Below are 55,784 nucleotides of genomic sequence, written 5' to 3' on the forward strand. Positions count from 1 at the left end.
CGCGCGCGTGGGCTGGTGCGGGTGGGCGGGTGGGGGAGGGGCCGGGCGGGCGGGTGGGCCGAGGGCGCGGCGGTGGCGGCGGGCGGCGCGGGCGCGCCGCGCGCGGGCGGCGCGGGCGGCGCGGGCGGCGCGGGCGCGCCGCGGGTGCCGGAGGCGGTGGGGCCGCCGCCGCGCACGCCGGCGGCGGAGACGCTGGCCGCGCTGCGCGCGGCGGCGGCGTCCGGCGGGCTGGTCGCGATCGGCTACGTCGGGGCCGACGGGGTGGCCGGGCACCATGTGCTCACGCCGGTACGGGTGGACGCCGGCTTCGTCACCGCCTTCGACCACACGGCGGACGAGGTCCGCACGTATCCGCTCCACAGGATCTCAGGCGCGGTCGCGGTCGAGTGATTCCACTTGTGGCGGGCCGCGGACGACCACCGAGCCGGGCCAGACGGGTGGGTCGTCGACTGCCACACGGTGACTGGTTACCCGCGCAGTTCCCCGCGCCCCTGAGGCGGTGGACGGCTTGGGGACGCGGGGAACTGCGCGAATGCTCCGTGGCGGGCCGCGGACGACCACCGAGCCGGGCCAGGCAGGTGAGTAGTCGACCGCACCACGGCAGACAGTTACCCGCGCAGTTCCCCGCGCCCCCAAAGCCGCCCGTGGCGGGCCGCGGACGACCACCGAGCATCGTCAACAGGCCGGTCGTCGAGTACCACACGGTGACTGGTTACCCGCGCAGTTCCCCGCGCCCCCAAAGCCGCCCGTGGCGGGCCGGGCCAGGCAGGTGAGGCAGCCGCCCCCGTTACAGGCCGCGCAGGGCGGTCAGTTGGGAGAGGAACCAGTCCGTCGGGGGGAGGGCCGTCGCGGCCCTCGTGAGGCGGTCGGTGTGGGTGGTGCGCGTCGCGTGGTCCATCGTCAGGGCGCGGTGCAGCGCCTCCGCCGTGCCGGCGATGTCGTACGGGTTGACCAGCAGCGCGTCGCCGCCCAGGTCCTCGGCCGCGCCCGCCTCCCGGGAGAGCACCAGCGCGCAGCCCCGTTCGGAGACCACCGGGATCTCCTTGGCGACCAGGTTCATCCCGTCCCTGATCGGGTTGACCAGCGCCACGTCCGCCATCCGGTAGGCGGCCAGCGAACGCGCGAAGTCGTCCTTGACGTGCAGCACCACCGGCGTCCAGTCGTCCCGCCCGAAGTCCGCGTTGATCGCCTCGGCGACCCGCGAGACCTCCTCCGTGTAGGCCCGGTAGACCGCCAGGTCCTGCCGGGACGGGTAGGCGAACGCGATGTGGGTGACGCGGCCGTGCCACTCGGGCCGGTCGGTGAGCAGCCTGCGGTAGGCGAGCAGCCCGCGCACGATGTTCTTCGACAGCTCCGTGCGGTCCACCCGCACGATCGTCGAGCGGTCGGGCCCGACCCGTTCGCGCAGCTCGGCGAGGCGCTCGTCCACGTCGGGACGGGCGGCGCGCTCCCGCAGGAACTCCGCGTCCGCGCCCAGCCCGTGGACCCCGATCCGCGTGGTGCGCCCCTGGTGGGTCACCGTGCCGTCCGCGACCTCCGCGCCCAGCAGCGCCGCGCAGCACTCGGTGAAGGCCCGCGCCCAGCGGTGCGTGAGGAACGCGGCCCGGTCGCCGCCCAGGATGCCGAGCAGCAGCTCGCGCGCGATGTCGTCGGGCAGCACCCGGAACAGCTCGGGCGGTGCCCACGGGGTGTGGGAGAAGTGCCCGATCCGCAGGTCGGGCCGGCGCTTGGCCAGCAGCCCCGGGACGAGCGCCAGATGGTAGTCCTGCACCAGCACCGCCGCGCCCTCGGCCGCCTCGTCGGCGAGCGCGTCGGCGAACGCCCGGTTGTAGGCGCGGTAGCGGCCCCAGCCGGCCTCGAACTCCTCGTCGAAGACGGGCTCGAACGGCGTCTGGTACAGCAGGTGGTGGACGAACCACAGCACGGAGTTGGCCACGCCGTTGTACGCGGCCTCGAAGGTCTCGCGGTCGATGTCCAGCATCCGCACCGACTGGCCGCCGGTGTCCTCGGCGGGCAACCGCCCGCCGTACGCCTCGGCCGCCGCGCGGTCGTCGTCGCCGAGCGCGGCGCAGACCCAGGTGCCCGCGTCGGGGCCCAACGCGCTCAGCCCGGAGACCAGGCCCCCGCCGCCGCGTCGCGCGGCCAGCGTGCCGTCGTCCCGGCGGGTGTAGCTCACCGGGCCGCGGTTCGAAGCGACCAGCACCTGGCCGGCTGTCTCGGGGGGCTCGACGGTCATCGGCGTTCGGTCTCCTCGTGGGCGTCCGGTCGCTTTCCGTGACCGTCCCGGTGGGCGGGCCTTTCCCGGGAGTGCCGGAAGGAGGCTAGCCAGCCGTGACGGGCGGGAAACGTGTGCCACGTCACAGCCGGCGTTCCGGCTTCGGGGCCCCGCTCAGGCGGCCTGACGGGCCGCGTACTCGGGGACGGTGGACATCGGTGGTCGTTCGTCGGCCAGGATCGGATGCGTCTCCGGCGTGAACCCGCCGTCCTCGGTCCGCTGGAACTGGGTCAGCCCCAGCCGCGTGGGCAGCACGCTGCCCGGCAGCCGGCACTGCGCGGTCCGCATGATCGCCGCCGACATCCGGCCGAGCGCCTGCCCGTCCTGGTGGCGGTGCTTGCGCTCGCCGACGTCGACCTGCCCGACGGCGTCCAGGCCCACCAGGTTGAGCGTGTCGATCAGCAGCCCCAGCTCCACGCCGTAGCCGACGGGGAACGGCAGCCGTTCCAGCAGCGACCTGCGGGCCGCGTACTCGCCGCCCAGCGGCTGGACCACGCCGGCCAGCTGCGGCCAGTGCAGGTTCAGCAGCGGTCGGGCGACCAGCTCGGTGACCCGGCCGCCCTGGCGGGCGCCGGCCGGCTGCTCGCCGAGCGGGCGGTCGTACATCGCCTTGACCAGCTGCACCTCGGGGTCGGTGAGCAGCGGGCCGATGGTGCCCGAGACCAGGCGTGAGTCGAACTCCCGCAGGTCGGCGTCGACGAAACAGACGATCTCGCCGCTGGTCGCCAGCAGCGACCGCCAGAGCACCTCGCCCTTGCCGGGGACGGCCGGGACGCGGGGCAGGATCTCGTCCCTGTGGACGACCTTCGCCCCGGCGGCGGCGGCCACCTCGGAGGTGCGGTCGGTGGACCCGGAGTCCACCACGAGCAATTCGTCGATCAGTGGGACGTCCTCCATGAGGTCGCGCCGCAGCGCCTCCACGATGGCACCCACCGTGGCCTCCTCGTTGAGCGCGGGGAGGACCACGCTGATGCTGCCGGCCGTGCCCGCTGCCCGCTTGGCGTTCAGCAGTTGCGGTATCGAGCGGTCAGTGACGGCCCAGGACCGGCGGGTCAGCCACTTCTCTGCCTCTTCCAGCACGAAAGTCGCTCCTGTTCGATTTGGCCATGCATTAACCCGTATGGCCGCGTCTGCCCCTTTCCGGGGTGACCGAACCCGCTGTGACCCGGATTTTTGGTCATCTCCCCTGGTTGTCTCGCGGAGCGGACGGCCCGAGCCATTGTGCGGGGTGTCCGTTACAGTCTCGAACAGCGCAGGTGTCCTCCGCATATCGGGACCACACATCGGGACCGTGTGCCGACGCCGCGCCGACAACCGCATACCGCTCATCCAGAGGGGCAGAGGGAACGGCCCGTTGAAGCCCCGGCAACCCTTCCACCGGATCTCGTGACCAGCGCGAGGCGCCCCGGTGGGGCAGGTGCCAATTCCGTCCCATGGCGAGAGCCGCCACGGGGAAGATGAGGAGAAGGGCTTCGCACCCATGTCTGTGCTGACCTCGGACGACCACGCCGAAGGCGCCTCGGTCCCCCCCTCGCAAGTCGATCTCGGCCCCGCCGCCGCGCTCTCCTGTCGCGAGTGCGGAGAACGCTTCCCGCTCGGCCCGATCTTCGCGTGTGCCTCCTGTTTCGGCCCGCTGGAGATCGCCTATGACTTCCCGACCGGCGACCCCGAGGCGCTGCGCGCGCGCATCACCGCGGGCCCGCAGAACATCTGGCGCTACGCCCCGCTGCTGCCGGTGCCCGCCGACGTCGCCGACCACCCGAACCTCAACCCGGGCTGCACCCCGCTGGTGCGCGCCGACCGGCTCGCGGCCGAGCTGGGTGTCACCGGCGGGCTCTACGTCAAGGACGACTCGGCGAACCCGACGCACTCGTTCAAGGACCGCGTCGTCGCCAACGCGGTGGAGGCGGCGCGCGCCTTCGGTTTCACCACGCTCTCCTGCTCCTCCACCGGCAACCTGGCCGGCGCGGTGGGCGCCGCCGCCGCCCGCGCCGGGCTGCGGTCCTGCGTCTTCATCCCGCACGACCTGGAGCAGGGCAAGGTGGTCATGGCCGCCGTCTACGGCGGCGAGCTGGTGGCCATCGAGGGCACCTACGACGACGTGAACCGCTTCTGCAGCGAGCTGATCGGCGACCCGATCGGCGAGGGCTGGGGCTTCGTCAACGTGAACCTGCGCCCGTACTACGCCGAGGGCTCCAAGACCCTGGCGTACGAGATCTGCGAGCAACTTGGCTGGAAACTGCCGGACCAGCTGGTGATCCCGATCGCCTCCGGCTCCCAACTGACCAAGATCGACAAGGGCCTGAAGGAACTGATCCAGCTCGGTCTCGTCGAGGACCGCCCCTACCGGATCTTCGGCGCCCAGGCCGAGGGCTGCTCCCCCGTCTCCCGCGCCTACCGCGACGGCCACGACGTGGTCCGCCCCGTCAAGCCGGACACCATCGCCAAGTCCCTGGCCATCGGAAACCCGGCCGACGGCCCCTACGTTCTGGACATCGCCCGCCGCACCGGCGGCGCGGTCGAGGACGTGGACGACGCGCGGATCGTGGAGGCGATCAAGCTGCTGGCGAGGACCGAGGGCATCTTCGCCGAGACGGCGGGCGGCGTGACGGTCGGCGTCACGCGCAAGCTGCTCGCCGACGGCCGGCTGGACCCCGAAGCGACCACCGTCGTGCTCAACACCGGCGACGGCCTGAAGACCCTGGACGCGGTGGCCGGGACCACCGGCCCGTCCGCGACCATACGTCCGAACCTCGACTCCTTCCGAGAGGCTGGCCTGGCATGAGCGTCACCGTCCGCATCCCCACCATCCTGCGCACCTACACCGGCGGCAGCTCCGAGGTGACCGCCGAGGGCGAGACGCTCCAGGAGGTGCTCGCCGACCTCGACCGCAACCACCAGGGCATCGCGGGCCGCGTCCTAGACGACGAGGGCAAGCTGCGGCGCTTCGTCAACGTCTACGTGAACGACGACGACGTGCGCTTCACGGAGGGCCTGGCCACCAGCACCCCGGACGGCGCCGGCATCTCCATCATCCCGGCGGTCGCCGGCGGAGCGTGACGCTGCCGCTGAGGCTTCCGGGGCCCGTGCGAGGCGGGCCAACGCGCCCGCGTGAGGCGGGCCAACGCCCCACGACCTGCCGGGTCGTGGGGCGTTGGCCTGCGGTGGAACGCTAGAGTTGCCTCGTCGGTGGCGAATCCGTGTCACTCACATATGAATGCGGGCCCCGCGAGCAAACTCTGTGCCGGAAATTGTTGCACCAATTGTCTGGTTGGCCAGAAAAGCCCGCTGCGAAACGTTCAACTTCCTGGGCCTTCGCGGGATTTGACCGTTCTGGCGCCGCGATAATTCCTTACCGAATGGCCTGTTGCACTGGGCGTCCGTGCAGATACATTCAGCGGCGGTCGAACGTTCCGGCGCACACCCCCACACCGCCCGGGGGTGGAGTCTGAGAGGTCTGACCCGGGTCCGCGAGGTGTGGGCTCGTGAAAGGGCCGGCAATATGGGGAGTAAGGAATGGCTCAGGGCACCGTCAAGTGGTTCAACGCGGAGAAGGGCTACGGCTTCATCGCGGTAGACGGTGGTGCGGACGTGTTCGTCCACTACAGCGCGATCCAGATGGACGGGTACCGCACCCTGGAAGAGGGACAGCGGGTCGAGTTCGAGATCTCTCAGGGACAGAAGGGTCCCCAGGCCGACATGGTCCGGGTGACCGCCTGAACGCCGACGTCACCGCGGCCTCAACCAGCCGGGCCCGCACCCTCAGGGGTGCGGGCCCTGGTCGTTCTCGACGGGGGCGACCACCGAGCCGGACAGCACAGGTGAGCCGTCGAGTGCACCCCGCAGGTCGGCTGACCGCGCAGTTCCCCGCGCCCCTTCGGGCGCCGTAGGCGCGTTGGGGGGCGCGGGGAACGGCGCGAATGCTCTGTGGCGGGCCGCAGACGACGACCGTGCGGGACAACACAGACGAGTGGTCGCCCACACCCGGCGGCCAGCCGCCCCGCTTGCTCCCCCAGCCTTCGGCCGGGAGGTGCCCCCAGATCGTTCCGCGACCTGCGGTCGCTTGCTCCCCCAGCCTTCGGCCGGGGGGACCCCCAAGTCGTGCAGCGGCTTCGCCGCTTGCACTCTCAGGGGTAGAGTGCTAATCATTGGCATTAGCACTCTACGGGTGAGAGTGACAGCCAGGACCGGGTCGGTGAGGTCCTTCAGGTGGGTGGGGTAAGGAACCGCCCCGGGAGGGCCGTCCGTCGCGGGCGCCAGCGCGGTCCGGAGCAATCCACCCCTGTTCTGGGAGGACCCCTTCACATGGCCAAGATCATCGCGTTCGACGAGGAGGCGCGGCGCGGCCTTGAGCGCGGGATGAACCAGCTCGCCGACGCCGTCAAGGTCACGCTCGGCCCCAAGGGCCGCAACGTCGTGCTGGAGAAGAAGTGGGGCGCCCCGACGATCACCAACGATGGCGTGTCCATCGCCAAGGAGATCGAGCTGGAGGACTCCTACGAGAAGATCGGCGCCGAGCTGGTCAAGGAAGTTGCCAAGAAGACGGACGACGTGGCCGGTGACGGCACCACCACGGCGACCGTGCTGGCGCAGGCGCTGGTCCGCGAGGGCCTGCGCAACGTGGCCGCGGGTGCCAACCCGATGGCGCTGAAGCGTGGCATCGAGGCCGCGGTCGAGAAGGTCTCCGAGGCCCTGCTGAGCCAGGCCAAGGAGGTCGAGACCAAGGAGCAGATCGCCTCCACCGCCTCCATCTCCGCCGGCGACGCCCAGATCGGCGAGCTGATCGCCGAGGCCATGGACAAGGTCGGCAAGGAAGGCGTCATCACGGTCGAGGAGTCGCAGACCTTCGGCCTGGAGCTTGAGCTCACCGAGGGCATGCGCTTCGACAAGGGCTACATCTCCGCCTACTTCGCCACCGACATGGAGCGGATGGAGTCGGAGCTGGAGGACCCCTACATCCTCATCGTCAACTCCAAGATCAGCAACGTGAAGGACCTCCTTCCGCTGCTGGAGAAGGTCATGCAGTCGGGCAAGCCGCTGCTGATCATCGCGGAGGACGTCGAGGGCGAGGCGCTGTCCACCCTGGTCGTCAACAAGATCCGTGGCACCTTCAAGTCGGTCGCCGTCAAGGCCCCCGGCTTCGGTGACCGCCGCAAGGCCATGCTCGGCGACATCGCCATCCTCACCGGTGGCCAGGTCATCTCCGAGGAGGTCGGTCTCAAGCTGGAGAACGCCACCCTCGACCTGCTGGGCCGCGCCCGCAAGGTGGTCATCACCAAGGACGAGACCACCATCGTCGACGGCTCCGGCGACAGCGACCAGGTCCAGGGTCGCGTCAACCAGATCCGCGCCGAGATCGAGAACTCCGACTCGGACTACGACCGCGAGAAGCTCCAGGAGCGCCTCGCGAAGCTGGCCGGCGGTGTGGCCGTCATCAAGGCCGGCGCCGCCACCGAGGTGGAGCTGAAGGAGCGCAAGCACCGCATCGAGGACGCGGTGCGCAACGCCAAGGCCGCCGTCGAGGAGGGCATCGTCGCCGGTGGTGGCGTGGCCCTGCTCCAGGCCGCCTCGGCGCTGGAGAAGCTGGAGCTGGAGGGCGACGAGGCCACCGGTGCCGCGGCCGTCCGCCTGGCCCTGGAGGCCCCGCTCAAGCAGATCGCGGTCAACGCGGGCCTTGAGGGCGGCGTCGTGGTCGAGAAGGTCCGCAACCTGACTCCGGGTTGGGGCCTGAACGCCGCGACCGGCGAGTACGTGGACCTGCTGGAGGCCGGGATTCCCGACCCGACCAAGGTCACCCGTTCCGCCCTGCAGAACGCCGCCTCCATCGCGGCGCTCTTCCTGACCACCGAGGCCGTCATCGCCGACAAGCCGGAGAAGGCCGGCGCCGGCGCCGACCCGGCTGCGGCCGGCATGGGCGGCGGCATGGACTTCTGAGTCCTGCCGACTCCTCAGCGCGTCACGCGAGGGCGGCGCTCCCCGGAAGGGGGGCGCCGCCCTCGCGGCCGTTCGCGCCCCTTCAGTCCTTCCGACCGTCCAGGGCCAGCCGCAGCGCCGCGCGGAGTTGGCCGTGGGACTCGGCGAGCAGCCGGGCCGCCGTGTCCGCCCCGACGTCTCCGAGGACGACCAGGATGGCGTTCTTCACCTCGCCGCCGGTCGCGTTGAGCGCCCGTTCGACCTCGTCCGCCGGGGCGTCCGTCGCCAGCGCCACGATGCGGCGCGAGCGGGCGCGCAGCTTCTCGTTGGAGGCGCGGACGTCGACCATCAGGTTCCCGTAGGTCTTGCCGAGCCGGATCATGCTGATGGTGGAGATCATGTTGAGGACCAGCTTCTGGGCCGTGCCGGCCTTCAGCCGGGTGGAGCCGGCGATCAGCTCGGGGCCCACCACCACCTCGATGCCGTGCTCGGCAGCCGCGGCCAGTGGCGAGTCCGGGTTGCAGGAGAGGCCGACCGTCAACGCGCCGACGCCGGCGGCGTGTTCGACGGCACCCACCGCGTAGGGCGTGCGCCCGGAGGCGGAGACCCCGACCACCACGTCGTCGGCGGTGAGCCCGATGCCGGCCAGGTCGGCGGCGGCCAGTTCCTTGCTGTCCTCGGCGCCCTCCACCGCCTCGATCAGCGCCGTCGGGCCGCCGGCGATGAGGCCCATCACCTCGCCGGGGTCGGTGTTGAAGGTGGGTGGGCACTCGCTGGCGTCCAGCACGCCGAGGCGCCCCGCGGTGCCGGCGCCGAGATAGACCAGCCGCCCCCCGCGCGCCATCCGTTCGGCTGCCGCGTCGATCGCGGCGGCGATCTCGGGCAGCCGCGCGGCCACCGCTGTGGGGACCAGGGCGTCGCCCGCGTTCATGGTGCGGGCGATCTCCAGGGTGGAACGCCGGTCGATCTCGGCCAGCTCCGGGCGGTGCGCCTCGGTGGTGAGGGTGTCGAACTCCGTGGACATGCGCGAGCGACTCTCCGTGCGAGGGGGCGTGTGGTGAGTGGTGCGTCCAACGGCGTGCGCCGGTGGTGGAACAGGGTGTGGAACAGGGGCGTGCGTGTCAGCGTTCGCGCGGCGTGTGCCGGTGGGCGAGCGCCTCGTAGCTGGCGTGCAGCGCGGGGGCGGCCGTCTCGTAGGTGCGCTGGGCTACGCCGATGAACAGGCAGTCGATGACGAGCAGTTGACTGGTCCTGCTGGACATCGCCGCCGGGCGCAGCTCGCTCTCCCTGGCGGTGGAGGTGGTCAGCACGTGGTCGGCGTACTGGGTGACCTCGCCGTCCGGCCGGCCCGTGATCGCCACCGTGGTGGCGCCGTGGTCGAACGCGGCCTGAAGCGGCTCGATCACGTCCACGGTGCGCCCGGAGTGCGTGATCGCCACCGCCACGTCCCCGCCGCGCAGCTGGACCGCGTTGGTGACGGCCAGGTGCGGGTCGGTGTGCGCGTGGGCGATCAGCCCGATCCGCAGCAGCTTCTGCGCCAGGTCCTGGGCGACCAGGGACGAGGCGCCGACTCCGTAGACGTCGATCCGCCGCGCCTCGGCCAACGCGTCGACGGTGGCCTCCAGTTGGGCGAGGTCGAGGGCGCCGGCGGTGTCGCTGAGGGTCTGCTGCTCGTCGTGGGCGAGCTTGGCGACGACCTCGCTCAGCGGGTCGTCCACGGATATGTCGGCGGTGACGGCCGGCGCCGCGCCCGAGGCCTGCTGCGCGGCCAGCCCGGCCAACGCCAGCCGCAGGTCGCGATAGCCGGGGTAGCCCAGCAGCCGGGCGGTGCGGACCACCGTGGCCTCGCTGGTCCCGGTCCGCTCGGCGAGCGCGGTGACGGTGAGCGCGGCGCAGCCGGCGGGGTCGCCCGCGACCGTCTCGGCGACGCGCTGCATGGAACGGGTCATGGAGGGAACCATGGTGCGGACCTTGGCGGCCAGCGCTCCGGGTTCCGGGGGAGCCGGTCTGGGGGCGACGGCGACCGCGCGTCCTCTGCCGGGCCGCCGGGCGAAATTTTCCTTCATCGCTAGCCTCACAGGTGAAACGTATTTTCGACGCAGGGTGACGTCAAGCCCCCCGGTGCCCGGCGGGCCAGGACCGTTCGGGAAACCCGGCCGTCTCTGGTCCAATGGTCAGCATGGAACAGTCAGCCACGGAAGAGGCCATCCACCGGGGGCGCGCGGCCGTGCTGGCCGATCTGGCGGCTGACGGGGCGGCCGGTCCCGAGGAGGTCTCGCTGCTGGAGCAGGCAGTCTCGCACCGGCGCTGGTGGTCCGAACAGTGGCCCGCCGGCGCGGTGTTCGTTCCCGGGCTGCTGGCCCAGGACATGTGCGACGCGCTGCTGGAGACCGGGGGCCGCTGGCCGCTGTGTCCGCGCTGCGCGACGGAGGACCCGCACGCGCTCGGCGTGGAGCCCGAGCTGGGCGAGGACCCGCACTGGGTCTGCCCGGTCACCGGAGTCGCGGTAGCCCCCGTGGGGCAGCTGGCCGAGGCCCGCCGGTGACCCTCTACATCGACCCGCCGACCTGGCCGGGACACGGACGCATGTGGTCGCACCTGGTCAGCGACAGCTCCTTCGCGGAACTCCACGCGTTCGCCGCCCGGCTGGGCGCTCCCCCGCGCGCCTTCGACGGGGACCACTACGACCTACCGGCGGAACGTTACGCCGACGCGTTGGCGCTCGGCGCCGTCCCCGCCGACAGCCGGCGCCTGGTGCGGCTGCTGCACGAGGCGGGGCTCCGCCGCCGGAAGGCCGACCGCCCCGCCTGACGGGTCGACGGCGGAGGAATGCGGACGGACACCCCGCATGTTGGAGGGGAACGTGTCCACGAAAGCCGAACAACGGGCCCGCTTCCGCCTACCCCCCGCCGTGCTGGTCATCGGCGGCGGCGTCTTCGCGCTCGGCACCAGCGAGTTCATGCTCTCCGGGCTGCTGCCCGAGGTCGCGGACGACCTCGACGTCTCGATCCCGACCGCCGGCCTGCTGATATCGGCCTTCGCCGTCGGCATGGTCGTCGGCGCGCCCGTGCTCGCCGCCGCGACCCAGCGGCTGCCGCGCCGCCTCACCCTCGTGGTGCTGCTCTCCGTCTTCGGCGTCAGCCACGTGGTGGGCGCGATCGCCCCGACCTACGGGCTGCTCTTCGCCACCCGGGTGGTGAGCGCGCTGGCGTGCGCCGGCTTCTGGGCCGTGGGCGCCGCCGTCGCCGTCTCGCTGGTGCCGGCGAACGCGCGGGCGCGTGCGCTGGCCGTGCTGCTCGGCGGGCTGAGCGTCGCCAACATCGCGGGGGTGCCGGGCGGCGCGCTGCTCGGCCAGCACCTGGGCTGGCGGGCCGCGTTCTGGGCGGTGGCGGCGCTCACCGTGATCGGGCTGGTCGGCGTGGTGCTGTACGTGCCGCGCACGGGGATCGACGGCGGCGGGACGCGGGTGCCGCTCCGCGTGGAGCTGCGGGTCTACCGGGAACGCCGGGTGTGGCTCGCGGTCGCGACCACGGCCCTCTTCGCCGCCGGAACGTTCTGCTTCTTCTCCTACCTCGCGCCGCTGCTGACCGACGTGACCGGCATGGGCGAGGGGTGGGTGCCGATCGTGCTGGTGCTCTACGGGGTCGGCGCGCTGCTCGGCACGGCGATCGGCGGCCGGCTGGCCGACGCGCATCTCTTCGGCACGCTGTACGCGGGGCTCGCGGCGGCGACGGCGGTGTTGGCGCTGCTGGCGCTGACCGCCTCGCGCCCCGCCGCGGTGGTGCCGCTGGCCGGGCTGCTGGGGCTGGCCGCGTTCCTCTGCGGGCCCGGGTTGAACGCCCGCATCTTCCAGGTGGCGGCGGCTGCGCCGACGCTGGCGGGGGCGACGGCCACGGCCGCGTTCAACACCGGCAACACGGTGGGGCCCTGGGCGGGCGGCGTCGTCATCGACGCCGGCCTCGGCTACGCGTGGACGGCCTGGCTCGGGGCGCTGTTCCTGCTGGCGGCGCTGGGCGGCGCGTGGCTCCAGGCCCGCGGAGCGGTGGCCGCCGCCGCGGGCGGGGACGACGGCGGTGTCGCCGTGGCGCGGTGAGTGGGCGCCCGCGCCACGGCGGGCGGTTGACCGTGCCGCGTCCGGGCCTGCGGGCCGGGGCCTGGGCCTGGTGCGCTGGTCAGGGGAGCAGGGCGAGTTCGGCCGCGAGGTTGGTGCGGGCCGGCTGTTCCCAGTGGTCGGCGCCGTAGGCCGTGTGGAAGAGCCGTGGGCCGGCCAGCAGCCGGCGCAGCACCCCCGCGCGGCCCGCCGCGAACGCGGCGTCGTCCACGTGTCGGTACTCGTCCCGTACGGCCGCCGCGTACGCCGCGTACGCGGCGGGCGTGCCGGCCAGGACCGCCAGGTCGGCGTCGCAGAGCGTCGCCCCGTTGGTGTCACCGGCGGCCGGCCGGTGGGAGGCGGTGAGACGGACCAGCCGCACCACCTCGTCGCGGCGCGCGGAGTCCGGCAGCGCGGCGGCGGCCAGTTCGGCGCTGCGTTCCTCGTTGTCCGCGCCGCGCGGGTCGTACACCGCGTCGTGGAACCAGCCGGCCAGCTCCACCGCGACCGGGTCGGCGGCCGAGCCGCCCAACTCGTCGAGGCGGTCCAGCAGGAACCGCAGGTGCCGCTCCGTGTGGTACCTGCGGTGCGGCTCACGCCAGCGGGCCAGCAACGCGGCCCCGACGGCGGCCCCGCCGCCGTCGGGCAGCATCGCGTAGCGCTTGGTCAGCGCGGACTCGTCGGAACCGGGCTCGGAAGTCGCCATGGTCCCCATTGTGCGCGGCCGGCGTCCGGGGCGGGGCCCGGGCGACCACTCGCCGCGCGCTGCCGGGGTGGAGCGTCGACCTCCCCCGCCGGCGGCGCCCGTAGGGGCGCGGGGAACTGCGCGAGGCATCCGCGACGGGCCGCGGACGACCACGACGCCCAACAGCACCGGCGAGTGGTCGCCCCCGCCCCCGCCGGCAGGCGGCAGGCGCTGGGTGGGGGGCCGGTCAGGCCAACTGGGCGGGCAGTGGGCTCGCGTGCACCACGGTCAGCCCGGAGACCGCCCTGGTCAGCGCGACGTACAGCCGCCGCAGCCCGGTGCGCGTGTCGGGTTCGCCGTCGACCACCGCGGCCGGCTCGTCGAGCACCACGTAGTCGTACTCCAGGCCCTTGGCGAGCGACGCCGGCACCAGCGTCAGCCGGGTCGCCTCGTCCGTCTCCTGCCCCGGCTCGACATGCGGCATCCCGGCGGCGGCGAGCGCCTCGCGCAGCGCGGGGACGCGCGCGTCGGCGGCGATCAGGCCGGTCGAGCCCTCGTGCGCGAGCGCGGCGCGGCAGGCGTCCAGGGTGGCGGCGTCGAGCCGTTCCGCGTCGACCGGCTGGACGGCGAACGCGCCGGGCGCCTCACGGATCGAGGTGGCCTCGCTCAGCTGCGGCGCGATCGCCGGCAGCAGCCGCGAGGCGTAGGCGATGACCTCGCGCGGCACCCGGAAGCCCTGCGTCAGCTCCTCCACGTGCGCGGCCGGCTTCCCCAGGTGGCCCAGCGCCTCCGCCCAACTGCCGGTGGCCCACGGGGTGGTGCCCTGCGCGATGTCGCCGAGCACCGTCGCCGAGCCGGTGCTGCACCGGCGGCCGACCGCCCGGTACTGCATCGGGGAGAGGTCCTGCGCCTCGTCCAGCACCACGTGCCCGAGCGAACCCGTGCGGCTGACCAGGTCGTGCGCCTCGTCGATCAGCACGGCGTCGGCCCGCGACCAGCGGGCGGAGCGCACGCTGCGCGGCGGCTTGGCCCACAGGATCTCCCGCTGCTCCTCGGCGGTGAGCAGGCCCTCGGCCTGCTCGGCGAGGAACGCGGGCTCGGAGAGCAGCCGCGCGACGAGCTTCGCCGGGTTGACCGGCGGCCAGATCGCCTTGACCGCGGCCTTGACCGCGGGGTTGCGGGCCACGGCGTTCTGCACCCGGTCGTCGGGGGCCTCACCGGCCTGTTCCATCCGCACCAGCACGGCGTGCGCGATGCGCTGCGGCAGCGCCTCGCCCGCCGCGCCGTAGCGGATGTCGCGGCCGAGCAACTCCTCGACGATCTCGACCAGTTCGTGCGTGGGAACGCGCCAGCGCCGGGAGCCGCGCACCACCATGACCGGCTCCGTCGGCAGCGTGACGCCGGCCCGGACGGCGCGGCGCAGCACCTCGGCCATCCGCGCGTCGCCCTTGAGGGTGGCGGCGGTGGCGCCGTCCTCGGCGCCGATCTCGACGTGGGCGACCAGCTCGTCCACGGTGGCCTGCTTGACCTCCAGCTCGCCCAGGGTGGGCAGCACCTGCTCGATGTAGCGCAGGAACGAGCGGTTGGGGCCGATCACCAGGGTGCCGCCGCGCGCCAGCCGTTCCCGGTGGGCGTAGAGCAGGTACGCGACACGGTGCAGGCCGACGGCGGTCTTCCCGGTGCCGGGTCCGCCCTGCACGCAGACCGTCTCGCTGAGCGCGCCGCGGACGATCTCGTCCTGCTCGGGCTGGATGGTGGCGACGATGTCCCGCATGGGGCCGACGCGCGGCTTCTCGATCTCCCGCTGGAGGAGCGCGCTGACGGTCTCCTCCTCGTCGGGGTCGCTGAGGTGCTCGTCCTCGTAGGCGGTCAGCGCGCCGCCGTCGTAGCCGAAGCGGCGGCGCAGCTCGACGTTCTTCGGGTCCTTCTTCGACGCCTGGTAGAAGGGCTGCGAGATGGGGGCGCGCCAGTCGATCACCATGGGGTCGCCCTGCGCGTCGTGCACGTGGCGGCGGCCGATGTAGAAGCGGAAGCCGTGGTCGTCGCCCTCGGGGCCCGGGTCGGCGGCGCGGTGGTAGTCGAGGCGGCCGAAGAAGAGCGGGGTGTCGGCGAGGTCCGCGAGCGCCTTGATCCGCTGCTCGATCTCGTTGGCCAGGACCTCGGCGTTGACCCAGTTCGCCGTGACGTCCCCGATGTCGAGGGACTCGGTGTGCTCGCGCATGGCGCGCAACGCGGCGCGGGAGTCCGCGAGATGGGCGCGCTCCGTCTCCAGCGGGTCCTGGGCAGGGGTGGGCGAGGGGCGGGTGGACACGGCGGAGCCTCCGGGGTCGCGCTGGGCGGGGTGGTGGGTGCCGGCCGGTTGCCGTCCGGGCGGCTCCTGCCCCGGGCGCGGACGCGCTGCGCGCGAGGCGCCGGCCCGCTGGCTCGGGAGGAGGGAAGGCACGGGAGCCTAGGTCGCGGCCGTGGCGGCGCGCAAATCGTTTTTCGCGCCGACGTCCCGGACCGCGCGCCTCGGGGTCCGACCCTGAGGGACCCTGAGGGTTCACCGGGAACGACGGCCGGGTCACCTGGGGGGAACGGTCGCCCCCGAGACCGATGCCCGCGACCGCCCCGGCGGGCGAGGCTTGGTCACATGAACGAGACGACGAACGAACGGATCGGCAGCGCCCCCACCACCGGCCGGGCGGCGACGCGTGGACTCATCGGACGCACGTTCCAGGCGGTGCGTGTCTTCGGCGCCGCGGCCTTCGACGTGGTGATCATGGGCCGCGACGGCCTGTCCGGCGAGGCCGGGGTCCGCCGCCCGGCGTGAGCCCGCCGGCCGGTGCTACACCGGCCGATCGTCGGACGGCAGGTCGGAGGCGTCCACGATCCGGTAGGCGTACCCCTGCTCGGCGAGGAACCGCTGGCGGTGGGCCGCGAACTCCTGGTCGATGGTGTCCCTGGCGACCACCGAGTAGAAGCGGGCCTCGTGCCCGTCGGCCTTGGGGCGCAACACCCGGCCGAGCCGCTGGGCCTCCTCCTGGCGGGAGCCGAAGGTGCCCGAGACCTGGATGGCGACGGTGGCCTCCGGCAGGTCGACCGAGAAGTTCGCCACCTTGGAGACCACCAGCACCCGCACCTCGCCGGAGCGGAACGCCTGGAACAGCTCCTCGCGCTTGGCGTTGCTGGTCTCGCCCTTGATGACGGGGGCGTTCAACTCCTCGCCCAACTCGTCCAGCTGGTCGATGTACTGGCCGATCACCAGCGTCTGCTCGGTGGAGTGCTCCCGCACCAGCGCCCGGGTCACGCGCCGCTTGGCGTCGGTGGTGGCGCAGAACCGGTAACGCTCCTCCGGCTCGGCCATGGCGTACGCGATCCGCTCCGACTCGCTGAGGTCGACCCGCACCTCGACGCAGTCGGCCGGGGCGATGTAGCCCTGGGCCTCGATCTCGCGCCAGGGCGCGTCGAACCGCTTCGGGCCGATCAGCGAGAAGACGTCCGACTCGCGGCCGTCCTCGCGCACCAGCGTCGCGGTGAGCCCGAGGCGCCGGCGGGCCTGGAGGTCGGCGGTGAACTTGAAGACGGGCGCCGGCAGCAGGTGCACCTCGTCGTAGACGACCAGCCCCCAGTCGCGCGAGTCGAACAGCTCCAGATGGGGATAGACGCCCTTCCGCCGGGTGGTCAGAACCTGGTAGGTCGCGATGGTGACCGGGCGGATCTCCTTGCGGGTGCCGCTGTACTCGCCGATCTCCTCCTCCGTGAGCGAGGTGCGGCGCACCAGCTCGGACTTCCACTGGCGGGCGGAGACGGTGTTGGTGACCAGGATCAGCGTGGTGGACTTCGCGGTGGCCATGGCGCCCGCGCCGACCAGCGTCTTGCCGGCGCCGCAGGGCAGCACGACCACGCCGGAGCCGCCGTGCCAGAAGCCGTCGACGGCCTGCCGCTGGTAGGGGCGCAGCGACCAGCCGTCCTCCACCAGCTCGATCGGGTGCGCCTCCCCGTCCACGTATCCGGCCAGGTCCTCGGCTGGCCAGCCGAGCCGCAGCAGCTGCTGCTTGATCTGGCCGCGCTCGGACGGGTGGACCGCCACCGTGTCCTCGTCGATCCGCGCCCCGACCAGCGGCTGGACGCGCTTGGAGCGCAGCACCTCGGTGAGGACCGGGCGGTCGGTGGTGGTCAGCACCAGCCCGTGGGTGGGGTGCTTCACCAGGGAGAGCCGGCCGTAGCGCGCCATCGTCTCGGCGATGTCGACCAGCAGCGCCTGCGGCACCGGGTAGCGCGAGTACCGCATCAGGGCGTCGACGACCTGCTCGGCGTCGTGCCCCGCGGCCCTGGCGTTCCACAGGCCGAGGGGGGTGAGCCGGTAGGTGTGGATGTGCTCGGGGGCGCGCTCCAGCTCGGCGAACGGCGCGATGGCGCGCCGGCAGGCCTCGGCCTGCTCGTGGTCCACCTCCAGCAGCAGCGTCTTGTCGCTCTGCACGATCAAGCAGGACACCCGTTACCTCCGACCAGCCAACCGGGGACGTCAGCTGTCCAGTGAAACACCTGTCGACGACGGGCGGGAACGGGCGGCGTCCGTTCCCGCCCGCTCCCGCTCGTTTCGCGGGCGCGTCGGGGCGCTTCGGGTCGCTTCGCGGGCGCGTCGGGTCGGGTCGGGTCGGGTCGGTCAGCAGTCGGGGATGACGTTGCCGCTGTTGTCCCTGGCCTCGTCGTCGCCCCATCGGGAGAGGTAGTAGGCGGGGACGTAGGCGCCGTTCCCGTCGCCGCCCGGGTAGACCTCGTCGAGGTCGGTCCGCAGCCACCAGGTGTTGAAACCGCTGGTCCCCTCGTACCGCGCGCCGGCGACCTTGCAGTAGACGTAGTGGGTCCCCTGCCGCAGCAGCCCCTGCGGGGAGGCGGTGGAGGCGTCCGCGTAGCCGTCGGTGGCGGCGAAGGTGTCCACCCAGTAGCGGTCCGGGGTGCCGCCGTCGCAGCCGTTGTCGCTGGCCAGATGCTCCTGGCCGTAGGAGCCGGGGTAGGGCAGGCCGGTGCCGTTGATCACGATGTCCTGGCCGACGCCGTTGAGCAGCTGCTCGTAGTGGATGTGCGAGCCGGAGGAGTTGCCGGTGGTACCGGTGGTGCCGATCGGCTCGCCCTGGGCGACGGAGGCGCCGTCGGGCACGCCGAAGGTATCCAGGTGGAAGTAGTAGGTCTGCCAGCCGCCGCCGTGGTCGATCACGATGTACTGGCCGGCGCCGGAGGGCTGGTCGTGGCGGGTGGCGGTGCCGGCGGCCGAGGCGAGCACGGGTGCTCCGTGTGTGGCCCCGCCGTCGCTGCGGACGAAGTCCAGCGCGCGGCGCACCTCGGCGGAGTGGTGGCTGTAGGTCCACTGCTGTCCGCAGGGGAACGGCGCCTTGAACGCCGGGGCGGCCGTCGTTCCCGCGTCCGCCTGGGCGGCGGGCACGGTGAGCAGGGCGGCGAGCAGCGTGAAGAGGGCGAGCACGGCGACCCGGAACGGGCGCGGCCGGCGCCCGGGCGGGGGCTGGCGGAGCATCGAGGTTCCTCCCGATGGTTATGACATGCACATGTTGCGACGCGCTCGGGTCTACCCCGTGTGCGGTCTCTCAACACGTGAGCCCTTCGGGGGTTCAGCAACCCACCACCGGGCCGAGGACGACACCCCGCCCCGGCCGGCCAGGACCATAGTCGACTGCGGCCCGCCACGAATGCACCGCGCAGTTCCCCGCGCCCCCAGACAGGCCGCCACCTACCGAACGTGAACCCGCACCCGAACGACCACGCCCACCACAACCAGGGGCGCGGGGAACTGCGCGAGCAACCACCCACCGGGCCGAGGACAACGACGCCCCCCGCCAGCACCTACCGCATCGCCTCCGCCAGCCGCGTCAGAAGGGCCGCCAGGCCCGCCGGGCCGTCGACCGTCAGGTCGGTCGCCTCGGCGAGGGCCGTCACCTCGGCGCTGCCGCTGCACACCCGCAGCCCGGGAACGCCGCCGGCCGCCAGCTCCGCGACGGCCGCGAAGGCCGGGAGGTCACCGAGGTCGTCGCCCCCGTAGAGCACCGAGGTCGCGCCGACCTCGGCGACCAGCGAGGTCAGCGCCGCGCCCTTGTCCATGCCGTCGGGCCGCAGCTCCAGCACCAGCCGCCCCGGCTCCACGCGCAGCTCGTGCCGCTCGGCCAGCCGTGTCAACGGCTCGCGCAGCGCCTCGAACGCACCGCTCGGGTCGGCGGCCCGCCGCGTGTGGACGGCGAGCGCGTTCCCCTTGTCCTCGACGAACGCGCCGCTCGGGCCGGCCAGCTCCGGAAGCTCCGCGCGCGCGGCGGCGACGCCGGGGTGCGGCGGCGGCGTGCGCAGCCGCCCGGTGGCGGCGTCCCAGCGCTCCGCGCCGTACGCGCCCAGCACGACGAGGCCGCTCAGCTCGGGATGGTCGGCGAACCCGCCGAGGCGGACGGCGACTTCGGCCGGGCGTCCGGTGATCACCGCGATCGCGGCGACCCGGCCTGCGAGCCTGGCCAGCGCGGGCACCGTGTCGGGGTGGGCCCTGGCGCGCTCGGGGTCGTCGACGATGGGGGCGACGGTGCCGTCGAAGTCGAGGGCGATCAACGCCCCCGACGGCCGGTTCAACAACGCGGCGAGGCCCGCGCGTCCGGCGTCGGTGGTGGGTTCGGGGAGGTGTGAGGGGACGCGAGAGGGGAGGCTGCCCATGGCGGGGAGCCTACCGACGGGCTCGCCTGGCGTCACGACGGCGTCGCAGTCGGTTGACCGTCACCGGGTCGTGGGCGAGGGCCGACGGGTCGTCCAACAGGGCGTTCAACAGCTGGTAGTAGCGGGTCGGCGAGATGCCGAGCCGCTCGCGTATCGCGCGCTCCTTGGCGCCGGGGCTCGGCCAGGAGCGCCGCTCCAGGGCGAGCACGGCCCGGTCGCGCTCCCCCAGGCCGGCGGACGCCGACTCGGCTGGCGGCGGCTCGGCCGGCGGCGACTGACTAGCCGGTTCCGGAACTTCCGTCGATTCCCCACTCACCTGGGCATGTTAACCAGCGCCACCGACAATGACCCGAAAGCCCCGTCCACGACAGGAGACGCCCATGACGGTCGCAGGCAGCCTCACCTCGTCCGAGATCGCGGCCCAACCCGACGCCTGGCGGCGCGCGATCGAGGAGGCGCGCTCCGCCCGTGCCGGTGCGCCGGCGGACGCGCTGCCGCTCCCCGGGGAGCGGGTCGCGGTGACCGGCTGCGGCACCTCGTGGTTCGTCGCGCTCGCCTACGCGGCGCTGCGGGAGGCGGCGGGCGAGGGCGAGACGGACGCGTTCGCGGCCTCCGAGTTCCCCGTGCGCCGGGCGTACGACCGGGTGGTGGCCATCTCGCGCTCCGGTACCACGACGGAGGTCGCCGACCTGCTGGTCGCGCTGCGCGCGCGCCACCCCCGGGTGCCGCTGCTGGCGCTGACCGCCGACGGCGAGACGCCGGTGGGGCGCGCGGCCGACCGGGCGGTGGTGCTGGACTGGGCGGACGAACGCTCCGTGGTGCAGACGGTGTTCGCGACGACCGCGTTGACGTTTCTGCGGGCGGGGCTGACCACGGTCGGCGAGGGGCCGGCGGCGGCCTCGGTCGCGGACGCGGAGGCCGCGCTGGCGAGCCCGCTGCCGGACGCGGCGCTGGCGGCGGGGCAGTGGACGTTCCTCGGCGCCGGCTGGGCCTACGGTCTCGCGCTGGAGGCGGCGCTCAAGATGCGGGAGGCGGCCGGGGGTTGGACGGAGGCGTACCCGTCGATGGAGTACCGGCACGGGCCGATCGCCATCGCGGGCGCGGGGCGCGTGGTGTGGTTGTTCACGCCGGCGCCCGAGGGCGTGGCGGAGCGGGTGCGGTCCGCCGGCGCCACGTTGTGGGGTCCGGCGCCGGGGGATCCGTTGGCCTCGCTGGTGGTCGCGCAGCGGCTCGCGGTGGCCGTCGCGGGGGCGCGCGGGCTGGACCCGGATCGGCCGCGCGGGCTCACTCGTTCGGTGATCTTGCGGTAGTGGACTAGACCTCTTGGTGGTTTCGGGGCGAGACTGGCGCGTGTGAGTCTCCAGGAGCACCAAGCCAACTACGTGATCGCCCTCGACGTCGGGGGCACCACGATCAAGGCCGCGTTGACCGGTAGCGACAAGGAACCGTTTCTGCGCGTGCGTCGGGACACCGCGACCGAGGGGCCGCGGGCGGTGGTCGCCGGCATCCTGGACCTGGTCGCCGAGTTGGCAGCCGAGGGCCTGGCCCGACGCGGCGGCCCGCCGGCCGGCGTGGGGCTCGCCGTGCCCGGCGTCGTCGACGAGGCCGCCGGCGTCGCCGGCTACAGCGCCAACCTTGGCTGGCGCGACGTCCCGCTCGCCGCGCTGGTGGGCGAGCGGCTGGCGGCCGAGGGAGCGGGCGACGTGCCGGTGGTACTCGGGCACGACGTGCGGACCGGCGGGCTGGCCGAGGGGCGGCTGGGCGCGGGCGCCGGCGTCGGACGCTTCTTCTTCGTGGCGCTGGGCACCGGGATCGCCGGGGCCATCGGCGTCGGTGACCGGATGGAGCCGGGGGCGCACGGGGGCGCGGGGGAGATCGGGCACGTGGTCGTGCGCCCCGGCGGCCCCCGGTGCGGCTGCGGGCAGTACGGCTGTCTGGAGACGGTGGCCTCCGCCTCGGCCGTCGGCCGGGCCTGGGCCGAGTCCTCGGGCGCGGCCGGCGCCAGCGCCGCCGACGCGGCCCGCGCCGTGCGGACCGGCGACGCCCGCGCCAACGGGGTCTGGCGGAACGCCGTGGACGCGCTGGCCGACGGCCTGCTGGTCGTGGTCAACCTGCTCGACCCCGAGGTGGTGATCGTCGGCGGCGGGCTCGCCGAGGCCGGCGAGACGCTGCTCGACCCGCTGCGCTCGGCGCTGGCCGCGAAGGCCACCTTCCAGCGGCTTCCCGAGGTGGTCCCCGCCGCGCTCGGGGAGTCGGCCGGCTGCCTCGGCGCCGGCCTGCTCGCCTGGGACCACAGCCAACTCCCCCAGATCCCGGAGGTTTCCCCGTGACCGCGACCCCCCACGCAGCACGACCCGCCTCGGAGCCGGTCGCGTTCGCCGTCCCCACCGGCCGCGCGGCGCGCACCCGGCTCACCGGCGCCCGGGTGGTGACGCCCGGCGGCGTGGTGGCCGACGGCGAGGTCGTGTACGAGAACGGGCTGATCGTGGACGGCGCCTCGCGCGATCCCGGGTCGACCGCCGTGGTCGACCTCGGCGGGCGCTGGCTGGTGCCGGGCTTCGTCGACCTCCACGTGCACGGCGGCGGTGGCGCCTCGTTCTCCGCGGGGAGCGCCGAGGAGGCGCTGCGGGTGATCGGGACCCACCGGGCGCACGGCACCACCACGATGGTGGCCTCCACGGTGACCGGCGCGCTGGACGACCTGGCGGTACAGGCCGGGGCGCTCAGCGAACTGGTGGAGCAGGGCGAGCTGGCCGGGCTGCACTTCGAGGGCCCGTTCATCGCGGAGAACCGCTGCGGCGCCCACGACCCGACGTTGCTGCGCGACCCCGACCCGGCGGATGTCCGCAAGCTGGTGGAGGCGGCCAGGGGCACCGCCCGGATGATGACCCTCGCCCCCGAGCGGCCCGGCGGGCTGGCCTCGGTGCGGCTGCTGACCGAGCTGGGGGTGCTGGCCGCCGTCGGGCACACGGACGCGAGTTACGAGGTGACCCGGCGCGCGATCGACGCGGGCGCCGCCGTCGCGACCCATCTCTTCAACGCGATGCCGCCGCTGGCGCACCGCGTGCCGGGGCCGATCGCCGCGCTGCTGGAGGACGAGCGGGTGACCGTCGAGCTGATCAACGACGGGACGCATCTGCACCCCTCGGTGCTGACGCTGGCGTTCCGTTCGGCGGGCGCCGACCGGGTCGCGTTGATCACGGACGCCATGGGCGCGGCCGGCATGGGCGACGGCAGCTACCCGTTGGGGCCGCTGCGCGTCGAGGTGGTCGAGGGGGTGGCGCGGATCAGCGACGAACGGACGCCGCCGGGGACCGGCGCCATCGCCGGCTCCACGCTGACCCTCGACCGGGCGCTGCGCCGGTCGGTGACGCGGGACGGGCTGTCGGTGGTGGACGCGGTGCGGGCGCTGTCGACGACGCCGGCGCGGCTGCTGGGCGTCGACGACCGGGTGGGGTCGATCGAGGTGGGCAAGCACGCCGACCTGGTGGTACTGGACGACGCCTTCCGGGTGGAGGGCGTGCTGCGCCGCGGCGAGTGGCTGGTGCGGCCGTGACCTCGGCCACGCTGGGGCCGCTGCTCGCCCGGGCGCGCGCGGACGGGCGCGCGCTGGGCGCGTTCAACGTGATCACCCTGGAGCACGCCCAGGCGGTCGCCGCCGGCGCGGCGCGCGCCGGCGTGCCGGCGGTGCTCCAGCTGTCGCAGAACGCGGTGGCACACCACGGCGGCGAACTGGCGCCGCTGGCCGCCGCGTTGACCGCGCTGGCGCGGGCCGCGCCGGTGCCGCTGGCGCTGCATCTGGACCATCTCGACGACGGGCCGCTGGGGCGGCGGCTGCTGCGGGAGGCGCCGGCGGCGGGGTTCGGGTCGTTGATGTTCGACGGCTCGGCGCTCCCCGCGGAGGAGAACGTGGCGGCCACCTCGGCGGCCGTCGCCTTCGGGCGGGAGCACGGGCTGGCGGTGGAGGCCGAGCTGGGCCGGATCGGCGGCAAGCCGGGCGACGCGCACACCCCCGGGGTGCGCACCGACCCCGGGGAGGCGGCGGAGTTCGCCGCGGCCACGGGGGTCGACGCGCTCGCGGTGGCGGTGGGCAGCAGCCACGCCATGACGGTCAGGGACGCCGCACTCGACCAGCCGCTGATCGCCGAGCTGCGGGCGGCGGTCGGCGTGCCGCTGGTGCTGCACGGCTCGTCGGGGGTGCCGGACGAGGAGCTGCGGGCGGCGGTGCGCTCCGGGATGACGAAGATCAACGTCGGCACCGCGCTGAACGTCGCACTGACCGGAGCGGTGCGCGAACGCCTCGCCGGCGAACCGGGACTGGTCGATCCGCGACGTTATCTGGCCGACGGGCGAGCGGCGATGACCGAGACGGTGACGCGGCTGCTCGCGGTGCTGAACGGCGCCGCGCCGGCCGTCCCGCCGGCGCGGGGTGGGACGGCGGACGGGGTCAGCCCGCGTCCTCGCTGAGGTAGATCTGGTCGATCGCCACCTCGCAGGAGTCCGGGCAGGACAGCTGGACCGTGTTCTCGCCCTCCTCGACCTCGACCAGGTTGTAGGTGGTGACCCAGCTGTCTTCCCAGTCGTCGCTGGCCTCGTTCCAGTCCTTGAGCTTGACCGGGTCCTCGCGGGGCGTGCCGTTGACCGAGAAGGCCATGGTCTGGTCGTCGCTGACCACCGAGTAGCCGATGTAGAGCCGGTAGGCGCCCGGGTCGCCCTGGAAGTCGAACGTCCAGGTGATCGTGGAACCCTGCCGGTCCATGAGGGCGATGTAGGAACCGGACTCGGACCTGGCGCCCCCGAAGTTCGACTCCAGCGCGGCGTCGCCCCCCAGCGGCAGCTGGGTCACGTCCGCGACCGGCAGGCCGTCGGGCTCCGGCTCCTCCGGCGGCTCCTCCTCGTCGCCGCCCTCGGTCTCGCCGTCGTCATCCGGGCCGCCGGTCGGCTCCTGGGTCTCCTCGCCGCCCGCCTTGTCGTCGTCGCCACCGTTGCTGAAGAGGATCGCGGCACCGACCCCGATGACCACGGCGAGCACGACGGCGATGGCGCCCAGCAGCAGCCCGTTGCGGCGGTTGTCCTGGTTCCCCCTGCGTCGGTCGGACGGCGGGCCGCCGTAGCCGTCCCCGCCCCCCGGCTGCGTCTCGGGAGCCGCGTACCTGGCGTCCGGCGAGTGCTGCTGCCGGTACCCCTGCTGTCCCCCGAACGTGCGCTCCCCCACCGGGCGCACCTGGTTGTAGGAGGGCTGCCGAGGGCCAGAGGGCGGCGGAGCCTGGCCGGCCTCCGGGCGATAGAGGTACCCGAAGGGGTCGTCGCCCCCGTCCGGCGTACCCTGGCCGCTGTTCCCCGCGCTCATCGACTGCCGCTCCTTCGTTGCGGTACCACACGTCCCACCCCATGTGTCTGGGCGCGAGCCTACCCCGTTCGAGGGACCCCCCGGGCCAACGCACCTCGCCGGTGCCACACCGGCCCCACGGGGTGCGGCCGACCGCCCACGCAACCCCCGCGGGGCGCGCGAGCGACCCCACACCGGGCTCACGCCGACAACCCGCCTTGCCGGCGCGGACCATGGTCGACCACCCCCGCCACAAATGCACCGCGCAGTTCCCCGCGCCCCCAAACAGGCCGCCACCTACCGAACGTGAACCCGCGCCCGACCGACCACGCCCACCCACACCAGGGGCGCGGGAAACGGTGCGAACAACCACACACCCGGCCGAGGACGACACCCCACCCCGGCCGGCAAGGCCGGTTGTCGACCGCTGCCCGACCGGAGGTCACCCCGCTCGGCGGCGCCCCTGCGCGCGGGACCGCTTCTCGACGTACATCCGCTGGTCGGCCGACTCCAGGATCTCCTCCGTCGTCATCCCGCACGCCGCCCAGCCGATGCCGAAGCTGCCGCCCACCCGCACCGAGCGCCCCTCGACCCGGATCGCCGGCACGATCGCGCTGCGCAGCCGCACCGCCAGGTCGGCCGCGTCGCGCGGCCCGAGGCCCTCCGCGAGGACCACGAACTCGTCGCCGCCGAGCCGCGCGACCGTGTCGTTGTCCCGCACGCCCTGCTCCAGCCGGCGCGCGACCTCGACCAGCACCGCGTCTCCGCACACGTGCCCGAACCTGTCGTTGATCGACTTGAAGCCGTCCAGGTCGCAGAAGAGCACCGCAAGGCCCTTGCCGTCGCCCCCGGGGGCGTCCGGCTGGAGCACGTGCTCGTGGTGGTCGAACGAGTGCGGCCGGTGGACTCCGGTCCCGAACGCGTCGAACGCCGCGGCGCGCGGCGCCTCGGCCGCGGGCGCCGGGTAGGGGCGGCGGGACTCCGGTGGGTTGGCGCAGATCCGGGAGCCGAGGCGGGCGCGCAGCTCCGCGCTGTTGGGCAGCCCGGTGAGCGCGTCGTGGCTCGCGCGGTGCGCCAGCGCCAGCTCGTGGCGCTTGCGTTCCTCGATGTCCTCGACGTGGGTCAGCTGAACCTGCGGCCCGGCCGCCGGGTCGGCGACCACCGAGTTCCGCAGGTTGACCCACAGATAGCTGCCGTCCTTGCGGGCCAGCCGCAGCTCGGCCCGGCCGCCGTCGTTGGCGGTGCGCAGCAGCGTGCCCATGTCCTCGGGGTGGACCAGGTCGGCGAAGCTGTAGCGGCGCAGCACGGCGACGGTGCGGCCGAGCAGCCGGCAGAGCGCGTCGTTGACCCGCAGCAGCCGGCCGTCGCTGTCGCCGCCGACCTCGGCGATGGCCATCCCGCTGGGCGCGTACTCGAACGCCTGCCGGAAGCTCTCCTCGCTGGCGCGCAGCGCCTCCTGCTCGCGTTCGAGCCGGACGAGCGCGCGCTGCATGTTGCCGCGCAGCCTGGCGTTGCTGATGGCGATGGCGGCCTGTGACGCGTAGAGCTGGAGTGCCTCGCAGCCCCAGGGGCCCGGGCGGCGGCCGTTGCGCGGCTTGTCGACCTCCAGGACGGCCAGCAGTTCGCCGTCCGAGGCGTACATCGGCGCGAAGAGCCGGTCCATCGGGTGCCACTCGTCGGGGAAACGGGGCGCCGGGCCCGTGGTGTGCCACTGGGGAACGTCGTCGTGGTCGAGGACCCAGCCCTCGGTGTAGGGGATGAAGCGCAGCTCTCCCCAGCGCTCCCCCATCGTGAGCCTGCGCTCCCAGGAGGCGCGGGAGCCGGTGCGTCCGGCGATGGCGGCCTCGGCCTTGTCGACCTCCACCTGGTCGGCGCCGGCGACGGCGGCCACGAGCAGGTCACCGTCGGGTCTGACCACGTTGACCGAGGCCAGCTCGAAGCCGAGCGCGTCCACGCTGCCGTCGGCGACGGTCTGGAGGGTGTCCGCCATGCTGCGGGCCGTGTTGAGCTGGGCGACGACCTGGTGCAACTCCCGCAGCGAAGCGAGGCGCACATACGGCTCCGTCTCCGTTTCCATCACTCCCCCGGGTGAATGCACGTGCAGATATAGAGGCCACTGAATCACAGGGAGCTGTTCGCTAGGTACACAGGGTCAGCGATTAGTAGCCTACTGTGACCCATGTCACAGTGCGGACAGGGTCGATCGCGGGTTGTAGGACGAGTCGGGACAAAGCCCTGGTTCCGTGGCCCGATGCGTTTCCCTCCTCCGGGCGGCTAGCGTGCCGTTGTGTCCCAACCAGCGAGACCGGCCAGTGCGGCCCCCCCGACCCCTTCCGCCGGCACCCCCGGATCGGCCGGCCGTACCCGGCCGGCGCGTCCCGAGGGGGTGGGCGAGGACGAGTTCCGAAGCGCGATGGCCCGGCTGGCCGGCGCCGTGGTGCTGGTCACGGCGCACGACGAGGACGACGGCCCCACGGGGGCCCCGGCCGGGATGACGGCGACGGCGTTCCTCTCCGTCTCGCTGGACCCGCCGCTGGTGCTGGTCAGCGTCCGCGGCGGCTCGCGAATGGACGAGGTGCTGGAGCAGAGCGGTCGCTGGGCCGCCTCCCTGCTCGGCGCCGAACAGCGCGTGCTGGCCGGCCGGTTCGCGATGAGCGGACGCCTCAGCGACCGGCTGCTCTTCCGCGAGGTCCCGCACACGCTCGGGGAGTTGACCGGGGCACCGCTCGTCGAGGGCGCGCTCGCGACGCTGGAGTGCGAGACGGAGAGCCGGGTCGAGGCGGGCGACCACACCCTGGTCATCGGCCGGGTGCTGCGCACCGCCCTCGCCCCCGGGGCGGAAGACCCGCTGCTGTACTACCGGGGCGACTACCGGCGGCTGGACTGAACGGAACGGGTCGCGGCGGTCAGTCCCAACCCGCGCGGCCCGAACGCCCCTTCTTCACGTCGGAACGGCGACGCTTCTCCCGCAGCCGGCGCTCCACCAGCGCACGCGGCTTCTTCTTCGGACGGCGCGGCCTTGCCGGCGGCGCGGTGGCCTCGGCCAGCAACTCGGCCAGCCGCCGGGCCGCCGCCTCCCGGTTGCGCCACTGCGAACGGTGCTCGCTGGCGCGGACCACCAGGACACCCCCGTCGGTCAGCCGGCCGGAGAGCCGCTCCAGCGCGCGTTCCTTCCACACCTCGGGCAGCGCCGTGGTGGCGGCCAGGTCGAAGCGCAACTCGGCCTGGGTGTCGGAGGTGTTGACGTGCTGGCCGCCCGGGCCCGAGGAACGCGAGAACCGCCAGCGCAGCTCCGACTCGGGCACGTGGACCGCGCCGCGGATGGGATAGGGACCGGACATGCGTTCCATGGTCCCGCCTCCCCCGCCGACGCGCACCACGGTTTCCCACCCGGAGGGGCGCGGAACCCGCACTTTTCCCTGAGTTTTCCGCGACCCCACCGTGGAACCCCGCCTCGGCTGACATCGTTGAGATCAGTGAGAGTAACGTCTTCGCAAAGAAGACCAGAACGATCCGGACTAAGGGGATTTCTCCATGGGTGTGAGCCTGTCCAAGGGCGGCAACGTCTCGCTGAGCAAGGAGGCTCCAGGACTGACCGCGGTCACCGTCGGCCTGGGCTGGGACGTCCGCACCACCACCGGTACCGACTTCGACCTGGACGCCAGCGCCCTCGCGGTGGACAGCTCCGGCAAGATCGTCTCGGACCAGCACTTCATCTTCTACAACAACCTCGCCACCCCGGACGGCACCATCCAGCACACCGGTGACAACCTCACCGGTGAGGGCGAGGGCGACGACGAGCAGATCAAGGTCGGGCTGGCGGGCCTGCCGCCGGAGGTCGACAAGATCGTCTTCCCGGTCTCGATCCACGACGCCGACAACCGCGGCCAGAACTTCGGCCAGGTGCGGAACGCGTTCATCCGGGTGATCAACCAGGCCGACGAGAACGAGCTGGCTCGTTACGACCTGACCGAGGACGCCTCGACCGAGACCGCCATGGTCTTCGGCGAGCTGTACCGCAGCGGTGCCGACTGGAAGTTCCGCGCCGTCGGCCAGGGCTACGCCTCCGGCCTGGCCGGCATCGCCCAGGACTTCGGCGTCAACATCTGAGGTATCCCCGAGGCTGACGCCTGACGCGGCCCCCGGACGGTTCGACCCGTCCGGGGGCCGCCGCCGTTCGGGCGGGAACGTCACTCAGGGTCGCGATTTCAACTGCCCTCCGGGGCAGGCGGCATGAACGTCGAGGACGCCTTGTGCCCGCACGGCATGGGGACTTGCCTTCCCCCACGCCGTACTGAAGGGTATGGCCCCATGCAGATCGTCATCACCTCACGGAAGGCGGCGACGCTCGACACCTGGCGACGCGCGCGCGCCGACGCGCCCGAGGTGATCATCCACCTGGGGGCGCGTTCGCCGGTGCCGGTGGACGCGATGGTGGTGTCCGGGGTCCACGCCTTCCCCCGGCTCGGCGGGCACCCGCGCTGGGACCGCGCGCAGATCATCGAGAACACGCACGAGGACGACTGGCCCAAGTACCTCGTGGTGCCGCCGACCCGCCCCATGGTGCTGGGCGAGGACCGGGTGGCCCGCATCCACCCCGACTACCGCCGGATCAGCCCGGCCGGCTACGCCGCGTCCCGCGCACTGGCGGAGATCATCCGCTGGAACGCCAGCCAGGACGACACCATCTCGGCCGCCGAGGTGAACCTCCCGCTGCTCGGCTTCGACAACCCCGCCGACGCGGCGAGCGCCCGCGCCTTCCACGAGGCCCTGGACGAACTCCTCGCGACGGTCCCCTGACGGGGTCACGGACCGGCACCTGACCGACCACGTCAACCCCCACAAGGGGCGCGGGGAACTGCGCGAGCAACCCCACACCAGGACACGGACGACCACCCACCTCGCCGGCACCGGACCGTCGTCGACGGCCCCGCGCCCCCGACGGGGCGCGGACGACGATTCACCGGACCGACAACCCCGCCCCGTCCGGCAAGGACGACCGTCGGTCAGGACTCCGCGTTCACCAGGCGCAGCTCGGGGTGGGCCGTGCCGCCGTCGATCGCGGTGGAGGACAGGTGGGAGACCACCCGGTCGTCCACCGGGTCCAGCGCCGGGTCCTCGTGCACCGCCAGGTGCTCGTAGGTCGTCGCCCGCTGCGCCGGCACCCGGCCGGCGTCGCGGATCAGCCGGATCAGCTCCATCCGGTTCGAACGGTGCTTCGCGCCGGCCGAGGAGACCACGTTCTCCTCCAGCATCACCGAGCCGAGGTCGTCCGCCCCGTAGTGCAGCGAGAGTTGGCCGACCTCCTTGCCGGTGGTCAGCCAGGAGCCCTGGATGTGCGCCACGTTGTCCAGGAAGAGCCGGGCCACCGCGATCAGCCGCAGGTACTCGAAGAGCGTCGCCTGGGTCTGGCCGCGCAGATGGTTGTTCTCCGGCTGGTAGGTGTAGGGGATGAACGCCCGGAAGCCGCCCGTGCGGTCCTGGACGTCGCGCACCATCCGCAGGTGCTCGATCCGTTCGGCGTTGGTCTCGCCGGTGCCCATCAGCATCGTGCAGGTCGACTCGACGCCCAGCTCGTGGGCGGTCTCCATGATCGACAGCCACTCCTCGCCCGACTCCTTGAGCGGGGCGATCGCGTTGCGCGGGCGCGCGGGAAGCAGCTCGGCGCCGGCGCCGGCGAACGAGTCGAGCCCGGCGGCGTGGATGCGGCGGATGGCCTCCTCGACGCCGACGCCGGAGATCCGCGCCATGTGCGCCACCTCGGAGGCGCCGAGCGAGTGGATCACCAGCTCGGGGAACGCCTCCTTGATCGCGGAGAAGTGGCGTTCGTAGTACTCAACGCCGTAGTCCGGGTGGTGTCCGCCCTGGAACATGATCTGGGTGCCGCCCAGCTCCACCGTCTCGGCGCAGCGCCGGAGGATGTCGTCGAGGTCCCGCGTCCAGACCCTGTCGCTCTTGGGCGGGGCGTAGAACGCGCAGAACTTGCAGGCGGTGACGCAGGCGTTGGTGTAGTTGATGTTCCGCTCGATGATGTACGTCGCGATGTGTTCCACGCCCGCGTAGCGCCGGCGGCGCACGGCGTCGGCCGCGCGCCCCAGGGCGTGCAACGGCGCGGAACGGTAGAGGTCCAGCGCCTCCTCGGGGGTGATCCGCCCGCCCTCGGCGGCCCGGTCCAGCACGCTGGTGAACTCGGCGGCGCCCATCACGTTCCCTTCGACGGTTCCGGTGGCCTCCAACCGCCTCAGCCTACGTCAGCGCCCCCGACGGGCCTCGAAGCCCCCGCGCCCGCCCCGCCCCTCCGCGGTCAGGACTCGCGACGCAGCGTGCCCTCGTTCTCGTTGCCCTCGGCGTAGCCGTGGAACTCCAGCAGCTCGTCCCCGGCGGGCCGCAGCACGAAGGCGTAGGGGTCGGGCACACAGGTGGAGGCCAACGTGGAGCGGTGCGGGTCGAGTTCGGCCTCCAGGGTCAGCTCGTCCCCGGTGACCTCGGTGAGGGTCAGCCGGTCCACGCAGCTGTTCAGGCCGATCGCGTCGCTGGAGGTCGCGGCGCCCACCTGCTCGCCGACCCGGCCGTCGGAGACCTCGACCAGGATGGTTCCCAGCGGCAGGCCGCCCGCGCGGACGTCGCCCTCCCAGACACCGAGGTAGCGCTCGGGGACGGTCGCCTCGCCGGTCCCCTTCTCCTCGTCGCCCAGCAGCCACAGCGCGCCGCCACCCGCGAGGGCCAGGGCCCCGGCGACCGCGGCCACCGCCACCGCGCGCCGGCGTCCCGACCGGGCGGTCGGCGTCGCGGAGGGAGCCGGGGGCGCCGCGGAAGAGGAAGAGTCCGGCGGCATCCCGGAAGGAGGGGGCGGCGGGGCGCGGGTGCCGGCGTCCTGGGTGGGCGGCTGCGGCGCGGAAGAGGCGGTCATCGCCAGCCTCGGATCGGGCGCGCGGGCACCACCCGCGTCCGCTCCGCCGCCCGCGCCCCGTTCGCCCTCCGCCTCGCCCGCGTCCAGGTCGAGCAGCCGCACCGCACGCCGGCTGACCTCCTCCACCAGCGGCTGCGGCAGCCAGCCGGGGCCGAGCAGGGTCGCGGCCGGCGCCCGCCCCGCCAGCTCGGCGGCGATCTCGGCCGGCGTCGGCCGGTCGGCGGGCCGCTTCGCCAGGCAGGCGGCGACCAGCGGGCGCAGCTCGTCCGGCACCGCGTCGAGCTCCGGCGGCTCGTGGACCACCCGGTACAGCAGCTGCGCCACCCCGGTACCGCGGAACGGCGCCTGCCCGCCGGCGGCGAACGCCAGCACCGCGCCGAACGAGAACACGTCGGTCGGCGGCCCGAGGTCGTCGCCCAGCGCCTGCTCGGGCGACATGTAGCCGGGCGAGCCGACCGAGACTCCCGTCGTGGTCAGCCGGGTGGTGTCGCCCGCCTCGGTCGCCCTGGCGATGCCGAAGTCGATCAGCCGGGGCCCGTCCAGCGCCAGCAGCACGTTGGAGGGCTTCACGTCCCGGTGCACCAGGCCGCGCCCGTGCACCGCCGCGAGCCCCTCGGCCAGCCCGGCGCCCAACGCCCGCACCGTGCGCGGCGGGACGGCGCCGTGCGCGGCGACCGCCTGCTCCAGGTCGGGCCCCGCGACATAGCCGGTCGCGACCCACGGCACCTCGGCCTCCGGGTCGGCGTCCAGCACCGGCGCGGTCCAGTCGCCGCCGACCAGCCGGGCCGCGGCGACCTCGCGGGCGAACCGCGCCCGGAAGCGCCCCTGGTCGGCGATGTGCGGGTGGACCAGCTTGACCGCGACGGTGCGCCCGCCGGCGCTGCGCCCCAGATAGACCCGCCCCATCCCGCCGCGCCCCAGCCTGCCCAACAGCCGGTAGGAGCCGACCGCACGAGGGTCGTCGACGGTCAGCGGGTCCATCAGCGCGGCTCCGGCGCCGGCAGCAGTTCCACGTCGGGGGCGCCGTCCCGGCCGACCCGTCGGCCGAACTCGGCCATGCCGGCCAGCTGGCGTTCGCCCAGCCGGAAGTCCAGGGTGGTGAAGTAGCGTTCCAGCACCTCGGCGTCGAAGTCCTCCCACCGCGCGGCCTGCTCGGCGACCTTGGCCACCTCGGTCAGGGAGAGGTCGCGGGAGGAGAGGAAGGCGCGGTGCACCTCGCGCACCGTCTCCGGGTGGTCGGCGAGATAGCCGCGCCGCACACACCAGACGGCGAAGACGAACGGCAGCCCGGTCCAGGCGTGCCACATCTCCCCCAGGTCGTGCACCTCCAGGCCCAGCCGCGGCGCGTCGTGCAGCGAGGCGCGCAGCGCGGCGTCGCCGATCAGCACGCCGGCGTCGGCCTCCCGCATCATCAGCCCGAGGTCGGGCGGGCAGGTGTAGTAGTCGGGGGTGACGCCGTACGCCTCCGACAGCAGCAGCCTGGCCAGCCGCACCGAGGTGCGCGAGGTGGAGCCGAGCGCGACCCGGGCGCCGTCCAGCCGGTCCAGCGGCACCTGGGAGACGATCACGCAGGACATCACCGGGCCGTCGCAGCCGACGGCGATGTCGGCGAGCGGCACCAGCTCGTCCGAGTGACCGAAGAAGTCCATGAGGGAGACCGGCCCCATGTCCAGCTCCCCCGCCACCAACCGCTCACCCAAGCGCTCCGGGGTGTCCTTCGCCAGCTCCAGGTCCAGCAGGCTTCCCGTCCGGGCGAGTCCCCAGTAGAGGGGGAGGCAGTTGAGGAACTGGATGTGTCCGACACGGGGGCGACTTGGGTGGTGTGTAGTCACCTTAGGGAGGGTACGCCTGAGGTCGTGCGAGCCAACGTTCAGGGACAGGTCCACCTCACGGGTGATCTCTGCTCTTCCGAGCGTGCACACCCCGTGCTAGGCTCGCGGCGAGTTGCAGTTTGGTTTCCCTTGCAGTACGAGCCTGCGGAGCATGTGACCGCGGGCTTTCGTCGTTTTCAGGCTTCATGCAGGTTCTGGAGCAGGGCGACCCTTTTAGGCCCAGGGAGGGCTTATGGCTACCGGAACCGTCAAGTGGTTCAACGCCGAGAAGGGCTTTGGTTTCATCGCCCAGGATGGCGGCGGCCCTGATGTCTTCGTTCACTACTCCGCTATCAACGCCACCGGTTTCCGTTCTCTTGAGGAGAGCCAGACCGTGACCTTCGATGTCACCCAGGGTCCGAAGGGTCCCCAGGCTGAGAACGTCAGCGTGGTCTGAAACGCCAGTTTTCCGGCGTGACAACCAGAGAAGCCCCTGTCGGCTGGCAGGGGCTTCTTTTGTTGCGTTCCGGGGGTTTCACCGAAGAATCCCCGGAGGATTTCCCGCACCGGGGAAATCCTCCGTCGGCTTCTCCTCGTGCGAGGGCGCTCACCCCCTCCCCGCCCGAGGGCGCTAACCCTCCGCGCCCTCCGGGGCGTACAGCTCCTCAAGGATGTCGGCGTAGTCGTGGAGAACGGCGGCCCGGCGAATCTTGAGCGACGGGGTGAGCTGTCCCCCTTCCACGGTGAACTCCTGGGGAATCACCCGGAATCGTCGAATGGACTCCCCTTCGGGAAGTACCCGTTCGGCGGTGGAGACCGCCTTCCCCACGTCGGCGAGGAGTTCGGGGTCCTCGACCAGCCGGGAGAGCGGGGTCCTGCCCCGCTCGCGGAGGGCGCGCCAGTGTGCGAGGCCGTCCGGGTCCAGGGTGATCAGGGCGGCGAGATGGGGGAGTTGGTCGCCGACCACCAGGCAGTGGCCGACCAGCGCGTGGGCGCGCAGCGCCTCCTCGACCGGCTCGGGCGCCACGGTCCTGCCCCGCGCGGTGATGATCAGGTCCTTCTGCCGTCCGATGATGGTCAGAAAGCCGTCCTCGTCCAGGGAGCCCAGGTCCCCCGTCGCGAACCAGCCCTCGGCGTCGGTGCCCGGCACCACCCGGCCCCGTTCGCCGTCCCAGTAGCCGGCGAAGACCTGGGCGCCGCGCACCAGCACCTCGCCGTTCCTGGCGACGCGCACGGCCGCGCCCGGCAGCGGCCGGCCGACGGTGCCGAGGCGGCGGGCGCCGGGGGAGTTCACGGTGACGGCCGCCGAGGTCTCGGTGAGGCCGTAGCCCTCGTGGACGGCGACCCCGATGCCCTCGTAGAAGGTGGCGAGCCGGCTGCCCAGCGGCGCCCCGCCGCAGATCACGTGCCGCAGCCGGCCGCCGAGCCGCTCCCTGATCCTCCGGTAGACCAGCGGCTCGTAGAGCGAGCGCGCGGCCCGCAGCCCCACGCCCGGCCGCGCCTCGGCCTCCGCCTCCCCCGCGGCCCCCAGCCGCCTGGCTATCCGCGCGGCGCGGTCGAAGGCGCTGCCGCGCCCCGCGGTCTCGGCGCTGGCGCGGGCGGCGTTGAAGACCTTCTCCAGTAGCTGGGGGACGGCGAAGAGGAACGTCGGCCGGAACGAGGCGAGGTCCGCCGACAGTTCGGCGGCGGCGACCCCCGACGCGTGCCCCAGCCGCACCCTGGCCCGCACACAGGCCAGCGAGACGACGCGGCCCAGCACATGAGCCATCGGGAGGAACAGCAGCGTGCTGGGCGGGGTCTGCTCCGGGTCCTCGGGGTCGGGGGCGAAGACCGCGCCGAACAGCTCGATGGCGCCGTCGAGTTCGGCCATCAGGTTGGCGTGGGTGAGCACGCAGCCGCGGATCGTCCCCGTGGTGCCCGAGGTGTAGACGAGGGTCGCGGCGTGGCCGGGGGTGAGGTGCTGCCGGTTCTCGGCGACGGTCCGGTCCGGCGCCCCGCGCCCGGCCGCCGCGATCTGGCCCAGCACCCCGCCCTGTCCCGCGCCCAGCGCGGTGAGCTGCCAGACGTGCGCCACCCCCGAGAGCTCCTGGCGGACGGCGCTCAGCCGGCGGGCCTCCTCCGCGGTCTCGACCACGCAGGCCCTGGCGCCGGAGTCCCGGAGCATCCAACTGAGCTGTTGGGCGGAGGACTCGGGGTAGATCGGCACGGTGACCAGGCCGGCGGCCCAGGCGGCGAAGTCCAGCAGCGTCCACTCGTACCGGGTCCTGGACATGACGGCCAGTCGGTCGCCGGGCTGGAGCCCGTGCGCGGTCAGCCCCTTGGCGAGCGCGGTCACCTCCTCGGCGAACGCGGCGGCGCTGACATCGCGCCAACTCCCGTCCGCCTGTCGGCGGCTGAGAATCGGCAGCTCCGGCGCCGCGAGCGCGTTCACATACGGGATGTCGGCCAGGGTGCCGCGCCCGGGTGAGGGTCCGGGGGGCGGGGTGGCCACGGCGACCACCCGCCCCTCCTCGCGGTGCAGCTGTGGCGTCGGTCGGTGGGGCGCTGTGGTCTCCAGCGGGGCGTGCGGCATCGCGGTCCTCCCGGTCACCGCCCTGGGGTAAAGGCGGAGTGGGTGCATTCTGCCGCGCCTCGTCCGGCGCTGACCGGGGCTTTCACCGTTCCACCACGGCTGCTGTGCCGGTTCGGCCGGTTCCTGCCACCGAATGTCAACTCCTGCAGCTGCGACGGGCGTCACATCGGGGAGGGCGCGCCTCCTCTTGCGGGTGGGTGCGTGCTCACGTCAGAGTTCCTGACATACGGCACTCCCGCCGTCGAGCCGCTCCGGCGGGTGTGCCGTCTCAGGGTCGGACGGGCCCGGGGGTCCACTTCGCGACAGATCCGGGACGTGCCGCGCGGCGCGTTCCCGGCGGAACCTCAGCCTCCGTTCGTGCCCTCCCGGTCATCCTCTCTGCCCCGATCCTCCGCGAGATCGAACCGGCAGAACACACTCTTGCCCCCCTGGTCGACCGGCGCCCACCAGGTGGCGTCGGCGAGGCTCTGCACGATGAACAGCCCCCTGCCGCCCTCGGCCAGCAGCGCGTCCTCCGACCCCGGAGACGGGTCGACCCGGTCGCCGGCGGGCAGCGTCGGCGGGGTGGAGTCCTCGTCCGAGACCTCGACGAAGAGCGAACGCGGCCAGTAGCGGAACGCCACCACCACCCGCCGCTCGCCGGCGAGTTGCACCCGACGACCGTCGGGCGCCGCGTGGTGGATCGCGTTCCCCACCAACTCGGAGACGCACAGCTCCACGTCGTCGGCGAGCTCGGACAGGCCCCACTCCCCCAGCACATGGCGCGCCGTGTGCCGGGCGGCGGCCGGGGTGTCGCGGTAGTCCGCGATGAGGGTGATCGAACGGAAACGGTACGCACTGGACAGCACCACGGGCTCACGGGGCGCGGGCGGCGCCACCAGGCGCGGCGCGCTCCTCATCTCCGGCGACGACATGGTCTCCCCCCTCGATCGGCCGGCTCGATGACGTTCCGGGCGCCGGGCGCCCGTCGAAACCAGTTCGGTTATCAACCAGTCAAGAGGCGACACACCCCTTGAGGGAACGAGCACAAGGGGGTTCACACACACATCGGGGGGGTTCACGTGGGGCATGGGCTCACGGACCGTGCTCCCCCCGGGCGCATCACGCGCACCCCCCGCGCCGGCACGACGAAACGGCCCCGGCCGGCACGTGATCCGTGCCGGCCGGGGCCGAGGGGGCGCGTGGGGGCGGACGTCGTCAGACGGTCGCCTCGCGCGCGCGTGGGGGCGCCCCCGACGGCTGGTCGTCGGCCGGGGCCGGCTCCTCGTCGCGGTCGGCGTCGTTGATCTCGAAGCTGGTCGCCGAGTCGTACGCGTCCCGGTCGAGGATGCCCTCCCTGGCGGCCACGATGACCGGCACCGTCGCCTGGCCCGCGACGTTGGTCGCGGTGCGGATCATGTCCAGGATCGGGTCGATCGCCAGCAGCAGGCCCACGCCCTCCAGGGGCAGCCCGAGGGTGGAGAGCGTCAGCGTGGTCATCACCGTCGCGCCGGTGAGGCCGGCGGTGGCCGCCGAGCCGATGACGGAGACGAAGGCGATCAGCACGTAGTCCTGTGCGCCCAGGCTCACGCCGAAGATCTCCGCCACGAAGATCGCCGCCAGCGCCGGGTAGATCGCGGCGCAGCCGTCCATCTTGGTGGTCGCGCCGAACGGCACGGCGAAGGAGGTGTACTCCTTCGGCACGCCCAGGCGCTCGGTGACCTTCTGGGTGACCGGCAGCGTGCCGACCGAGGAGCGCGAGACGAACGCCAGCTGGATCGCCGGCCACGCGCCGCGGAAGAAGCGCAGCGGGTTGACCTTGGCGACCGACCACAGCAGCAGCGGGTAGACGCCGAAGAGCACCAGCAGCGAGCCGACGTAGACGTCGATGGTGAACGTCGCGTAGTCACCCAGCAGGTCCCAGCCGTACTGGTCGATGGCCCGGCCGATCAGGCCGACCGTGCCGATCGGCGCCAGCCGGATGATCCACCACAGCACCTTCTGAAGCAGCGCCAGCGAGGTCTCGGCGAACGTGATCAGCGGCGCCGCCCGCTCGCCCAGCTTCAGCGCGGCCACGCCGACGGCGGCGGCCATGAACACGATCTGGAGGACGTTGAGTTCGGTGAACGGGGTGATCACGTCCGTCGGGACGATTCCCGTGAGGAAGTCCAGCCAGGAGCCCTTGCTCTCGGGCGCGACCCCGTCGGCGGCGGAGAGGTTGGAGCCGGAGCCGGGGTTGGTCAGCAGCCCGATGGTCAGACCGATGGCGACCGCGATCAGCGAGGTGATCAGGAACCACAGCAGGGTCTGCGCGGCGAGCCTGGCCGCGTTGGACACCTTGCGCAGGTTGGTGATGGAGACGGCGATGGCGAGGAAGACCAGCGGGCCGACGGCGAGCCGCAGCAGCTGCACGAAGATGCCGCCGACCTCGTCGAGGGTCCGGCTCAGCCAGTCGACGGACCACTCGCGGGCCACCCAGCCGAGCACCACGCCCAGGACGAGGCCGGCCAGGATCTGCGCCCAGAACGGCGGCAGGGATATGCGGCGCGGTCTGGGCGCCGCTGCGGAGGGCGCGGAGGGCGACGACTCCGCGGGGGACGAGGAGGACACAGGAACACTCCGGTTGGGAATGAGGAAGGTATCGGGACGACGATCGGGGCCGGATGGGGCCGCGCACGGCGACCGCCGCCCCTTCGGGGCGGGCTGGGGTCGCGCCGGGGGCGCCGAACTCTCGGGGGTACGAAGGTGTCAGCGACAGGCCGCGGTCAGAACGCGGCAGAGATCGATGTGCAGGCGCGCGACAAGCGGAACGCTCACCAGAGGAGCGGGCGCGGCTGCGGTCTTCATGCGGAGCACGGTAGCACCCCTCCTTCCGGCCGTCATGGGAGTGCGCGGCATCCGGGAAACCGCCGTTCCCCGCCGGTCCCCGCCGGTTCCCTCGGTACATGCCAACGCCCCGCCGGCAGGGCGCATTCCGCGGCGGGGCGTCGTTCAGATCACAGCGGCGGGGGGTGCCGCGGGGCGCGTCAGCTCGCGTCGTCCTCCATGCCCTGGTTGGCGCTGAGCCTGGCCTTGGCGCGCTCCACCTTCGGCGCGAGCTGCTCGGACATCTGGTCCCGCTGGCGCCGCAGCAGCACCAGGCTGAGGGGCGCGGAGACCACGAGCGAGAGCATCGCCAGCCAGAGCGGGTTGGCCGTGCCGAAGGACTCGGGCACCACCCCGACGTAGGCGAGCGCGGCGATCACCAGGAAGCAGCCGACGAAGACGCCGAAGCGGAGCGCGGTGTAGCGCAGCGTCGCCGACCTGGTGGGCACGGCGGTGGCGGGGTCGGTTTCGGTGTCGGCGGTGGCGGTGGTCATCCGCGGTTCCCTGTCGTCCTCGGTGGTCGGCTCGGCGTCCGCGGTGGTCCCCGCGGCGGAGGCGCGTTCGGGGGCGCGCGGCGCGGGCAGCGCGCCGTCCGGCTCCGCGCGCCCCGGCTCCGCGCGCTCGGGAGCCTCGTGCTCCGGCTCCGCGCCCTCCGGCTTCTCGTGCTGCCGTTCGGAACGTTCCTGCTGTGGCATCTCGGTCTCCTCGCGCCTCAACCCAGGGGGAGCCACAGGGTGACGTCGTCCCGGTAGTCGTTCTCCCCGACCCTGATCGCGCCGGGGACCCGCCCCACCTCCTGGTAGCCGCAGGAGGTGTAGAAACGTTCGAGTCCCATGCCGCCGCGGCAGGTCAGCCGGATGCCCATGACCTCGGGGTCGACCGCGCGGGCCGCCGAGGCGGCGGCCGACATCAGCTCCCGGCCCGCGCCGCGCCCCTGCCAGTCGGGGTGGACCATCACGGTCGCCAGCGACAGCCAGTGCCGCATCAGGCGGTGGGTGTTGCGCTGGAGGAACGCGGTGGCCATCGGCCGGCCCCTGTCGTTGGCGCCGATCAGCAGCCGCGTGGTGCCCTCGGCCATGCCGACCAGGTGCTGTCGGAGCGCCGGGCGGACGTCCTCCGGGGTGACGGTGGGGACGAAGCCCACCGCGCCGCCGGCGTTGGTCACGTCGGCCCAGAGCGCGGCGATCCCGTCGGACAGCTCGGCGGTGGGCGCCGGGTCCAGCACGAAGTGCGGCCAGCCCTCCCGGTGGCCGCGCCCGGCGGTCGCGCGGGGCACCGTCGTCGTCTCGCTCATGACCGCACGACCTCAGGCCCGCATCGGCTGCGGCGCGTCGCGGCGGGCCGGGTCCGGGCCCTCGTACTCGCGCAGCACCTCGTAGCGGGTGTTCCGCTCGACGGGCCGGAAGCCGGCGTCCCTGATCAGCTCCAGCAGGTCGTCCCTGGTGAGCTTGTCGGGGGTGCCGAAGTTGTCCGCGTCGTGGGTGATCTTGTACTCGACGACCGAGCCGTCCATGTCGTCGGCGCCGTGCTGGAGCGCGAGCTGGGCGGTGCCCACGCCGTGCATCACCCAGAAGACCTTGACGTGCTGGATGTTGTCGAACAGCAGCCGGGAGACGGCGAACGTGCGCAGCGCCTCGGCGCCGGAGGCCATGGTCGTGCCGGCCTGGAGCCGGTTACGGATCTTGCCGTCCTTCATGTCCACGAAGTCGTGCTGGTAGCGCAGCGGGATGAAGACCTGGAAGCCCCCGGTCTCGTCCTGGAGCTCACGCAGCCGCAGCACGTGGTCCACCCGGTGGCGACGCTCCTCGATGTGGCCGTACAGCATGGTGCAGGGCGTCTTCAGGCCCTTGGAGTGCGCCAGCCGGTGGATCCGCGACCAGTCCTCCCACTGCGTGCGGTGGTCGACGATCTGGCTCCTGATCTCCTCGTCGAAGATCTCGGCGCCGCCACCGGTGAGCGACTCCAGTCCGGCGTCGATCAGTTCGTCGAGGATCTCGGAAGCGTCCATACCCGAGATGCTTTCGAAGTGGTGGATCTCGGTCGCGGTGAACGCCTTGAGCGAGACCTGCTCCGGCAGCGCCTCCTTCAGCGCCCGCAGCGACCTCGGGTAGTACCGCCACGGCAGCGTCGGGTGGAGGCCGTTGACGATGTGCAGCTCGGTGAGGCCGTCGCCCTCCATGGCGTGCGCCAGCTTGACGGCCTCCTCGATGCGCATCGTGTACGCGTCCTTCTCGCCCGGCTTGCGCTGGAACGAGCAGTAGGCGCACGAGGCCGTGCAGACGTTGGTCATGTTCAGATGGCGGTTGACGTTGAAGAAGACGACATCGCCGTTCTTCCGCGTCCGCACCTCGTGCGCGAGGCCGCCGAGCCAGGCGAGGTCGTCCGTCTCGTAGAGGGCGACGCCGTCCTCGCGGGAGAGCCTCTCCCCGGAGAGCGCCTTCTCCTCCAGCTCCCGCTTCAACCCCGCGTCCATCTGCCTGCCTCCCGGGTGCGGTCCGTCCTGTGCGCCGTCTTAGAGGCTACGCCTGCTCGTCCCTGGGCAACTCGCCGACCCTGTTCTCCCACTTCGTGGAGAGCACGATGGTCGAACGCGTCCGGGAGACGCCCTTGGTGCGGGCGAGCCTGCGGATGGTGCGCTCCAGGCCGTCCACGTCCGGGGCGCGCACCTTCAGCATGTAGGAGTCGTCGCCGGCGATGAACCAGCAGTCCTCGATCTCCCCCAGCTCCCGCAACCGCCCCGCGGCCTCCTCGTGGTCGACCGCGTCCGACAGCTGCACCCCGACCAGCGCGGTCACGCCGAGACCCAGCTTGGCGGAGTCGACGGTCGCCCGGTAGCCGGTGATCACGCCGGCCGCCTCCAGGCGGTTGATCCGGTCGGTGACGCTCGGCCCCGACAGCCCGACCAGACGTCCCAACTCGGCGTAGGACGCCCGGCCGTTCTCCCGCAGCGCCTGGATGAGCTGTCTGTCCACGGCGTCCATGCTCGCAGCGTCCTCCTCGTTCCCTGGCGTATCCGGTCGATCGCACAGACGAATCTAAGGCATGGCCCCCCGATCACCTACGAGTGCCCGGCCGAACGGGCCGCGCCCCCCAACTCCCCGCGCCAACGGCGGTAGAGCGCGTGCTCCACGCCCATCGCGTCCAGCGCCCGCCCCGCGACGAAGTCCACCAGCTCCTGGAGGTCGCCCGCACCCGCGTAGAACGCGGGCGACGCCGGCAGCACCACGGCGCCCGCCTCGTCGAGCGCGACCAGCTGCCGCAGGGTCGGGCCGTTCAACGGGGTCTCCCGCACCACGACCACCAGCGGGCGCCGCTCCTTGAGGGTCACGGAGGCCGCCCGCTGCAACAGGTCCTTGGAGAGTCCCAGCGCGACACCGGCGACCGAGGCCGTGGAGGCCGGCACGATCACCATGCCCCTGGCCGGGTACGACCCGGAGGAGGGCCCCGCCGCCAGGTCGCCCGCCGGCCAGTACCGCACCCGGGACAGCTCGGGCGCGAACGCCCCCTCCGTCCCGTCGGCGCCGCGCGAAAGCCACGCAGCCAGGTCGGACTCCCAGTGCCCGTCGCGGAAGGAGACGCCCGTCTCGTCCCGCAGCGTCAACCGCGCCGCGCGGCTCACCACCAGATCGACCGACTCCCCCGCCGCCAGCAGCCCCCGCAGCACCGCCGCCGCGTAGGGCGTCCCCGAGGCGCCCGAGACGCCCACCACCCACGGCCGCCGCCCGGCCCCCGCGCGCCCGTCCGCCGGACCAGCCTCGTTCATGCGTCGAGGCTAACCGGCGCCGCTGACAGCCGCCCTCGACGGGGCATCTTGTCGTACAGGCAACGAGCTGCTTACCGGACGGTGACGCGTCGGCCACAGACGGCGCCCCGCGGGTCACGCCGCGCCGCGGACATGGACACTGGACGCCGAGGCCACCCTCGACCGGTGGGCCCGCGTCCTCGCCCCCTCGGACAGGAGTCCCGACATCAACGACCGCACCCGCCCCCGAACCCGCCTGCGGCGGATCGCCGCGATGGGCGGCGTCGCGCTGCTGGCCACCGGAAGCGCTGCCGCCTGCCAGGTCGCCGAGAGCGCGGAGGCCGGGTTCGCCGTCACCGACTCCATCGACGAGCTGCTGGACCGGCAGGCGATGACCGTCGGCGCCACCCTCGACCTCGGCGCCGACGAGCTGCACGCCTACCTCTCGCGGACCGCGGGGCCCGACGGCCGGCAGCCCACGCCCGAGGAGACCCGGCTCCTGACCGACCTGGAGCTGACGTTCTCCGTGGGCGACCCGGACGAGGAGACCCGGATGCGGGACCTCGCCCCCGAGGACCCGCGCAACAGCTCGTGGACGGTCAACTTCGGCGGCCGGGACGTGCTCGGTCTCAAGCAGGTCGAGGAGGTCACCTACCTCAGGGTGGGCGGTGAGGCCGTCGTCGAGGACGTCTTCGGCGGCGACGAGGCCGCCGTCGCCCGCGCCGAGCGGTTCGCCCAGGACGCCGGCCACCTCCCCGAGTCCCTGGCGGACGCCGCCACCGGGCTGCACGGGGAGTGGGTGGAGGTCGACCCGTTCCAGTACCCGGCCTACGCCGAGGCCCTGGCCCGCTACGGCGGCGTCCCCGCGGGCGCCGCCCGCGCCCTCGCCGCCACCGTCGAGGACGGCGACGCGCTCCTCCAGCCGCGCGACCAGTGGGACCTCGTCGGCCAGCTGCGCGACGCCCTCGCCGACGGCGCGACCACCCACCACGAGGGCGAGGAGCGCGGCGCCGAACGCGTCACCGTGCGGATGACCGCGGCCCAGGCGCGCCAGGCGCTGGACCCGATGCTCGGCCTGATGGAGGAGCAGGTCGAGCGGTACGGGCTGCCGCCGCTGGTCGGCGATCCCGTCGCCGACGACGCCGAGGTCGAGGCGCACCTGGCCATCCGCAACGGCGTGCTCTCCGAGGCGACGTTCGACCTCGGCCAGCTGCACACCGCGGACGCCGGGGCGCTGCCGCTGCGCCTCTCCCTGGCCGGCGGCGCCGCGCTCTCCCTCACCGCGCCCGAGTCCGCCGGCCCGGTCAGCCCCGACGACCTGACCGTCGCGCTGCTCTACCTCGCGGTCCGCGAGGAGGAGCGGAACGAGGACGAGAACCGGGCGGACATCCCCGGTCCGATGCAGCCCTGAGGGGCATAGGGTGCCCGCCATGGACATCGTCAACCCCGCGCTCAACGACTACCTGTTGGACCACGCGACGCCGGCCGACGAGGTGCTGCGCGACCTCGCGGCCGAGACGGCGGCCACCCTGCCAGGGCACCTGAGCATGCAGATCAGCCAGGACGAGGGCGCGCTGCTCACGCTCCTGACGCGGCTGGTCGGCGCGCGCCGCGCGCTGGAGGTCGGCGTCTTCACCGGCTACTCGTCGATCTCCATCGCCCGCGGCCTCGCCCCCGGTGGCACGCTGCTGGCCTGCGACATCAGCGAGGAGTGGACCTCGATCGCCCGCCGCTACTGGCAGCGCGCCGGCCTCGCCGAACGCATCGAGCTGCGGCTGGGCCCGGCCGTCGACACCCTCAAGTCGCTGCCCGACGAGGAGGCGTTCGACCTGGCGTTCATCGACGCCGACAAGGTCGGCTACCCCGTCTACTACGAGGAGACCCTGCGCCGGCTGCGGCCCGGCGGGCTGATCCTCCTCGACAACACGCTGCGCTCCGGACGCGTCGTCGACCCCGAAGCCCAGGACCCGGCCGACCGCGCGATCAGGGAGATCAACGACATCGTCACCGCCGACCCCCGCGTCGAGTCGGTGCTGCTCCCCCTCCGCGACGGCCTCACGCTGGTCCGGAAGAGCGAACGGCCCTGACCGCCGCGCACGCCGCGCCGCCGCGCGGGGACGCGGTCGGGCGGCCGGCGTGCGCTCAGCTCCCGGAGCCGACGACGGCGGTGACGCGGATCTCCACGCGCATCGCGGCGAGGCCGAGGACCGTGACGCCGGTCTCGGTCCAGATCGGCGCGCGTCCGCCGAGGCGGCGGCGGAACTGCTCGGCCATGACCGCGTTGTGGTCCTCGCCGATGACGTCGTCCCCGGGCGCGACCCGGTGGTACGAGTTGACGTGGATGACGTCCTTCCAGGTCGCGCCGACGGTGGCGAGCGTGCGCTCCACGTTGTCGAAGGCCAGGACGATCTCGTCCTCCAGCGCCTCGGGGACGACCAGGTCGTCGTCCACCCCGCCCTGGCCGGAGATCTCCACCCGGTCGCCGACCCGGACGGCCCCACTGTAGCCGAGGGCCTCGTGCAGCTTCTCGCCGAAGCCGGGAGTCACGCCGAAGGTAACGGTGCTCATGATGCTTCCTCTTCCTCACACGGGGGTGCGTGCCCCCCTTCAATGACTTCACGCGTAAAGTGAGACTAGCAAGCGATGACTTCAAGCGCAAAGTGATGGCGCGCGTCGCCCACAGGACGGACAGACCCATGGACAGCACGGGAGGGCCCGTGAGCGGGACGAACACCCACGAGGAAGACGACGAGCCGCGCTGGCTCGACGAGCGGGAGAAGGAGGCGTGGACGGGGCTGGTCTCGCTCGTCCTGCTGCTGCCCGGCAAGCTGGAGTCGCCGCTGCGGCAGGAGCACGGCCTCACCCTGTTCGAGTACCTGGTGCTCAGCCATCTCTCCGAGGCACCGAGCCGCAGGCTGCGGATGGGCGAGCTGGCCTTCCTCGCCAGCGGGTCGCTCTCCCGCCTCTCCAACGTCGTCAAGCGCTGCGAACAGCGCGGCTGGATCGCCAGGGCCCCCGACCCGACCGACGGCCGCTACACCCTCGCCCAGCTCACCGACACGGGCTTCGCGCTCGTGGAGGAGGCCGCCCCCACCCATCTGCGCTCCGTGCGCCGCACCGTCCTCGACGCCCTCAACACGACCGACCAGAAGGCACTCGCCCGCGTCGCCCAGAAGCTCCGCATCGTCCCCGACGACTTCGGCTGACCGCGCGGCGACGGCGACAGGCGGGCGCCCGGGCGCCCGGGCGCGGGGCGCGGGCGGGCACCGACCGGCGCGGGCAAAACGGGCATACGCTGGAACCCATGCCCGAACTACCCGAAGTGGCCGCCCTGCGCGACCTCCTCGACGACCGCCTCGTGGGGCGGACCGTCGCCCGCGCCGTTCCGGTCGCGTTCCACGTGCTGAAGACGTACGACCCGCCGCTGGAGGCGGTCGCCGGCCGGCCCTTCAGCGCCGTCGCGCGGCACGGCAAGTTCCTCGATCTCGTCGTCGACGACGAGATCCACCTCGTGATCCACCTGGCGCGCGCCGGCTGGCTGCGCTGGCGCGCGACCCAGCCGACCGCGCCCCCCAGACCGGGCAAGGGCCCGCTCGCGCTGCGGCTGACGCTGACCGACGGCGCCGGCTTCGACCTGACCGAGGCCGGCACCCAGAAGCGGCTCGCCGTCCACTGCGTGCGCGACCCCGACGAGGTGCCAGGCGTCGCCCGCCTCGGCCCCGACCCGCTCGCCGACGACTTCACGGAGGAGACCCTCGCGGCCCTGCTGCGCGGCCAGCACCACCGCCTCAAGGGCGTGCTGCGCGACCAGAGCGTGCTCGCCGGCGTCGGCAACGCCTACTCCGACGAGATCCTGCACACCGCGCGGATGTCCCCGTTCCAGCTCGCCGACCGCCTGGAAGCCGACGGCGTCGCCCGGCTCTACCGGGCGCTGCGCGAAACGCTCGACGGGGCGGTGGAGCGCGCCAGGGGGCTGGCCGCCGGCGACCTGAAGGCCGAGAAGAAGAGCGGACTGCGGGTCCACGGCCGCACGGGACAGCCGTGCCCGGTGTGCGGCGAGCCCATCAGGGAGGTCGCCTACCGCGACTCCTCCCTCCAGTACTGTCCGCGCTGCCAGACCGGTGGCCGCCCGCTGGCCGACCGGCGCCTCTCCCGCCTGCTGAAGTAGCGCCCCGAAGCCCCCGAAGCCCCGAGCCCCGAGCACCGAGCACCGGCACCCCGACACCACGCCGGCCCGCCACCCCGCCGGCCGGGAGGCGTCAGGCCTCCGCCTCCACCCGCACCCCGTACGACTCCGCGATCTCCGCCAGCCCGCCGGCGAACCCCCGGCTGTTCGCCGAGAACAGCCAGCCGTCGTCGTCCCGCACCAGCTCCCCCACGGTCACCCCCGTGACCCCCGGCGGCCCGTCGGGGAAGCCGTAGCAGAGCAGCTCGGTGCCGTTCTCCGCGTCGAGCAGCCGCAGATGGGGGCGGCCCACCGCCGCCAGGTCGTGCCCGCCGCCCGGCTCCTCCTCGTGCAGCGACAGCGCGAAGACCACCCGCCGCGCCTCCTCACCCAGCTCCGGCAGCAGCACCGTGAACAGCGCCTCCGGGTCGTCCCCCGCCAACGTCACGCCGACGCCCGCCGGCTCCGGGTTGTTGTAGAAGACGAAGTGCTCGTCGGAGAGCACCTGCCCGCCCGCGTCCAGCACCAGCGCGCTGGCGTCCACGTCCATCCCCTCGTCCGCCCGCCAGTCCACGGCCACGGTGAACGCCTCGGCCAGCGGCAGCACGTCGCTCAGCCGCATCCGCTGCCCGGTGGCCAACGGCAGCCGGCCGCCGTCCGGATGCGGGCAGCTGGCCAGCAGCACCGACCGCGGGTCGACCCGCGTCGGCTCGTACACCGCGGGCGCCACCACCGGCTGCGCCGGCAGCAGCACCGTCGCCGCCGCCGCGCTCAGCGACAGCTCCCGCAGCCGGTCGGCGACCTCCGTCGCGCTGGCCGGCCGCGCCTCGGGCCGCTTCTCCAGCATCGCGAGGATCAGCTGGTCCCACGCCGCCGGCACCCCCGCCCTGCGCTCGCCCGGCGGCTGCGGGTCGCTCTCCATCTGCTGCCGCAGCAACTGGTACAACGACGGCCCGCTGAACGGGGGCTGCCCCGTGACCAGCGCGTACAGCACACAGCCCGCCGAGTACAGGTCGCTGCGGAAACCGACCGCACCGCCCTCGATCTGCTCGGGCGACATGTACGAGGGCGTGCCCACCACCACCCCGGTCGAGGTCAGCCGCGCGTGGTCGGTCGACTCGGCCAGCACGGCAGCGATCCCGAAGTCCAGCACCCGGGCCAGCCCGTCGGGGCCGACCATCACGTTGGCCGGCTTCAGGTCCCGGTGCACCACCCCCGACTCGTGCGCCACGGCCAGCGCCCGGCACACCTGCTCGCCCCACCGCGCCACCTCGGCCAGCGGCGGCAGCTCCGTGGCCAGCACCGCCTCCAGCGACCTGCCGTGCAGCCGCTCCATCACCAGATAGAGCACCGACTGGCCCAGGTCGCCGTCGCCGAAGTCCGTCTCCCCCACGTCGTGCACCGTGACGATGAACGGGCTGGAGAGCCCGGCCAGCAGCTTCGCCTCCCGCTCGAACCGCTCCCTGGCCCGCGGATCGCGCCCCACCGCGGAACTACCCACCACCTTGACCGCGACCTGCCGCTCCAGCCGCAGGTCCAACGCCTCCCACACCGTCCCCATGGCGCCCTCGCCCAGCTGCCGCCCCAGCCGATACCGCCCGTCGATGATCCGCTCCCGCGCCACCACGCACCCCCTGCCAGTCACCCGGCCTCGACTCGGTCAGCAACCCCAAAACGCCGCTACCGCTACTTTATTCGGCGGTACGCGCCCGGGCCCACGGCCGAGGGACGGCACTCGTGAGGAACGCGTGCCCGCCGCCGTCACAGCCCGGGCCGGAAGCCCGCCCCCGCGCCGGCCGACAGGCTCCGCCCATCTCCGCCCCCCATCCCCGCCGAACGGATGATCACCCCAGGTCAACGGCGTGCCGACGCGACAAACGGCCCATTGTCAGACCCCCTGGCTACGCTGACCGCAGCGGGATCGGACCGGTCACGCGAAGCCGGCGGAGCCACCCCCGGCCGTCAGGACCCGAGGCAGCCAGGAGCCCGAGATGACCACACCGACCCGAAGCACCGCGGCGCCCGGTGACACGGCCACCGCCCCCCGGCCCGGCGAGCGGGACCTGGAGCGGTACCGGGGCGAGCTGACCGGCTACTGCTACCGGATGCTGGGCTCCGCGTTCGAGGCCGAGGACGCCGTGCAGGAGACCATGGTCCGCGCCTGGCGCTCGCTGGACCGCTTCGAGGGCCGCTCCTCGCTGCGCTCCTGGCTCTACCGCATCGCGACCAACGTCTGCCTCACCATGCTCGGCGGCGCCGGGCGCCGCGCCCGCCCCATGGACCTCACCGAGTCCCAGCCCACCGCCACGGCCACGCTGGGCGCCCCCCTCCCCGAGACCGCCTGGATCGAGCCCATGCCCGACGTCCGCGCCATGCCGGCGCCCGAGGAGCACGCCGAGACCCGCGAGTCGATCCGCCTCGCCTTCGTCGCCGCCCTCCAGCACCTCGCCCCCCGCCAACGCGCCGTGCTGATCCTGCGCGAGGTGCTCAGCTGGCGCGCCGCCGAGGTCGCCGAGCTGCTCGGCACCACCGTCGCCTCGGTCAACAGCGCCCTCCAGCGCGCCCGCGCCACCCTCGCCAGCACCGGCGTCACCGAGTCCGGCCCGAGCGAGCCGCTCAGCGAGGAGCACCGGGCGCTGCTGACCCGCTATCTGGACGCCTTCGAGCGCTACGACATGGACGCGTTGACCGCGCTTCTCGCCGAGGACGCCACCCTGTCCATGCCGCCGTACTCCCTGTGGATGCGCGGCCCCTCCGACATAGCCGACTGGATGCTCGGCCAGGGCAGCGACTGCGAGGGCTCCCGGCTGGTCCCCACCCGGGCCAACGACTGCGGCGCGTTCGGCCAGTACCGCGAGGACCCGGCCGGCGGCTGGTCCCCGTGGGCACTCCAGGTCATAGAGATCTCAGGGGGGCGGATCACGGGCATCAACGCGTTCCTCGACACCGCGCGGCTCTTTCCCCTCTTCGGCCTGCCCGACCACCTCCCCGAGCCCGAGCAGCCCCAGAAGCCCGAGTAGGCGCGCGTCGATCCGCGCGAAGCGCGGCTCACAGCCGAGCCGCCGCGCGGTGAGCGCCAGGCGCGCGACCGCCTCCACCGCGTCCGGCCCCGGCCCGCCGAGCCCCCGCGCGTCCAGCGTCACCACCCGCGCGCCGCGCGCCCACACCAGATCCGCCAGGCGCTCACACAACTCCGGCACGTCCGCACGTCGCACCGGACCCTCGACCACGAACTCCACATCACCCATCCCCGCGCTCCCTTCACGACATCAGGACCCGCCCCGCGCGCCGAACTCATCGGGCCACCGCCCGCCGAGCCGCACGGCGCCCCGGCACGGCCCGACACGCCCCGCCACAAGGCCCGTTGACGCCCCGTTGACCAGCCGCTCGGCCCCGTACCCCGGCCTCCCACGCCCCCTCCGCACCGACGACCCCACCGCCCGACCGCCGGCGCGCTCCCGAGCGCCCCGACACTCCATCACGCGCCGGAGGCGCGGCACTTACCCTCCCCGGGAGATCAACTCCGCTGTGAGGGGGCGGAACGTCAGTGGAGGGCGCTAACGTCATGTGAGGAGGTAATAGACTCGCTGCTGTTGAGGGGGCGCGAACATGAGTTACGGCGACGACTACGACGACGCACGCGCCGGAAGTGTCCCCGCCCAGACGAGAACGCGCCTGCCCGACCAGCCGTCCTCACAGGACCGCAGGCCCCCGTCCTCCCCCGGCCGCAACATGATCACCATCGTCGCCGTCGTCGTCCTCCTCGTCGCCGCGATCGTCTTCGCCAACCAGGCCCGCGACGGCGACCGGGACTCCTCGGGCGACGGCTCCGACGGCCCCCGCGCCCAGGCCACCGCCCCCACCGGCGAGTTGCCCGTCGAAGGCGCCACCAACGGCATCCCCTCCGGCTTCGCCCAGACCGAGCAGGGCGCCCAGAGCGCCGCCGCCAACTACGCGGTCGCGCTCGGCGGCACCGGCATGTTCAACGCGACGGAGCGCGACGCGATCGTCGGCACCATCAGCTCCGAGCAGACCCGCGACGAGCTGCTGGAGTCCCTCGCCGCCGAGTACGGCGGGCTCAACGAGTCCGTCGGCCTGGACGCCGACGGCGCCGCCCCCGAGGGCAGCACGTTCGTCAACCGCACCCTGCCCATCGGCAGCACCACCGAGTCCTACTCCGCCACCACGGCCGAGATCTCCGTCTGGTGCGCCGGCCTCTTCGGACTCGCGGGACTCGACTCGCAGAGCCCGGTGCGCACCAGCTGGTTCACCATGCGGCTGACCCTCACCTGGGAGGACTCGGACTGGAAGGTGATCACCACCGAGCAGACCGAGGGCCCCACCCCCGTCAACGGCGACAACCGGATCTCCGGCGCCGAGGAGATCGCCGAAGCCATCGAGGAGTTCGGGGGGTTCACCTATGCGCGCTGACCCACGGCGCCGCCTGACCGCACTGACCCTGGGCCCGGCGGCCCTGCTGACCGCCGGCCTGGTCACCGCGCCGGGCGCCCGCGCCGACGAGGACGACGAGGGCAACGAGGGCAACGCGGACTGCGAGCTGATCTCCGGCGGCGCCAGGGACCTCTGCGAGGGCGGCACCGAGACCGGCGACAACGGCGGCGGCTCCTCCGTCAGCGACTCCCTCGACCCGATCTCCGGCATCGCCCGCAGCTTCGCCGACGCCGCTGCCTGGCTCGTCGGCGAGCTGTCCGAGCTGGTCTCCGCGACCACCAACGTCGACTTCACCAACGCCTCCTTCCTCCGCCAGTACGCCGTCGTCTTCGCCGCCTCCACCGTCCTCACGCTGGTCCTGTGGCTGCTGGCCATCGTCAAGCGCGCCATCCGCGGCGTGCCCCTGACGACGGCGCTCTCCGAGGCCATCGGATTCCTCTGGCTCACCGTGATGGCCTCCGCCTTCACCCCCCTGATCCTCTATGTCGTCGTCTCGGCGACGGACGGCGTCTCGGAGGCGATCGTCGCCGGCACGGGGGACAACTCCGAGGCGTTCTTCGGCGAGTTCGCCGCCGCCCTGGAGTCCGGCGAGGAGATCGGCGGCGGCCCGATCATGCTGATCGTCGTCTCCCTGATCTCCATCCTGGCCGCCGGCGTCCTCTCCCTCGAACTCATCATCAGGGCCGCCATGCTCTACGTCGGCGCCCTCCTCGGCACCGCCGTCTACGCCGGCCTCGTCGACAAGAACCTCTGGGGCCACGTCCGCGGCTGGGCCGGCATCATGATCGCGATCATCCTGATCAAGCCGGTCATCGTGATCGTTCTCGGCCTCGCCTCCGCCCTCACCACGGACGACGGACCGACCGCCACCTCCGCGATCGTCTCCGGGCTCGCCATCATCCTGCTGGCGATCTTCGCCTCCGCGATGATCTACCGCTTCGTCCCCGGCTTCGGCGACGAGATCGTCAGCCACCGCGCCGCGCGCAGCGACACCTCAAGCCGCGCCGCCAAGGCCGCCATCTCCACCCCGGCCACGACCCTGCGCCAGGGCATGAGCACCCACGGCACCCGCGAGGGCGGCGGTGCCTCCGGCGGCGGGCAGGCCGGCGGAGGCCAGGGCGCGGCCCGCCCCTCCAACCCCCTGGCCGGCGGAGTCGCCGCGCACGGTACCCGTTCCGGCCAATCCGGGCCATCATCGTCCTCGGGAGCAGGCAACCGCCAGGCCAGTCCAGGGAATCGAGGGGATAGCCGGTGACCGCCCCACCGCAGACGCTCACCAGACGCCGCACCTATCTGATCGGCCGCGCCCGGCCCCAGGCCCTCGTCGGGAAGAACCGCGAGACGGGCGAGATCGCGATGATCGTCGTCGGCGCCTTCCTCGGCATGATGAGCGGACTCCTCATCCCGGTGCTCAGCGCCCGCATCGTCGGCCTCGTCGGCTTCCCCATGGTCGCCCTGGCCGCGGTCTACGTCCCGTACAACGGCCGCACGTTCTACAGGTGGTTCGAGATCAACCGTTCCTTCCGCCGCCTCCAGCGCCGCGGCGCCAGATACCAGTCCGCCGCCGCCGAGGCCGGCACCCTGATCGACGGGCGCGAGATCGAGATCGGCGCGCCCCCCGGCGTGGGCCGGGTGCACTGGCTGACCGCGCCGTTCGGCCCCGACGAGCTGGCCGTGCTGCTGCACACCGACCGCCGCACCATCACCACGGCCATCGAGATCGAGGGCCCCGGCGTCGGCCTGCGCGACAGCGAGGACCAGGAGGCGCTCGTCGAGCGCTTCGGCACCCTCCTCAAGCACGTCGCCAACGGCGACGGCCACGTCACCCGCCTCCAGATGCTGGCCCGCACCCTGCCGGCCGACCCCGACGCCCACGCCAACGACGTGCTCGAACGCGGCGCCGCCAACTCCCCCGCCTGGATCCAGGACTCCTACGACCAGCTCCAGTCCATGGTCTCCACCTCCAGCGAGCAGCACCGCGCCTACCTCGTCGCCTGCATGCACCACTCGCGCGAGCTGAGCAACGAGGCCAGCTCCATCGTCAAGGCGTCCAAGACACAGCGCGGCCAGCGCCGGCTCTCCCAGGACGAGGCCCTCGCGATCGTCATGGCACGGGAACTGACCGACATCTGCGCGCGCCTGACCGAAGCCGACATCAGGGTCCGTCAGCCCCTCGGCGAGGCCCGCCTCTCCTCCCTGATCCACTCCATGTACGACCCGGACCACCCCATCGACCACATCCAGGCCATGTCCAAGCGCAACGCCTGGCCGGCCGAGCTGGACGCCCGCGAGCCCACCTACCTCCAGGCCAAGACCCGCGAGTCCGGCACCCGCGACCCCTGGTGCCACTCCACCGCCTGGGTCAAGGAGTGGCCGCTCACCCCCGTCGGCGTCAACTTCCTGGCCCCCCTGCTGGTCCACACCCCGGACGTGATCCGCACCGTGGCCGTCTGCATGGACCTGGAGCCCACCGAGCTGGCCATCGAGCGGATGCTCACGGAGAAGACCAACGACGAGGCCGAGGCGTCCCGCGCCGCCAAGATGAACCGCACCGTCGACCCCCGTGACGTCGCCGCGCACAGCCGCGTCGACCAGCGCGGCGACGACCTCGCCTCCGGCGCCGCCGGCGTCAACCTCGTCGGCTACATCACGGTCTCCTCCCCCAACCCCGAGACCCTCGCCCGCGACAAGCGCACCATCCGCGCCTCCGCCGGCAAGTCCTACCTCAAGCTCGAATGGTGCGACCGCGAGCACCACCGCGCCTTCGTCAACACCCTCCCCTTCGCCACCGGGATCAGGCGGTGACCCTGACCGAGCCACCGCTCTCCCCCCGCTGAGCCCCCCGCCTACCCCGACCACCCCGACGAACCCGCCGCCCGACCACGGCGGGTCCGCACGGTGAAGGAGGTGCCACCATGCCACCCCGTGACCCCATGACCGCTCTCACCGAGGCGTTCACCAGCCTGCTCTTCGGCAGAACGGAGAGCACCCGGCTCCCGGTGCGCACCTCGACCGGACAGGCCCAGGCCGTCTACCTCCCCACCGCCGCCCCCGGTCTCGGCGACTCCGGCGTGATCATCGGACGGGAGGTGTACTCCGGCAAGGGGTATATCTATGACCCCTTCCAGCTCTACGGTCAGCAGCTGCCCGCCCCCCACTGGCTGGTCCTCGGCGAGTCAGGCAACGGCAAGTCCGCCCTGGAGAAGACCTACGTCCTGCGCCAGCTCCGCTTCCGCGACCGCCAGGTCGTGGTCCTCGACGCCCAGGGCGAGGACGGCGTCGGCGAGTGGAACCTGATCGCCCAGCAGCTCGGCATCACCCCCATCCGGCTCGACCCGATGGCCGCCCTCGACGACGACGTGCGGCTCAACCCGCTGGACCCGGCGATCACCACCACGGGACAGCTCGCGCTGCTCCGCACCATCATCGAGGTCGCGCTCGGCCGCCCGTTGGACGAACGTTCCGGCTTCGCCCTCAAGGTGGCGCACGCCTACGTCAACCAGACCATGGTCGACCGCCAGCCCATCCTCACCGACATCGTCGAACGCCTCCGCCACCCCATGCCGGAGGCCGCCGACGCGATGAACGTCGCCCTGGAGGACGTCCGCGCCTGGGGCCTGGACGTCGCCCTCGTCCTCGACCGGCTCGTCGACGGCGACCTGCGCGGCATGTTCGACGGCCCGACCACGGTCGGCATCGACCTCGACGCCCCGCTGATCGTCTTCGACCTCTCGCACATCGACCGCAACTCCATCGCCATGCCGATCCTCATGGCCATCGTCGGCATCTGGCTGGAGCACACCTGGATCAGGCCCGACCGCCGCAAACGGATCTTCCTCGTCGAGGAGGCCTGGCACATCATCAACTCCCCGTCCGTGGCCCAGCTCTTCCAGCGCCTGCTGAAGTTCGGCCGCCGGCTCGGACTCTCCTTCGTCGCCGTCGTCCACCACCTCTCCGACGTGGTCGACGGCGCCGCGGCCAAGGAGGCCGCCGCCATCCTCAAGATGGCCTCCACCCGCACCGTCTACGCCCAGAAGACCGACGAGGCCAGATCCACCGGCCAGGTACTCGGCCTGCCCCGCTGGGCCGTCGAGATCATCCCCACCCTCACCCCCGGCATGGCCGTCTGGGACGTCAACGGCAACGTCCAGGTCGTCAAGCACCTGGTCACCGAAGCCGAACGCCCCCTGGTCTTCACCGACCGCGCCATGACCGAGTCCTCCGTCTCGCGGGCCTCCGAGGAGCCGGAGGGCGTCGACGACCTCCTCGAAGCGGAGACGGAGGCGAGGGTGATGTCCTTCGAGAAGCG

The 55,784-nt window shown here is 73.2% G+C and carries 51 protein-coding genes, 1 pseudogene and 1 riboswitch (1 of these 53 running past the window's edge); of the genes and pseudogenes, 26 read left to right on the forward strand and 26 right to left on the reverse strand.

The annotated features are described in order from the left end of the window. A pseudogene (locus FH715_RS29225) lies at positions 1-390 on the forward strand (hypothetical protein); the annotation flags it as partial. A gap of 397 nt (positions 391-787) precedes the next feature. Here the strand turns inward: FH715_RS29225 and FH715_RS26800 are convergent. Continuing rightward, on the reverse strand, positions 788-2,236 hold the full coding sequence (locus FH715_RS26800) for an alpha,alpha-trehalose-phosphate synthase (UDP-forming) (protein ID WP_139649881.1): 1,449 nt from the start codon (positions 2,234-2,236) through the stop codon (positions 788-790). 153 nt (positions 2,237-2,389) lie between these two features. Continuing rightward, positions 2,390-3,355, reverse strand: a complete 966-nt coding sequence (locus FH715_RS26805) for a glucosyl-3-phosphoglycerate synthase (RefSeq protein WP_139649883.1) — start codon at positions 3,353-3,355, stop codon at positions 2,390-2,392. Positions 3,356-3,597: 242 nt separating this feature from the next. Then, a riboswitch (SAM riboswitch) is annotated at positions 3,598-3,739 on the forward strand. Between the two features lie 16 nt (positions 3,740-3,755). Here FH715_RS26805 and thrC point away from each other — a divergent pair. The 4 genes from thrC to groL all read left to right on the forward strand — a co-directional run bounded on the left by thrC (position 3,756) and on the right by groL (position 8,209). Then, positions 3,756-5,060 (forward strand): threonine synthase, encoded by a 1,305-nt coding sequence (gene thrC / locus FH715_RS26810; RefSeq protein WP_139649885.1) that lies wholly within the window; start codon positions 3,756-3,758, stop codon positions 5,058-5,060. Beyond that, positions 5,057-5,335, forward strand: a complete 279-nt coding sequence (locus tag FH715_RS26815; RefSeq protein ID WP_139649887.1) for a MoaD/ThiS family protein — start codon at positions 5,057-5,059, stop codon at positions 5,333-5,335. The genes thrC and FH715_RS26815 overlap by 4 nt, the downstream gene beginning before the upstream one ends. Positions 5,336-5,791: 456 nt before the next feature. Next, positions 5,792-5,995: a cold-shock protein gene (locus FH715_RS26820; protein ID WP_004986573.1), complete on the forward strand. Its 204-nt coding sequence runs from the start codon at positions 5,792-5,794 to the stop codon at positions 5,993-5,995. A gap of 585 nt (positions 5,996-6,580) precedes the next feature. Then, positions 6,581-8,209 (forward strand): chaperonin GroEL, encoded by a 1,629-nt coding sequence (gene groL, locus FH715_RS26825; protein WP_139649889.1) that lies wholly within the window; start codon positions 6,581-6,583, stop codon positions 8,207-8,209. Between the two features lie 82 nt (positions 8,210-8,291). On the opposite strand, the gene murQ is transcribed toward groL, so the two are convergent. Together murQ and FH715_RS26835 are read right to left on the reverse strand one after the other, a co-directional pair. After that, entirely contained in the window at positions 8,292-9,212 is a 921-nt protein-coding gene (gene murQ / locus FH715_RS26830) for an N-acetylmuramic acid 6-phosphate etherase (RefSeq protein ID WP_139649891.1), read from the reverse strand. A 97-nt stretch (positions 9,213-9,309) separates the two neighbouring features. Beyond that, on the reverse strand, positions 9,310-10,254 hold the full coding sequence (locus FH715_RS26835; RefSeq protein ID WP_211367784.1) for a MurR/RpiR family transcriptional regulator: 945 nt from the start codon (positions 10,252-10,254) through the stop codon (positions 9,310-9,312). Between the two features lie 113 nt (positions 10,255-10,367). On the opposite strand from FH715_RS26835, the gene FH715_RS26840 reads away from it, so the two are divergent. The 3 genes from FH715_RS26840 to FH715_RS26850 all read left to right on the forward strand — a co-directional run bounded on the left by FH715_RS26840 (position 10,368) and on the right by FH715_RS26850 (position 12,281). Further along, positions 10,368-10,733 (forward strand): hypothetical protein, encoded by a 366-nt coding sequence (locus FH715_RS26840; RefSeq protein WP_139649893.1) that lies wholly within the window; start codon positions 10,368-10,370, stop codon positions 10,731-10,733. Next, positions 10,730-10,999 carry a DUF4031 domain-containing protein gene (locus FH715_RS26845; RefSeq protein WP_139649894.1) on the forward strand — a complete coding sequence of 90 codons (270 nt, stop codon included), beginning with the start codon at positions 10,730-10,732 and terminating at the stop codon, positions 10,997-10,999. Before FH715_RS26840 ends, FH715_RS26845 begins: the two co-directional genes overlap by 4 nt. 148 nt (positions 11,000-11,147) lie before the next feature. Next, positions 11,148-12,281 carry a Cmx/CmrA family chloramphenicol efflux MFS transporter gene (locus tag FH715_RS26850; RefSeq protein ID WP_246109005.1) on the forward strand — a complete coding sequence of 378 codons (1,134 nt, stop codon included), beginning with the start codon at positions 11,148-11,150 and terminating at the stop codon, positions 12,279-12,281. Between the two features lie 79 nt (positions 12,282-12,360). On the opposite strand, the gene FH715_RS26855 is transcribed toward FH715_RS26850, so the two are convergent. Both FH715_RS26855 and FH715_RS26860 read right to left on the reverse strand, forming a co-directional pair. Continuing rightward, the gene (locus FH715_RS26855) at positions 12,361-12,984 is read right to left on the reverse strand and encodes an HD domain-containing protein (RefSeq protein ID WP_211367785.1); all 624 of its coding nucleotides are present in this window, start codon (positions 12,982-12,984) and stop codon (positions 12,361-12,363) included. Positions 12,985-13,210: 226 nt separating this feature from the next. Beyond that, positions 13,211-15,274, reverse strand: coding sequence for a HelD family protein (locus tag FH715_RS26860; RefSeq protein WP_246109002.1), 2,064 nt, complete (start codon positions 15,272-15,274; stop codon positions 13,211-13,213). A gap of 321 nt (positions 15,275-15,595) precedes the next feature. Between FH715_RS26860 and FH715_RS26865 the strand changes: the two genes are divergently transcribed. Next, entirely contained in the window at positions 15,596-15,775 is a 180-nt protein-coding gene (locus FH715_RS26865; RefSeq protein ID WP_139649898.1) for a hypothetical protein, read from the forward strand. Positions 15,776-15,790: 15 nt separating this feature from the next. Here the strand turns inward: FH715_RS26865 and FH715_RS26870 are convergent, their stop codons facing one another. The 4 genes from FH715_RS26870 to FH715_RS26885 form a co-directional block, all read right to left on the reverse strand. Then, positions 15,791-17,440 (reverse strand): DNA repair helicase XPB, encoded by a 1,650-nt coding sequence (locus tag FH715_RS26870; RefSeq protein WP_139649900.1) that lies wholly within the window; start codon positions 17,438-17,440, stop codon positions 15,791-15,793. Positions 17,441-17,611: 171 nt separating this feature from the next. Then, entirely contained in the window at positions 17,612-18,478 is an 867-nt protein-coding gene (locus FH715_RS26875; protein WP_139649902.1) for a M23 family metallopeptidase, read from the reverse strand. Positions 18,479-18,804: 326 nt separating this feature from the next. Further along, on the reverse strand, positions 18,805-19,650 hold the full coding sequence (otsB, locus tag FH715_RS26880; RefSeq protein WP_139649904.1) for a trehalose-phosphatase: 846 nt from the start codon (positions 19,648-19,650) through the stop codon (positions 18,805-18,807). Positions 19,651-19,660: 10 nt separating this feature from the next. After that, entirely contained in the window at positions 19,661-19,879 is a 219-nt protein-coding gene (locus tag FH715_RS26885) for a DUF3263 domain-containing protein (RefSeq protein ID WP_139649971.1), read from the reverse strand. Between the two features lie 151 nt (positions 19,880-20,030). On the opposite strand from FH715_RS26885, the gene FH715_RS26890 reads away from it, so the two are divergent. Genes FH715_RS26890 through FH715_RS26905 form a run of 4 tightly spaced genes read left to right on the forward strand, consistent with a single transcriptional unit; the run spans position 20,031 to position 24,117 of the window. Further along, positions 20,031-20,960 (forward strand): SIS domain-containing protein, encoded by a 930-nt coding sequence (locus FH715_RS26890; protein ID WP_139649906.1) that lies wholly within the window; start codon positions 20,031-20,033, stop codon positions 20,958-20,960. Positions 20,961-21,002: 42 nt separating this feature from the next. Further along, on the forward strand, positions 21,003-21,980 hold the full coding sequence (locus tag FH715_RS26895; protein WP_139649908.1) for an ROK family protein: 978 nt from the start codon (positions 21,003-21,005) through the stop codon (positions 21,978-21,980). Then, the gene (gene nagA, locus FH715_RS26900; protein WP_139649909.1) at positions 21,977-23,206 is read left to right on the forward strand and encodes an N-acetylglucosamine-6-phosphate deacetylase; all 1,230 of its coding nucleotides are present in this window, start codon (positions 21,977-21,979) and stop codon (positions 23,204-23,206) included. The genes FH715_RS26895 and nagA overlap by 4 nt, the downstream gene beginning before the upstream one ends. Beyond that, the gene (locus FH715_RS26905; RefSeq protein ID WP_139649911.1) at positions 23,203-24,117 is read left to right on the forward strand and encodes a class II fructose-bisphosphate aldolase; all 915 of its coding nucleotides are present in this window, start codon (positions 23,203-23,205) and stop codon (positions 24,115-24,117) included. The genes nagA and FH715_RS26905 overlap by 4 nt, the downstream gene beginning before the upstream one ends. Here the strand turns inward: FH715_RS26905 and FH715_RS26910 are convergent. Further along, positions 24,098-25,000 carry a carbohydrate-binding protein gene (locus FH715_RS26910; RefSeq protein ID WP_139649913.1) on the reverse strand — a complete coding sequence of 301 codons (903 nt, stop codon included), beginning with the start codon at positions 24,998-25,000 and terminating at the stop codon, positions 24,098-24,100. The two genes, FH715_RS26905 and FH715_RS26910, sit on opposite strands and share 20 nt — an antisense overlap. A gap of 421 nt (positions 25,001-25,421) precedes the next feature. Next, positions 25,422-27,056: a diguanylate cyclase CdgB gene (gene cdgB, locus FH715_RS26915; protein ID WP_139649915.1), complete on the reverse strand. Its 1,635-nt coding sequence runs from the start codon at positions 27,054-27,056 to the stop codon at positions 25,422-25,424. 309 nt (positions 27,057-27,365) lie between these two features. Between cdgB and FH715_RS26920 the strand changes: the two genes are divergently transcribed. Beyond that, complete coding sequence (locus FH715_RS26920; protein ID WP_246109003.1) at positions 27,366-27,866, forward strand: flavin reductase family protein; 501 nt, start codon at positions 27,366-27,368, stop codon at positions 27,864-27,866. A 19-nt stretch (positions 27,867-27,885) separates the two neighbouring features. Here the strand turns inward: FH715_RS26920 and arfB are convergent, their stop codons facing one another. Beyond that, entirely contained in the window at positions 27,886-28,329 is a 444-nt protein-coding gene (arfB, locus tag FH715_RS26925; RefSeq protein ID WP_139649919.1) for an alternative ribosome rescue aminoacyl-tRNA hydrolase ArfB, read from the reverse strand. A gap of 184 nt (positions 28,330-28,513) precedes the next feature. On the opposite strand from arfB, the gene FH715_RS26930 reads away from it, so the two are divergent. Further along, a complete protein-coding gene (locus FH715_RS26930; RefSeq protein ID WP_139649921.1) occupies positions 28,514-29,089 on the forward strand; it encodes a TerD family protein in 576 nt (191 codons plus the stop codon). A 201-nt stretch (positions 29,090-29,290) separates the two neighbouring features. After that, positions 29,291-29,779, forward strand: coding sequence for a hypothetical protein (locus FH715_RS26935; RefSeq protein ID WP_139649923.1), 489 nt, complete (start codon positions 29,291-29,293; stop codon positions 29,777-29,779). Between the two features lie 206 nt (positions 29,780-29,985). On the opposite strand, the gene mqnC is transcribed toward FH715_RS26935, so the two are convergent. The 3 genes from mqnC to FH715_RS26950 form a co-directional block, all read right to left on the reverse strand. Beyond that, positions 29,986-31,182 carry a cyclic dehypoxanthinyl futalosine synthase gene (gene mqnC / locus FH715_RS26940; protein WP_139649975.1) on the reverse strand — a complete coding sequence of 399 codons (1,197 nt, stop codon included), beginning with the start codon at positions 31,180-31,182 and terminating at the stop codon, positions 29,986-29,988. A 101-nt stretch (positions 31,183-31,283) separates the two neighbouring features. Continuing rightward, positions 31,284-32,870, reverse strand: coding sequence for a serine/threonine-protein kinase (locus tag FH715_RS26945; RefSeq protein ID WP_139649925.1), 1,587 nt, complete (start codon positions 32,868-32,870; stop codon positions 31,284-31,286). Continuing rightward, the gene (locus tag FH715_RS26950; protein ID WP_211367786.1) at positions 32,870-33,721 is read right to left on the reverse strand and encodes a menaquinone biosynthetic enzyme MqnA/MqnD family protein; all 852 of its coding nucleotides are present in this window, start codon (positions 33,719-33,721) and stop codon (positions 32,870-32,872) included. The genes FH715_RS26945 and FH715_RS26950 overlap by 1 nt, the downstream gene beginning before the upstream one ends. A 232-nt stretch (positions 33,722-33,953) precedes the next feature. On the opposite strand from FH715_RS26950, the gene FH715_RS26955 reads away from it, so the two are divergent. Then, on the forward strand, positions 33,954-34,157 hold the full coding sequence (locus FH715_RS26955) for a cold-shock protein (protein ID WP_097233593.1): 204 nt from the start codon (positions 33,954-33,956) through the stop codon (positions 34,155-34,157). Positions 34,158-34,331: 174 nt separating this feature from the next. Here the strand turns inward: FH715_RS26955 and FH715_RS26960 are convergent, their stop codons facing one another. From FH715_RS26960 to FH715_RS26995, 8 genes are all read right to left on the reverse strand, one after another. Then, the gene (locus FH715_RS26960; protein WP_425472778.1) at positions 34,332-36,320 is read right to left on the reverse strand and encodes an AMP-dependent synthetase/ligase; all 1,989 of its coding nucleotides are present in this window, start codon (positions 36,318-36,320) and stop codon (positions 34,332-34,334) included. A gap of 296 nt (positions 36,321-36,616) precedes the next feature. Next, a complete protein-coding gene (locus FH715_RS26965) occupies positions 36,617-37,186 on the reverse strand; it encodes an ATP-binding protein (RefSeq protein WP_170184846.1) in 570 nt (189 codons plus the stop codon). Between the two features lie 283 nt (positions 37,187-37,469). Then, entirely contained in the window at positions 37,470-38,861 is a 1,392-nt protein-coding gene (locus tag FH715_RS26970; protein ID WP_139649928.1) for a dicarboxylate/amino acid:cation symporter, read from the reverse strand. A 416-nt stretch (positions 38,862-39,277) separates the two neighbouring features. Beyond that, entirely contained in the window at positions 39,278-39,811 is a 534-nt protein-coding gene (locus FH715_RS29480) for a DUF4229 domain-containing protein (protein ID WP_342782197.1), read from the reverse strand. Between the two features lie 17 nt (positions 39,812-39,828). Beyond that, entirely contained in the window at positions 39,829-40,410 is a 582-nt protein-coding gene (locus FH715_RS26980; RefSeq protein WP_139649930.1) for a GNAT family N-acetyltransferase, read from the reverse strand. A gap of 12 nt (positions 40,411-40,422) precedes the next feature. Beyond that, positions 40,423-41,589 carry an aminofutalosine synthase MqnE gene (gene mqnE / locus FH715_RS26985; RefSeq protein ID WP_139649932.1) on the reverse strand — a complete coding sequence of 389 codons (1,167 nt, stop codon included), beginning with the start codon at positions 41,587-41,589 and terminating at the stop codon, positions 40,423-40,425. A 46-nt stretch (positions 41,590-41,635) separates the two neighbouring features. After that, positions 41,636-42,097 (reverse strand): Lrp/AsnC family transcriptional regulator, encoded by a 462-nt coding sequence (locus tag FH715_RS26990; RefSeq protein ID WP_139649934.1) that lies wholly within the window; start codon positions 42,095-42,097, stop codon positions 41,636-41,638. Between the two features lie 77 nt (positions 42,098-42,174). Further along, positions 42,175-42,879, reverse strand: a complete 705-nt coding sequence (locus FH715_RS26995; RefSeq protein ID WP_139649936.1) for a UbiX family flavin prenyltransferase — start codon at positions 42,877-42,879, stop codon at positions 42,175-42,177. Between the two features lie 253 nt (positions 42,880-43,132). On the opposite strand from FH715_RS26995, the gene FH715_RS27000 reads away from it, so the two are divergent. Both FH715_RS27000 and FH715_RS27005 read left to right on the forward strand, forming a co-directional pair. Continuing rightward, positions 43,133-44,269: a hypothetical protein gene (locus FH715_RS27000; RefSeq protein WP_139649938.1), complete on the forward strand. Its 1,137-nt coding sequence runs from the start codon at positions 43,133-43,135 to the stop codon at positions 44,267-44,269. A gap of 19 nt (positions 44,270-44,288) precedes the next feature. Beyond that, positions 44,289-44,945 carry an O-methyltransferase gene (locus FH715_RS27005; protein WP_139649940.1) on the forward strand — a complete coding sequence of 219 codons (657 nt, stop codon included), beginning with the start codon at positions 44,289-44,291 and terminating at the stop codon, positions 44,943-44,945. 55 nt (positions 44,946-45,000) lie between these two features. Here FH715_RS27005 and FH715_RS27010 read toward each other — a convergent pair whose 3' ends face one another. Further along, on the reverse strand, positions 45,001-45,426 hold the full coding sequence (locus tag FH715_RS27010) for a Rid family hydrolase (RefSeq protein ID WP_139649942.1): 426 nt from the start codon (positions 45,424-45,426) through the stop codon (positions 45,001-45,003). Positions 45,427-45,554: 128 nt separating this feature from the next. Here FH715_RS27010 and FH715_RS27015 point away from each other — a divergent pair, with 128 nt between their 5' ends. Continuing rightward, a complete protein-coding gene (locus FH715_RS27015) occupies positions 45,555-46,064 on the forward strand; it encodes a MarR family winged helix-turn-helix transcriptional regulator (protein ID WP_139649945.1) in 510 nt (169 codons plus the stop codon). Positions 46,065-46,162: 98 nt separating this feature from the next. Beyond that, positions 46,163-47,026, forward strand: coding sequence for an Fpg/Nei family DNA glycosylase (locus FH715_RS27020; RefSeq protein WP_139649947.1), 864 nt, complete (start codon positions 46,163-46,165; stop codon positions 47,024-47,026). Between the two features lie 91 nt (positions 47,027-47,117). Here FH715_RS27020 and FH715_RS27025 read toward each other — a convergent pair whose 3' ends face one another. Beyond that, complete coding sequence (locus tag FH715_RS27025) at positions 47,118-48,668, reverse strand: protein kinase domain-containing protein (protein WP_139649948.1); 1,551 nt, start codon at positions 48,666-48,668, stop codon at positions 47,118-47,120. Positions 48,669-49,014: 346 nt separating this feature from the next. Here FH715_RS27025 and FH715_RS27030 point away from each other — a divergent pair, with 346 nt between their 5' ends. From FH715_RS27030 to FH715_RS27055, 5 genes are all read left to right on the forward strand, one after another. Next, a complete protein-coding gene (locus FH715_RS27030) occupies positions 49,015-50,043 on the forward strand; it encodes a sigma-70 family RNA polymerase sigma factor (protein ID WP_139649950.1) in 1,029 nt (342 codons plus the stop codon). 589 nt (positions 50,044-50,632) lie between these two features. After that, positions 50,633-51,454 (forward strand): DUF8175 domain-containg protein, encoded by an 822-nt coding sequence (locus FH715_RS27040; RefSeq protein WP_139649955.1) that lies wholly within the window; start codon positions 50,633-50,635, stop codon positions 51,452-51,454. Then, the gene (locus FH715_RS27045) at positions 51,444-52,730 is read left to right on the forward strand and encodes a hypothetical protein (RefSeq protein WP_139649957.1); all 1,287 of its coding nucleotides are present in this window, start codon (positions 51,444-51,446) and stop codon (positions 52,728-52,730) included. Before FH715_RS27040 ends, FH715_RS27045 begins: the two co-directional genes overlap by 11 nt. Beyond that, positions 52,727-54,280 carry an SCO6880 family protein gene (locus FH715_RS27050; RefSeq protein ID WP_139649959.1) on the forward strand — a complete coding sequence of 518 codons (1,554 nt, stop codon included), beginning with the start codon at positions 52,727-52,729 and terminating at the stop codon, positions 54,278-54,280. Before FH715_RS27045 ends, FH715_RS27050 begins: the two co-directional genes overlap by 4 nt. 110 nt (positions 54,281-54,390) lie before the next feature. Next, a protein-coding gene (locus FH715_RS27055; protein ID WP_139649960.1) for an ATP-binding protein crosses the window boundary here: on the forward strand, positions 54,391-55,784 show its 5' portion. Its footprint extends 16 nt past the window's final position; 1,394 of the gene's 1,410 nt are visible here — the first part of the coding sequence; its start codon is at positions 54,391-54,393; the stop codon falls past the right edge of the window.

Origin of the sequence: Streptomyces sedi, assembly GCF_006335015.1 — a bacterium.
Lineage (GTDB): Bacteria > Actinomycetota > Actinomycetes > Streptomycetales > Streptomycetaceae > Streptomyces > Streptomyces sedi.

Excerpts from the sequence above, each read along its gene's own strand:
- FH715_RS26800 (WP_139649881.1), bottom strand. The coding sequence starts at position 2,236 with ATGACCGTCGAGCCCCCCGAGACAGCCGGCCAGGTGCTGGTCGCTTCG.
- thrC (WP_139649885.1), top strand. The coding sequence starts at position 3,756 with ATGTCTGTGCTGACCTCGGACGACCACGCCGAAGGCGCCTCGGTCCCC.
- FH715_RS26815 (WP_139649887.1), top strand. The coding sequence starts at position 5,057 with ATGAGCGTCACCGTCCGCATCCCCACCATCCTGCGCACCTACACCGGC.
- FH715_RS26820 (WP_004986573.1), top strand. The coding sequence starts at position 5,792 with ATGGCTCAGGGCACCGTCAAGTGGTTCAACGCGGAGAAGGGCTACGGC.
- groL (WP_139649889.1), top strand. The coding sequence starts at position 6,581 with ATGGCCAAGATCATCGCGTTCGACGAGGAGGCGCGGCGCGGCCTTGAG.
- murQ (WP_139649891.1), bottom strand. The coding sequence starts at position 9,212 with ATGTCCACGGAGTTCGACACCCTCACCACCGAGGCGCACCGCCCGGAG.
- FH715_RS26835 (WP_211367784.1), bottom strand. The coding sequence starts at position 10,254 with ATGAAGGAAAATTTCGCCCGGCGGCCCGGCAGAGGACGCGCGGTCGCC.
- FH715_RS26840 (WP_139649893.1), top strand. The coding sequence starts at position 10,368 with ATGGAACAGTCAGCCACGGAAGAGGCCATCCACCGGGGGCGCGCGGCC.
- FH715_RS26850 (WP_246109005.1), top strand. The coding sequence starts at position 11,148 with ATGCTCTCCGGGCTGCTGCCCGAGGTCGCGGACGACCTCGACGTCTCG.
- FH715_RS26855 (WP_211367785.1), bottom strand. The coding sequence starts at position 12,984 with ATGGCGACTTCCGAGCCCGGTTCCGACGAGTCCGCGCTGACCAAGCGC.
- FH715_RS26865 (WP_139649898.1), top strand. The coding sequence starts at position 15,596 with ATGAACGAGACGACGAACGAACGGATCGGCAGCGCCCCCACCACCGGC.
- FH715_RS26875 (WP_139649902.1), bottom strand. The coding sequence starts at position 18,478 with ATGCTCCGCCAGCCCCCGCCCGGGCGCCGGCCGCGCCCGTTCCGGGTC.
- otsB (WP_139649904.1), bottom strand. The coding sequence starts at position 19,650 with ATGGGCAGCCTCCCCTCTCGCGTCCCCTCACACCTCCCCGAACCCACC.
- FH715_RS26890 (WP_139649906.1), top strand. The coding sequence starts at position 20,031 with ATGACGGTCGCAGGCAGCCTCACCTCGTCCGAGATCGCGGCCCAACCC.
- FH715_RS26910 (WP_139649913.1), bottom strand. The coding sequence starts at position 25,000 with ATGAGCGCGGGGAACAGCGGCCAGGGTACGCCGGACGGGGGCGACGAC.
- cdgB (WP_139649915.1), bottom strand. The coding sequence starts at position 27,056 with ATGGAAACGGAGACGGAGCCGTATGTGCGCCTCGCTTCGCTGCGGGAG.
- arfB (WP_139649919.1), bottom strand. The coding sequence starts at position 28,329 with ATGGAACGCATGTCCGGTCCCTATCCCATCCGCGGCGCGGTCCACGTG.
- FH715_RS26930 (WP_139649921.1), top strand. The coding sequence starts at position 28,514 with ATGGGTGTGAGCCTGTCCAAGGGCGGCAACGTCTCGCTGAGCAAGGAG.
- FH715_RS26935 (WP_139649923.1), top strand. The coding sequence starts at position 29,291 with ATGCAGATCGTCATCACCTCACGGAAGGCGGCGACGCTCGACACCTGG.
- mqnC (WP_139649975.1), bottom strand. The coding sequence starts at position 31,182 with ATGGGCGCCGCCGAGTTCACCAGCGTGCTGGACCGGGCCGCCGAGGGC.
- FH715_RS26945 (WP_139649925.1), bottom strand. The coding sequence starts at position 32,870 with ATGGACCCGCTGACCGTCGACGACCCTCGTGCGGTCGGCTCCTACCGG.
- FH715_RS26955 (WP_097233593.1), top strand. The coding sequence starts at position 33,954 with ATGGCTACCGGAACCGTCAAGTGGTTCAACGCCGAGAAGGGCTTTGGT.
- FH715_RS26960 (WP_425472778.1), bottom strand. The coding sequence starts at position 36,320 with ATGCACCCACTCCGCCTTTACCCCAGGGCGGTGACCGGGAGGACCGCG.
- FH715_RS26965 (WP_170184846.1), bottom strand. The coding sequence starts at position 37,186 with ATGTCGTCGCCGGAGATGAGGAGCGCGCCGCGCCTGGTGGCGCCGCCC.
- FH715_RS29480 (WP_342782197.1), bottom strand. The coding sequence starts at position 39,811 with ATGCCACAGCAGGAACGTTCCGAACGGCAGCACGAGAAGCCGGAGGGC.
- FH715_RS26980 (WP_139649930.1), bottom strand. The coding sequence starts at position 40,410 with ATGAGCGAGACGACGACGGTGCCCCGCGCGACCGCCGGGCGCGGCCAC.
- mqnE (WP_139649932.1), bottom strand. The coding sequence starts at position 41,589 with ATGGACGCGGGGTTGAAGCGGGAGCTGGAGGAGAAGGCGCTCTCCGGG.
- FH715_RS26990 (WP_139649934.1), bottom strand. The coding sequence starts at position 42,097 with ATGGACGCCGTGGACAGACAGCTCATCCAGGCGCTGCGGGAGAACGGC.
- FH715_RS26995 (WP_139649936.1), bottom strand. The coding sequence starts at position 42,879 with ATGAACGAGGCTGGTCCGGCGGACGGGCGCGCGGGGGCCGGGCGGCGG.
- FH715_RS27000 (WP_139649938.1), top strand. The coding sequence starts at position 43,133 with ATGGGCGGCGTCGCGCTGCTGGCCACCGGAAGCGCTGCCGCCTGCCAG.
- FH715_RS27005 (WP_139649940.1), top strand. The coding sequence starts at position 44,289 with ATGGACATCGTCAACCCCGCGCTCAACGACTACCTGTTGGACCACGCG.
- FH715_RS27010 (WP_139649942.1), bottom strand. The coding sequence starts at position 45,426 with ATGAGCACCGTTACCTTCGGCGTGACTCCCGGCTTCGGCGAGAAGCTG.
- FH715_RS27015 (WP_139649945.1), top strand. The coding sequence starts at position 45,555 with ATGGACAGCACGGGAGGGCCCGTGAGCGGGACGAACACCCACGAGGAA.
- FH715_RS27020 (WP_139649947.1), top strand. The coding sequence starts at position 46,163 with ATGCCCGAACTACCCGAAGTGGCCGCCCTGCGCGACCTCCTCGACGAC.
- FH715_RS27030 (WP_139649950.1), top strand. The coding sequence starts at position 49,015 with ATGACCACACCGACCCGAAGCACCGCGGCGCCCGGTGACACGGCCACC.
- FH715_RS27040 (WP_139649955.1), top strand. The coding sequence starts at position 50,633 with ATGAGTTACGGCGACGACTACGACGACGCACGCGCCGGAAGTGTCCCC.
- FH715_RS27045 (WP_139649957.1), top strand. The coding sequence starts at position 51,444 with ATGCGCGCTGACCCACGGCGCCGCCTGACCGCACTGACCCTGGGCCCG.